Source organism: Candidatus Accumulibacter necessarius (assembly GCF_036625085.1).
In genome coordinates this window covers 286,666-342,967 of record NZ_JAZKUM010000003.1, presented here as the reverse complement: position 1 = coordinate 342,967, position 56,302 = coordinate 286,666, and the positions used below count along the sequence as shown (strand labels likewise).

Annotated in this window: 52 protein-coding genes and 8 pseudogenes (1 of these 60 cut by a window edge); 24 read left to right on the top strand and 36 right to left on the bottom strand. The window is 63.0% G+C overall.

What is annotated here, in order from left to right:
• Together V5B44_RS09765 and V5B44_RS09760 are read left to right on the top strand one after the other, a co-directional pair.
• On the top strand, nt 1-688 hold the 3' portion of the coding sequence (locus tag V5B44_RS09765) for a hypothetical protein (RefSeq protein ID WP_332358860.1). It extends 632 nt beyond the left edge of the window; only the last 688 of its 1,320 coding nucleotides appear in the window; its start codon lies beyond the left edge, outside the window; its stop codon occupies nt 686-688.
• Complete coding sequence (locus V5B44_RS09760) at nt 682-1,077, top strand: SirB2 family protein (RefSeq protein ID WP_332358859.1); 396 nt, start codon at nt 682-684, stop codon at nt 1,075-1,077. Before V5B44_RS09765 ends, V5B44_RS09760 begins: the two co-directional genes overlap by 7 nt.
• A 30-nt stretch (nt 1,078-1,107) precedes the next feature.
• Here the strand turns inward: V5B44_RS09760 and fnr are convergent, their stop codons facing one another.
• Nucleotides 1,108-1,851 (bottom strand): fumarate/nitrate reduction transcriptional regulator Fnr, encoded by a 744-nt coding sequence (fnr, locus tag V5B44_RS09755; protein WP_332358858.1) that lies wholly within the window; start codon nt 1,849-1,851, stop codon nt 1,108-1,110.
• A gap of 97 nt (nt 1,852-1,948) precedes the next feature.
• Between fnr and hemN the strand changes: the two genes are divergently transcribed.
• From hemN to selD, 5 genes and pseudogenes are all read left to right on the top strand, one after another.
• The gene (gene hemN / locus V5B44_RS09750; protein WP_332358857.1) at nt 1,949-3,346 is read left to right on the top strand and encodes an oxygen-independent coproporphyrinogen III oxidase; all 1,398 of its coding nucleotides are present in this window, start codon (nt 1,949-1,951) and stop codon (nt 3,344-3,346) included.
• A 77-nt stretch (nt 3,347-3,423) separates the two neighbouring features.
• Nucleotides 3,424-4,104 carry a sulfite exporter TauE/SafE family protein gene (locus V5B44_RS09745; RefSeq protein ID WP_332359106.1) on the top strand — a complete coding sequence of 227 codons (681 nt, stop codon included), beginning with the start codon at nt 3,424-3,426 and terminating at the stop codon, nt 4,102-4,104.
• A gap of 61 nt (nt 4,105-4,165) precedes the next feature.
• Nucleotides 4,166-6,577: a heavy metal translocating P-type ATPase gene (locus tag V5B44_RS09740; protein ID WP_332358856.1), complete on the top strand. Its 2,412-nt coding sequence runs from the start codon at nt 4,166-4,168 to the stop codon at nt 6,575-6,577.
• A 62-nt stretch (nt 6,578-6,639) separates the two neighbouring features.
• Nucleotides 6,640-6,855: a heavy-metal-associated domain-containing protein gene (locus tag V5B44_RS09735; RefSeq protein ID WP_332358855.1), complete on the top strand. Its 216-nt coding sequence runs from the start codon at nt 6,640-6,642 to the stop codon at nt 6,853-6,855.
• Nucleotides 6,856-6,918: 63 nt separating this feature from the next.
• A pseudogene (gene selD, locus V5B44_RS09730) lies at nt 6,919-8,011 on the top strand (selenide, water dikinase SelD); the annotation flags it as partial.
• 223 nt (nt 8,012-8,234) lie between these two features.
• On the opposite strand, the gene V5B44_RS09725 reads toward selD, so the two are convergent.
• From V5B44_RS09725 to V5B44_RS09670, 12 genes and pseudogenes are all read right to left on the bottom strand, one after another.
• Nucleotides 8,235-8,552, bottom strand: coding sequence for a hypothetical protein (locus V5B44_RS09725; RefSeq protein ID WP_332359121.1), 318 nt, complete (start codon nt 8,550-8,552; stop codon nt 8,235-8,237).
• Nucleotides 8,553-8,591: 39 nt separating this feature from the next.
• Nucleotides 8,592-9,116: pseudogene (locus V5B44_RS09720) on the bottom strand (DUF1015 family protein).
• On the bottom strand, nt 9,061-9,294 hold the full coding sequence (locus tag V5B44_RS09715) for a DUF1015 family protein (RefSeq protein ID WP_332358854.1): 234 nt from the start codon (nt 9,292-9,294) through the stop codon (nt 9,061-9,063). The pseudogene V5B44_RS09720 and the gene V5B44_RS09715 overlap by 56 nt, the downstream one beginning before the upstream one ends.
• 242 nt (nt 9,295-9,536) lie before the next feature.
• Nucleotides 9,537-10,976: pseudogene (glgA, locus tag V5B44_RS09710) on the bottom strand (glycogen synthase GlgA).
• 20 nt (nt 10,977-10,996) lie between these two features.
• Nucleotides 10,997-12,290: pseudogene (gene glgC, locus V5B44_RS09705) on the bottom strand (glucose-1-phosphate adenylyltransferase).
• 22 nt (nt 12,291-12,312) lie between these two features.
• A pseudogene (locus V5B44_RS09700) lies at nt 12,313-13,959 on the bottom strand (alpha-D-glucose phosphate-specific phosphoglucomutase).
• A gap of 2 nt (nt 13,960-13,961) precedes the next feature.
• Nucleotides 13,962-14,964 (bottom strand): annotated as a pseudogene (locus V5B44_RS26625) (hypothetical protein).
• Nucleotides 14,965-15,007: 43 nt separating this feature from the next.
• Nucleotides 15,008-15,106, bottom strand: a pseudogene (locus V5B44_RS09690) (hypothetical protein); the annotation flags it as partial.
• A gap of 23 nt (nt 15,107-15,129) precedes the next feature.
• Nucleotides 15,130-15,420: a hypothetical protein gene (locus V5B44_RS09685; RefSeq protein ID WP_332358853.1), complete on the bottom strand. Its 291-nt coding sequence runs from the start codon at nt 15,418-15,420 to the stop codon at nt 15,130-15,132.
• A 533-nt stretch (nt 15,421-15,953) separates the two neighbouring features.
• On the bottom strand, nt 15,954-16,400 hold the full coding sequence (locus tag V5B44_RS09680; protein WP_332358852.1) for a hemerythrin: 447 nt from the start codon (nt 16,398-16,400) through the stop codon (nt 15,954-15,956).
• Between the two features lie 61 nt (nt 16,401-16,461).
• Nucleotides 16,462-16,698: a hypothetical protein gene (locus tag V5B44_RS09675; RefSeq protein WP_332358851.1), complete on the bottom strand. Its 237-nt coding sequence runs from the start codon at nt 16,696-16,698 to the stop codon at nt 16,462-16,464.
• A gap of 131 nt (nt 16,699-16,829) precedes the next feature.
• The gene (locus tag V5B44_RS09670; RefSeq protein WP_332358850.1) at nt 16,830-17,078 is read right to left on the bottom strand and encodes a hypothetical protein; all 249 of its coding nucleotides are present in this window, start codon (nt 17,076-17,078) and stop codon (nt 16,830-16,832) included.
• A 355-nt stretch (nt 17,079-17,433) separates the two neighbouring features.
• Here V5B44_RS09670 and V5B44_RS09665 point away from each other — a divergent pair, with 355 nt between their 5' ends.
• A complete protein-coding gene (locus V5B44_RS09665) occupies nt 17,434-17,700 on the top strand; it encodes a hypothetical protein (protein ID WP_332358849.1) in 267 nt (88 codons plus the stop codon).
• Between the two features lie 179 nt (nt 17,701-17,879).
• Here V5B44_RS09665 and V5B44_RS09660 read toward each other — a convergent pair whose 3' ends face one another.
• Nucleotides 17,880-18,509, bottom strand: a complete 630-nt coding sequence (locus V5B44_RS09660) for an SOS cell division inhibitor (protein ID WP_332358848.1) — start codon at nt 18,507-18,509, stop codon at nt 17,880-17,882.
• 108 nt (nt 18,510-18,617) lie between these two features.
• Nucleotides 18,618-19,222: pseudogene (lexA, locus tag V5B44_RS09655) on the bottom strand (transcriptional repressor LexA).
• 159 nt (nt 19,223-19,381) lie between these two features.
• Here lexA and V5B44_RS09650 point away from each other — a divergent pair.
• From V5B44_RS09650 to V5B44_RS09640, 3 genes are all read left to right on the top strand, one after another.
• The gene (locus tag V5B44_RS09650) at nt 19,382-19,837 is read left to right on the top strand and encodes a peroxiredoxin (protein ID WP_332358847.1); all 456 of its coding nucleotides are present in this window, start codon (nt 19,382-19,384) and stop codon (nt 19,835-19,837) included.
• 38 nt (nt 19,838-19,875) lie between these two features.
• Nucleotides 19,876-21,303 carry a PhoH family protein gene (locus tag V5B44_RS09645; RefSeq protein ID WP_332358846.1) on the top strand — a complete coding sequence of 476 codons (1,428 nt, stop codon included), beginning with the start codon at nt 19,876-19,878 and terminating at the stop codon, nt 21,301-21,303.
• 111 nt (nt 21,304-21,414) lie between these two features.
• Nucleotides 21,415-22,713 (top strand): transglutaminase-like domain-containing protein, encoded by a 1,299-nt coding sequence (locus tag V5B44_RS09640; RefSeq protein WP_332358845.1) that lies wholly within the window; start codon nt 21,415-21,417, stop codon nt 22,711-22,713.
• A 24-nt stretch (nt 22,714-22,737) separates the two neighbouring features.
• Here V5B44_RS09640 and dnaB read toward each other — a convergent pair whose 3' ends face one another.
• The 7 genes from dnaB to V5B44_RS09605 all read right to left on the bottom strand — a co-directional run bounded on the left by dnaB (nt 22,738) and on the right by V5B44_RS09605 (nt 27,446).
• Entirely contained in the window at nt 22,738-24,183 is a 1,446-nt protein-coding gene (gene dnaB / locus V5B44_RS09635; RefSeq protein ID WP_332358844.1) for a replicative DNA helicase, read from the bottom strand.
• Between the two features lie 138 nt (nt 24,184-24,321).
• On the bottom strand, nt 24,322-24,780 hold the full coding sequence (gene rplI / locus V5B44_RS09630) for a 50S ribosomal protein L9 (protein ID WP_332358843.1): 459 nt from the start codon (nt 24,778-24,780) through the stop codon (nt 24,322-24,324).
• Between the two features lie 14 nt (nt 24,781-24,794).
• The gene (rpsR, locus tag V5B44_RS09625; RefSeq protein WP_015766743.1) at nt 24,795-25,070 is read right to left on the bottom strand and encodes a 30S ribosomal protein S18; all 276 of its coding nucleotides are present in this window, start codon (nt 25,068-25,070) and stop codon (nt 24,795-24,797) included.
• Nucleotides 25,042-25,356, bottom strand: coding sequence for a primosomal replication protein N (gene priB / locus V5B44_RS09620; protein WP_332358842.1), 315 nt, complete (start codon nt 25,354-25,356; stop codon nt 25,042-25,044). The genes rpsR and priB overlap by 29 nt, the downstream gene beginning before the upstream one ends.
• Nucleotides 25,357-25,385: 29 nt before the next feature.
• Nucleotides 25,386-25,772 (bottom strand): 30S ribosomal protein S6, encoded by a 387-nt coding sequence (rpsF, locus tag V5B44_RS09615; RefSeq protein WP_332358841.1) that lies wholly within the window; start codon nt 25,770-25,772, stop codon nt 25,386-25,388.
• Between the two features lie 196 nt (nt 25,773-25,968).
• A complete protein-coding gene (locus tag V5B44_RS09610; RefSeq protein ID WP_332358840.1) occupies nt 25,969-26,811 on the bottom strand; it encodes a caspase family protein in 843 nt (280 codons plus the stop codon).
• Nucleotides 26,812-27,146: 335 nt separating this feature from the next.
• Nucleotides 27,147-27,446 (bottom strand): hypothetical protein, encoded by a 300-nt coding sequence (locus V5B44_RS09605; RefSeq protein ID WP_332358839.1) that lies wholly within the window; start codon nt 27,444-27,446, stop codon nt 27,147-27,149.
• Between the two features lie 542 nt (nt 27,447-27,988).
• On the opposite strand from V5B44_RS09605, the gene V5B44_RS09600 reads away from it, so the two are divergent.
• Complete coding sequence (locus V5B44_RS09600; RefSeq protein ID WP_332358838.1) at nt 27,989-28,348, top strand: thioredoxin family protein; 360 nt, start codon at nt 27,989-27,991, stop codon at nt 28,346-28,348.
• A gap of 84 nt (nt 28,349-28,432) precedes the next feature.
• Nucleotides 28,433-28,951, top strand: coding sequence for an O-acetyl-ADP-ribose deacetylase (locus V5B44_RS09595; RefSeq protein ID WP_332358837.1), 519 nt, complete (start codon nt 28,433-28,435; stop codon nt 28,949-28,951).
• A gap of 41 nt (nt 28,952-28,992) precedes the next feature.
• Here the strand turns inward: V5B44_RS09595 and V5B44_RS09590 are convergent, their stop codons facing one another.
• Nucleotides 28,993-29,439: a rhodanese-like domain-containing protein gene (locus V5B44_RS09590; RefSeq protein ID WP_332358836.1), complete on the bottom strand. Its 447-nt coding sequence runs from the start codon at nt 29,437-29,439 to the stop codon at nt 28,993-28,995.
• Between the two features lie 211 nt (nt 29,440-29,650).
• On the opposite strand from V5B44_RS09590, the gene V5B44_RS09585 reads away from it, so the two are divergent.
• From V5B44_RS09585 to V5B44_RS09575, 3 genes are read left to right on the top strand one after another with little or no spacing between them, the layout of a single operon-like run.
• Nucleotides 29,651-31,495 carry an FAD-dependent oxidoreductase gene (locus V5B44_RS09585; RefSeq protein WP_332358835.1) on the top strand — a complete coding sequence of 615 codons (1,845 nt, stop codon included), beginning with the start codon at nt 29,651-29,653 and terminating at the stop codon, nt 31,493-31,495.
• Nucleotides 31,496-31,509: 14 nt separating this feature from the next.
• Nucleotides 31,510-33,348 carry a 2-oxoacid:acceptor oxidoreductase subunit alpha gene (locus V5B44_RS09580; protein WP_332358834.1) on the top strand — a complete coding sequence of 613 codons (1,839 nt, stop codon included), beginning with the start codon at nt 31,510-31,512 and terminating at the stop codon, nt 33,346-33,348.
• Between the two features lies 1 nt (nt 33,349).
• The gene (locus V5B44_RS09575) at nt 33,350-34,405 is read left to right on the top strand and encodes a 2-oxoacid:ferredoxin oxidoreductase subunit beta (protein ID WP_332358833.1); all 1,056 of its coding nucleotides are present in this window, start codon (nt 33,350-33,352) and stop codon (nt 34,403-34,405) included.
• Nucleotides 34,406-34,542: 137 nt separating this feature from the next.
• Here the strand turns inward: V5B44_RS09575 and V5B44_RS09570 are convergent, their stop codons facing one another.
• Together V5B44_RS09570 and V5B44_RS09565 are read right to left on the bottom strand one after the other, a co-directional pair.
• Nucleotides 34,543-36,336 (bottom strand): Na/Pi cotransporter family protein, encoded by a 1,794-nt coding sequence (locus V5B44_RS09570; protein WP_332358832.1) that lies wholly within the window; start codon nt 36,334-36,336, stop codon nt 34,543-34,545.
• A 25-nt stretch (nt 36,337-36,361) separates the two neighbouring features.
• Nucleotides 36,362-36,865, bottom strand: coding sequence for a universal stress protein (locus tag V5B44_RS09565; protein ID WP_332358831.1), 504 nt, complete (start codon nt 36,863-36,865; stop codon nt 36,362-36,364).
• A gap of 459 nt (nt 36,866-37,324) precedes the next feature.
• On the opposite strand from V5B44_RS09565, the gene V5B44_RS09560 reads away from it, so the two are divergent.
• Nucleotides 37,325-38,800, top strand: coding sequence for a hemolysin family protein (locus V5B44_RS09560; RefSeq protein ID WP_332358830.1), 1,476 nt, complete (start codon nt 37,325-37,327; stop codon nt 38,798-38,800).
• A 107-nt stretch (nt 38,801-38,907) separates the two neighbouring features.
• Entirely contained in the window at nt 38,908-40,164 is a 1,257-nt protein-coding gene (locus V5B44_RS09555) for a hemolysin family protein (protein WP_332358829.1), read from the top strand.
• 37 nt (nt 40,165-40,201) lie between these two features.
• Here the strand turns inward: V5B44_RS09555 and V5B44_RS09550 are convergent, their stop codons facing one another.
• The 3 genes from V5B44_RS09550 to V5B44_RS09540 all read right to left on the bottom strand — a co-directional run bounded on the left by V5B44_RS09550 (nt 40,202) and on the right by V5B44_RS09540 (nt 42,046).
• Entirely contained in the window at nt 40,202-40,801 is a 600-nt protein-coding gene (locus V5B44_RS09550) for a Crp/Fnr family transcriptional regulator (protein ID WP_332358828.1), read from the bottom strand.
• A 406-nt stretch (nt 40,802-41,207) separates the two neighbouring features.
• Nucleotides 41,208-41,864 carry a zeta toxin family protein gene (locus V5B44_RS09545; protein ID WP_332358827.1) on the bottom strand — a complete coding sequence of 219 codons (657 nt, stop codon included), beginning with the start codon at nt 41,862-41,864 and terminating at the stop codon, nt 41,208-41,210.
• Nucleotides 41,861-42,046, bottom strand: coding sequence for a hypothetical protein (locus tag V5B44_RS09540; protein WP_332358826.1), 186 nt, complete (start codon nt 42,044-42,046; stop codon nt 41,861-41,863). The genes V5B44_RS09545 and V5B44_RS09540 overlap by 4 nt, the downstream gene beginning before the upstream one ends.
• Before the next feature lie 230 nt (nt 42,047-42,276).
• On the opposite strand from V5B44_RS09540, the gene V5B44_RS09535 reads away from it, so the two are divergent.
• Nucleotides 42,277-43,074 (top strand): alpha/beta hydrolase, encoded by a 798-nt coding sequence (locus V5B44_RS09535; RefSeq protein WP_332358825.1) that lies wholly within the window; start codon nt 42,277-42,279, stop codon nt 43,072-43,074.
• A 99-nt stretch (nt 43,075-43,173) separates the two neighbouring features.
• Here the strand turns inward: V5B44_RS09535 and V5B44_RS09530 are convergent, their stop codons facing one another.
• Entirely contained in the window at nt 43,174-43,857 is a 684-nt protein-coding gene (locus V5B44_RS09530; RefSeq protein WP_332358824.1) for an HAD family hydrolase, read from the bottom strand.
• 72 nt (nt 43,858-43,929) lie between these two features.
• Nucleotides 43,930-44,382 (bottom strand): pyridoxamine 5'-phosphate oxidase family protein, encoded by a 453-nt coding sequence (locus tag V5B44_RS09525; RefSeq protein WP_332358823.1) that lies wholly within the window; start codon nt 44,380-44,382, stop codon nt 43,930-43,932.
• Nucleotides 44,383-44,642: 260 nt separating this feature from the next.
• On the opposite strand from V5B44_RS09525, the gene V5B44_RS09520 reads away from it, so the two are divergent.
• Nucleotides 44,643-45,053: a hypothetical protein gene (locus V5B44_RS09520; RefSeq protein ID WP_332358822.1), complete on the top strand. Its 411-nt coding sequence runs from the start codon at nt 44,643-44,645 to the stop codon at nt 45,051-45,053.
• On the top strand, nt 45,050-46,033 hold the full coding sequence (locus tag V5B44_RS09515) for a CapA family protein (protein ID WP_332358821.1): 984 nt from the start codon (nt 45,050-45,052) through the stop codon (nt 46,031-46,033). Before V5B44_RS09520 ends, V5B44_RS09515 begins: the two co-directional genes overlap by 4 nt.
• An 81-nt stretch (nt 46,034-46,114) precedes the next feature.
• Here the strand turns inward: V5B44_RS09515 and V5B44_RS09510 are convergent, their stop codons facing one another.
• The 6 genes from V5B44_RS09510 to V5B44_RS09485 all read right to left on the bottom strand — a co-directional run bounded on the left by V5B44_RS09510 (nt 46,115) and on the right by V5B44_RS09485 (nt 52,853).
• The gene (locus V5B44_RS09510; protein ID WP_332358820.1) at nt 46,115-47,161 is read right to left on the bottom strand and encodes a septal ring lytic transglycosylase RlpA family protein; all 1,047 of its coding nucleotides are present in this window, start codon (nt 47,159-47,161) and stop codon (nt 46,115-46,117) included.
• 32 nt (nt 47,162-47,193) lie between these two features.
• On the bottom strand, nt 47,194-48,300 hold the full coding sequence (rodA, locus tag V5B44_RS09505; protein ID WP_332358819.1) for a rod shape-determining protein RodA: 1,107 nt from the start codon (nt 48,298-48,300) through the stop codon (nt 47,194-47,196).
• A 3-nt stretch (nt 48,301-48,303) separates the two neighbouring features.
• Complete coding sequence (gene mrdA / locus V5B44_RS09500; protein WP_332358818.1) at nt 48,304-50,199, bottom strand: penicillin-binding protein 2; 1,896 nt, start codon at nt 50,197-50,199, stop codon at nt 48,304-48,306.
• Between the two features lie 102 nt (nt 50,200-50,301).
• Nucleotides 50,302-50,823, bottom strand: a complete 522-nt coding sequence (mreD, locus tag V5B44_RS09495; RefSeq protein WP_332358817.1) for a rod shape-determining protein MreD — start codon at nt 50,821-50,823, stop codon at nt 50,302-50,304.
• 5 nt (nt 50,824-50,828) lie between these two features.
• On the bottom strand, nt 50,829-51,761 hold the full coding sequence (mreC, locus tag V5B44_RS09490) for a rod shape-determining protein MreC (RefSeq protein ID WP_332358816.1): 933 nt from the start codon (nt 51,759-51,761) through the stop codon (nt 50,829-50,831).
• Nucleotides 51,762-51,809: 48 nt separating this feature from the next.
• The gene (locus V5B44_RS09485; protein WP_287633754.1) at nt 51,810-52,853 is read right to left on the bottom strand and encodes a rod shape-determining protein; all 1,044 of its coding nucleotides are present in this window, start codon (nt 52,851-52,853) and stop codon (nt 51,810-51,812) included.
• A 103-nt stretch (nt 52,854-52,956) separates the two neighbouring features.
• On the opposite strand from V5B44_RS09485, the gene gatC reads away from it, so the two are divergent.
• The 3 genes from gatC (at nt 52,957) to gatB (ending at nt 56,276) form a co-directional block, all read left to right on the top strand.
• The gene (gene gatC, locus V5B44_RS09480; protein WP_332358815.1) at nt 52,957-53,253 is read left to right on the top strand and encodes an Asp-tRNA(Asn)/Glu-tRNA(Gln) amidotransferase subunit GatC; all 297 of its coding nucleotides are present in this window, start codon (nt 52,957-52,959) and stop codon (nt 53,251-53,253) included.
• Nucleotides 53,250-54,719 (top strand): Asp-tRNA(Asn)/Glu-tRNA(Gln) amidotransferase subunit GatA, encoded by a 1,470-nt coding sequence (gatA, locus tag V5B44_RS09475; protein WP_332358814.1) that lies wholly within the window; start codon nt 53,250-53,252, stop codon nt 54,717-54,719. The genes gatC and gatA overlap by 4 nt, the downstream gene beginning before the upstream one ends.
• 105 nt (nt 54,720-54,824) lie before the next feature.
• Complete coding sequence (gene gatB / locus V5B44_RS09470; RefSeq protein ID WP_332358813.1) at nt 54,825-56,276, top strand: Asp-tRNA(Asn)/Glu-tRNA(Gln) amidotransferase subunit GatB; 1,452 nt, start codon at nt 54,825-54,827, stop codon at nt 56,274-56,276.
• Nucleotides 56,277-56,302 lie beyond the last annotated feature (26 nt).

Genomic DNA, 56,302 nt, shown 5'->3' with positions numbered 1-56,302 from the left:
GATCACCCCGCCCTTCCCAGGATGGTTCGCGCACGGCTTTTCCTGGTCGGTACTCGCTGTACTGTCCTCGTGGAGCATCGTGGTTGGCGCTGGCTGGCAACGGTCATCGGCAGTCCTGGCTGCTGCAGTCGTGCTGACGGTGGCGGTGTTTGCGGCGCTGACCCTGCAGGTCCAGCGCCGCAGCAAGCGCGCCCGGTTCGACGCCAGCCAGTACTACTGGCGCCTGGCGATGCTGTGCCTGCTGGCCGCCTGCGCCCTGTGGTTTGCTGCCGACAGCCTGCCGGCGCTCGCTCAACGGCAGGAATGGCCGCTGTTGTGCGGTGTCCTGGCTCTGCTCGGCGGCTTCATGTCGGTGATGGTCGGCATGCTCTACAAGATCGTTCCTTTCCTGGTCTGGCTGCACCTCCAGAATCTGGGCGATGGGCGGGTGGCTGCCCCAAGCATGAACAAGGTCATCGCCGCGCGCCAGATCGACCGGCAGCTCTACGCGCACGTCGCTTCTCTTGTACTGCTGCTGGCAGCAGTCATCTGGCCCGAGTGGTTCACATATCCGGCCGGAATCGCACTCGTGCTGGCCAATGTCTGGCTGCTCTACAACCTGCTGACGGCCGTCGCATTCTACCGATACCAGCGCCTGAAGATGGTCGCCCCGACTTCAGCCATACCGCCTGCGCAAGGCACATGCTGAGCTACGCGTTCCTCAAGCACCTGCACATCGGCTGCGTCGTGCTCAGCGGCGCCGGCTTTTTTCTGCGTGGCCTGTGGATGCTGACCGACTCACCCTGGCTGCAGCGACCAGTCGTCCGCGTCTTGCCGCATGGGGTGGACACCCTACTGCTCGGGAGCGCGATCGCCATGGCGGTGCTCAGCGCCCAGTATCCGTTCACCATAGACTGGCTGACAGCCAAGCTGGTCGGTCTGCTGGTCTATATCGGCTGCGGGGCAATGGCCCTCAAGCGAGCACGTGGCAAAGCACGGCGAGCGGCCTTCCTGGTTGCTGCGCTGACCTCGTTTGCCTACATCGTATCGGTTGCCGTGCTCCGCAACCCGCTCGGGTTTCTCGCCTGGCTGATCTGAAGCGGCCCCTGCCGGGAGACGTGCAGGCGGTCAGCCACGCTGGTGGGTCATCAGCTTTCTCAAGCCCGCCGTGTTGAGAATCCTGACTTTTCTTTGATGCACGGCGAGCAGGCCTTCTTCCTGGAAGCGCGAGAAAGCCCGGCTGACCGTCTCCAATTTGAGGCCGAGATAGCTACCGATTTCATCGCGAGACATCCGCAGATTGAATTCCGCCGGCGAGTAGCCACGCGCCTTGAAACGCTGCGAGAGATTGAGGAGAAACGCGGCCAGGCGTTCCTCGGCGCGCATCGTGCCGAGCAACATCATTACCCCGTGGTCGCGCACGATCTCGCGGCTCATGACCTTGTGAAAGTGATGCTGCAGGGTATGGATTTCCCGCGACAGTCCCTCGAGATGCGAGAAGGGAATGGCGCACACTTCGCTGTCTTCGAGGGCGATGGCGTTGCAGGTGTGCAGTTCACTGCTGATACCGTCGAGACCGAGCAACTCGCCGGTCATCTGGAAACCGGTCACCTGATCACGGCCATCCTCGATCAGCACGTCGGTCTTGAAAAAGCCGCTGCGAATCGCATAGATCGACTCGAAGGTCTGCCCGGCACGGTACAGGTGATCGCCGCGCTTGAGACGTCGGCGCGTCGAAACCAGCTCGTCCAGCTTCTTCAGCTCATCCGCTTCGAGGCCTATCGGGAGGCACAGTTCGCGCAGATTGCAGTTTGAACAGGCGGTTTTCACGACTTCAAACGCGAGTCTGGCAGTCGCAGCATCGTTGGACATCGGAGCCTTTTTTCACTAAACCCTGCGTTTGATCCACGTCAACCCAAGGTCTCCGGCGTGGTCCGATAATGCAGGCAATATACAGTGTAGTGGGAACATGAACTCTGTCGCTGGCAACCTTGTTTTTGATCCACAGATCATCCGCCGTTTCGACATCAACGGACCCCGCTACACGTCTTACCCGACAGCGGACCGCTTCGTTGAAGCCTTTGGTTCGGACGCAGCCAGACTCTGGCTCGGCAAACGCAATATTGGCGCCATCAGTCGCCAGCTGTCATTGTACTTCCACATTCCCTTCTGCAACACCATCTGCTACTACTGCGCGTGTAACAAGATCATCACCAAGGACCATGGTCGTTCGGCCAAGTACCTGAAGTATCTGGCACGCGAACTGGCGCTGCAGAGCAGCTATCTGGAGGGCGGCGATCAGGAGGTGGCGCAGCTGCACTGGGGAGGCGGCACGCCAACCTTTCTCTCGCACGACGAGATGCGCCAGCTGATGGCCGCGACACGCCGGCACTTCAGACTGATCGACGGCGGCGAGTACTCGATCGAAGTCGATCCCCGGAAGGTCGATCGTGCGACGGTCGAACTGCTTGGCGAGCTCGGCTTCAATCGCATGAGCGTCGGCGTGCAGGATTTCGATGCCCGCGTACAGCAGGCGGTGAATCGCATCCAGAGCGAGGGAGAAACCTGCGCCGTGATCGACGCAGCGCGCGCGACCGGCTTCAAATCAATCAGCGTCGACCTCATTTACGGCTTGCCGAAACAGACAGTCATGGGGTTCAGCCAGACACTCGACCGCGTGATCGACGTCAGCCCGGATCGTGTCTCGATCTACAACTATGCACACCTGCCGAGCCTGTTCAAGCCGCAGCGCCGGATCCTGGAATCGGACATGCCTTCGGCCGACGCCCGGCTGCAGATCCTCGCCCTGGCAATCCGCCGGATGACCGATGCCGGCTACGTCTACATCGGCATGGACCATTTCGCGAAACCCGACGATGAACTGGCAATCGCCCAGCGGCAGGGGCGCCTGCACCGCAACTTCCAGGGCTATTCGACCCATTCGGACTGTGACCTGCTGGCCTTTGGCATCTCGTCGATCAGCAAGGTCGGACCAACCTACAGTCAGAACGTGAAAACGCTCGACGAGTACTACGATTTACTCGACAGCGGCACCCTGCCGGTCTACCGCGGCATCGAGCTGAACGCTGATGATCTGCTGCGCCGCTCGATCATTCAGTCGCTGATGTGCCACTTCGAACTATCGATCGAGTCGATCGAGATTGCCCACCTGATCGACTTCAGGAAATACTTCGCGACGGAGCTTGACGAGTTGCGCGAGATGGTCGATGCGGGGCTGGTTCGCGTCGACGACAAGTGGATCACCGTTCTGCCGCGTGGCCGCATGCTGGTGCGCGCCATTTCGATGGTCTTCGACCGCTACCTGCGGGCCGATCGGCAGCGTACCCGGTACTCGAAGGTCATCTGAAGCAGACAAGCCGCCGGCCGGTGACGAGGAAGGAGTAGAATCCTCGCACCTTGCCCCGGTGCGTCCTCCTGCCACTGATGTTTGAATCCAGTTACCTCGCCTTGCTCCTGATCGGTCTGTTGGGTGGCACGCACTGCGTCGGCATGTGCGGCGGTATCGTCGGTGCCCTCTCGCTGGGCGCTCCGGCAGGCCTCGGCCTGCATCTTGCCTACAACGCTGGGCGCATTGTCAGCTACGCGACGGCCGGCGCGATCGCCGGTGCGCTGGGCGAGGCGAGCATGGCGCTATCCGGTCAGCTGCCGGTGCGGACCATCCTTTACCTGCTCGCCAACCTGATGCTGATCGCCCTCGGCCTCTACCTGATGGGGATGACCAGGGCGCTCGCGTTCAGCGAGCGGCTGGGCCAGAAGCTCTGGCGACACCTGCAACCACTCACCCGGCGTTATCTTCCTGCGCGCAGCGCGGCGCAGGCCTTTCCGCTCGGCCTGCTGTGGGGCTGGCTGCCCTGCGGCCTGGTCTACAGTGCCTTGGCAACCGCCCTGACCAGCGGATCTGCCTGCCATGGCGCGGGCCTGATGCTGGCCTTCGGCCTTGGCACCCTGCCCAATCTGCTGCTTGCCGGCCTGCTTGCGACCCGGCTCCAGGCCTACGCGCGCCAGCCGGCGGTCCGCCTGACGGCTGGCCTGCTCATCCTCGGCTTTGGCATCTGGGGACTGATGAGCGTACCGGGACTCGCTCGCCTGATGATGGCGGACTAGCGATGGCCAACGGCATGCCGAACCAACCCGGCCCCGCGTTCCTGCAAAGCCACCGGCGAAGATGAGCACAGCGCCAACGGACAGCGTGCGGCTGGATTTGCCGATCACGGGAATGACCTGCGCCGCCTGCGCAACGCGCATCGAGAAAGTGCTGAATCGATTGCCGGGGGTCGCCGCCAGCGTCAATCTGGCCAGCGAGCATGCACTGGTCGAGATCACGGCCGCAGAGACGACGGCTCAACAGGTCGTCGCGGCGATCGAAAAGGCCGGCTTCGGCGTGCCACCGCGGACCCTGGAAATGGCCATCGAAGGCATGACCTGCGCCGCCTGCTCGACACGCATCGAGAAGCTGCTCAACCGGCTGCCGGGGGTTGAGGCGGTCGTCAATCTGGCGACCGAGAGGGCGACAATCCGCTACCTCCCCGGGGTCGTCGCCCCGGCAGTGCTGATCGCCACTGTCGCGCGGGCGGGGTTCTCCGGGCGGCTGGCCGACGATCGCGCACGCGCGGACGAGAAGGCAAGGAAACTGGCCAGCCAGCAGGTCGAGTTGCAGCGCTTCTGGATCTCTGCCGCGCTCACCCTGCCACTGGCTGCGCAAATGCTGACCATGTTCGATGTCGGCGCGCACCATCCGCAGGACATGCTGCCGCGCTGGTTGCAGCTTCTGCTGGCGACACCAGTGCAGTTCTGGATTGGCTGGCGCTTTTACGATGGCGCCTGGAAGGCCTTGCGCGGTGGCGGTGCAAACATGGACGTGCTGGTCGCCCTCGGCACCACGATGGCCTACACGTTCAGTCTAGTCGTGACGATCACCGGGGCCGCCAACCTGCACGTCTATTTTGAGGCTTCGGCGGCGGTGATCACGCTCGTCCTGCTCGGCAAACTGCTCGAGGCGCGCGCCAAGGCGAAGACCACTGAAGCGATCGAGGCGTTGATACGCCTGCAACCGAGGACGGCACGGGTCGAGCGCGACGGCCAGCTGATCGAACTCGACGCCGCTCGGCTGATCCCGGGCGACATCTTCATTGTCCGTCCTGGCGAAAGCGTACCGGTCGATGGTGAGGTGCTCGACGGCTCATCGAATGTCAATGAGGCCATGCTCACCGGTGAGAGCATGCCGGTGAGCAAGCGCCAGGGCGCACGCGTGTTTGCCGCCACGGCCAATGGCGAAGGAATGCTGCGCTGCCGCGCAACCGGCGTCGGCGAACACACCCTGCTCGCCGGCATCATCCGCATGGTGGCCGAGGCGCAGGGGTCGAAAGCGCCCGTCCAGCGACTCGCCGATCGCATCTCGGGAATTTTCGTACCCGTCGTCTGCGTTATCGCCCTGTGCACCTTCGTTGCCTGGTGGGCTTTGGGGGGTGTTTTCAGTACGGCGCTGGTCAATGCCGTCGCCGTGCTGGTGATTGCCTGTCCTTGCGCCCTCGGATTGGCGACGCCGACGGCAATCATGGTCGCCAGCGGTCAGGGCGCAGCGGCCGGCATCCTGATAAAGAACGCCGAGGCGCTCGAGCGTGCGGAAAAGATACGCGTGCTGGTAGTGGACAAGACGGGCACCCTGACGCGCGGCGAACCGGTGTTGACCGATGTTCTGCCCTTGCTGGCGTCAACCGAGGAAGCATTGACACTGGCCGCCGGCCTTGAACAGGCATCCGAACATCCGCTGGCCAGGGCGATCCTGCAGCATGCACAGGCAGCCGGCGTGGTCCTGCCCGTGCTTGAAGACTTTCGAGCGATTCCCGGTCGAGGAGTGCAGGGTCGAGTCGCGGGACGCTGGCTGTTCCTCGGTGCGCCGGAGGGTTTTGTCGGCCTCCCCGACGAGATGATCGAGACCCTGCAGCACGCGGGCAAGACCGTGGTGGTGCTGACTGAATGCGCCGACGCTGTGGAAGCCGGCACTGGCCGGGCGCTGGCTCTACTGGCCATCGCCGACCCGTTGCGCGCAACTTCACAAGCTGCCGTGGCGCGGCTGAAGGCCATGGGAATCCGCGTCGTGATGCTGACTGGCGATCATGCCGCCACCGCCGCAGCGATTGCCGGCGCGGTCGGCATCGATGATTTTCGCGCCGGCGTGCTCCCCGCCAACAAGGCAGCGATGGTCAATGCGCTCAAGACTGGTGACGCCGTGGTGGCCATGGTCGGCGACGGCATCAACGACGCGCCGGCGCTGGCCGCCGCCGACGTCAGCTTCGCGATCGGCGCCGGATCCGATGCCGCGATCGAGACGGCCGACGTGACTCTCGTTCGCAGCGATCTGAACGGGATCGCCGATGCCATCCTGCTTTCGCGTGCGACCCTGCGGAAAATCAGGCAGAATCTGTTCTGCGCTTTCATCTACAATGTGCTTGGCATTCCTCTGGCCGCAGTTGGAATGCTGAACCCGGTGATCGCCGGCGGGGCAATGGCCCTCAGTTCGGTTTCGGTGGTGTCCAACTCGCTGCTTCTGAAACGCTGGCGTGCCGGCGGCAGGTAGGGCCCGGAGACTGACCATGCGCTCAATGCAACCGGCGCCGGCAGACAGAAATGGAAGGTGTGATGGAAAGAATCGTGATCCGCATCGCGGGCATGAGTTGCCAGGGTTGCGTGAAGGGTGTCACGACGGCCCTCATGGCCCTGCCTGGTGTGGCGCAGGTTGATGTTTCCCTGGAGGCGGGCCAAGCCAGTGTCGCCTGCGACCCCGGCCGGGTGAGCGTAGATCAGTTAAGGAACGCCATCGAAGCGGCGGGATTTGACGCCCCTGTCTCGCCCTGAGGCGGTTTCGCTGCACCTATACCCCGCTCCTCTTACCGTGCCGCCATGCGGCCTAGCAAATAAATGACCAGAAAAAAGACCAAAACGATTGAGCTTGATGGCCCGGAAGTCGCATCGACCGAACCGGTTCGCTTGACGCAATTCTCGCATGGCGGCGGCTGCGGCTGCAAGATCGCCCCCAACGTACTCGAACAGATCCTCGCCAAGACCTCGTCGGTACTCGGCGCCAAGCAATTGCTGGTCGGCATCGAAACCAGCGATGACGCTGCCGTCTACCAGCTCAACGACGATCAGGCGCTGGTCGCGACCACCGACTTTTTCATGCCGATCGTCGACGACCCCTTCGACTTCGGCTGCATCGCAGCGACCAACGCCCTCTCCGATGTCTATGCCATGGGTGGCGTTCCGCTGCTGGCGCTGGCCATCGTCGGCATGCCGGTCAACAAGCTGCCGCTGGCAACGATCAAGCGCATTCTCGAAGGGCGGCGAGTCGGTTTGCAGCAAGGCGGGATCCCGATTGCCGGCGGGCACACGATCGACTCGGTCGAACCGATCTATGGTCTCGTCGCCATCGGTCTGGTGCATCCGGACAACCTCAAACGCAACTCCGGCGCCCGCCCCGGTGACAAGCTGATTCTCGGCAAGGCATTGGGCGTTGGCTTCTTCAGCGCCGCGCTGAAGAAGGGCCTGTTGTCGCCCAGCGACTACGCCGCGATGATCGCCTCGACGACGCAGCTCAACACGCCAGGGCGGGCGCTCGCCTGCCTGGCCGGCGTACATGCGATGACCGACGTCACGGGCTTTGGCCTGCTCGGCCATCTGGTTGAAATCTGCAAGGCATCGCGACGTCTCGGCAGTGATCGATTACACGGCCTTGCCGACATTGCCAAACGCCCTCGAGTACGCCAAAAAGGCTGCGTAACCGGCGCTTCGGGCGCAACTGGGCGAGCTATGGAGAACACGTCAGCCTGCAGAAAAAAGCACCTTGGCGAGCTCGAACGGCCCTGCTGACCGACCCGCAGACCAGCGGCGGCTGCTGATCGCCTGCGCGCCGGAAGTGGTCACCGAAGTCCTGGCGGTTTTCCTGCAGGAAGGCTTCGATCACGCGACGGTGATCGGCGAGATGCCGAAGGCAAAGCCGCAGGTTTCCGTCGTCAAGAGCAAGGCGGGGTTGAACCGATCGGCACGGACGCGCCAGCTACCCCCGGCCGCTTCGCGCGTGCTAATCGGATCGAGTCGAGCAGCGACACCAGTCCGTCAGCGAGCTTCGGTTCAAACCAGGTCGACTTGGGCGGCATCACCTGCCGGCGTCGGCAACCGCCATCAGGTCGGCCATCTGCGTCGGATACATGGCAAAGGCGACGCCATCTCGCCGCTGTTCACCCGCCGTTCGAGTTCGCCAGGCCGCGCATGCCGCCGACAAAATCGATGCGCGTGTCTCGGCGCAGGTCGGTGATCCCCAGCACCGGAGCCGAGAATCTGCTCGGCGAGCACCGACACGTCGAGCGGCGTACCGGATCGGACACAGGAACCAGTTCAGGCCGCAGTTCCAGCCGATACCAGCGGCCCCCAAGATACATGCCGCAAACGCCGCTACGCTCGGGCTTCACCGGCCCCGCGGTCGGGCTGACCGTGTAGCGCTCGCCAACCGCCGCCAGGAAAGCTTCCTCGTCAGACCGTTGAGGTCCCGCGACCACGGTTGTAGTCCATGATCAGCATCTGCGAAGCCGGAAAGATCACCGCCAGGAAAAACTCGGCACTGCCGCTGCACCCGGCTGGCCACGCCGCGCCGCGGCCACCCGCGAGGCCGCTGCCGAGCGATGATGACCATCGGCGATGTAGAGCGCAGGCATGGCGCCGAAGACCTCGCTGATACGCGCAACAGCGATCTGCTCGGCCGTCGATCATCCACAGCGTATGCCGGATGCCGTCGTCGCCGTCACATCGGCGACCGGCACACTTTCGGTGGCCAGCGCGAGCAGGCGCTCGGCCGCGTCGCTCGTCCGGGTGACCAGCAGCACCGGACCGGTCTGCGCATTCAGCGCTTCGATCTGGCGTACCCGGTCGTCTTCCTTGTCCGGGCGGGTGAACTCGTGCTTGCGGATGCGGTTGCTGTCGTAGGCGGCGATCGAAGCAGCGGCCACCAGCCCGGTCTGGATGTGCTCGCCCATGACCAGGCGATAGGCGTAATAGCATGCATGCGGGTCACGGCAAGCACCCCGCTCGTCGATCAGGCGCTGAAAATTTCGGCCGACTGGCATACACCTCGGGAGCGATAGTGATCGACCTCGGCGGCAGGTCGATTTCGGCCTTGGACACATGCAGAAAGGACAGCGGCTTGCCGATCGCCGCCTGCCGCGCCTCTGCGCTGGAGAGTACATCATAGGGTGGCGCAGCGACTGCTGCGGCATCCTGCGCTGCGCGGACGCAGGCCGGCAAATGGTCGAATCAGGCAATGATCAAAAGACAAGAGATTCTCCTGCTGGAGCGATTTCTGGAAAACGGTCGCAAATTCTCATTCCGGCGGATGCCGCTGCACGGATTATAGTGCACTCGGCTGGCCGACTTGCCGCACTTGGTCCTGGCACAGCAAGGCTGGTAGCCAGCGGCATGGATCAGTTGCACGGAGAGACGAGATTAGCAGAGAAGTCGCCAGGACGCCATTGTACGATCTTGCCGCCTCAGATGCTTCGGTACAGCGCCTCATAGCGCAGCGCCGAATCGTCCCAGGAGAAATCCTGCGCCATGCCGTCGCCGCTGCACCTGGTGCCACGTCGCCGCATCGCGGTAGAGCGCAGGCCTCGCTTATCCGTGCGGGCCAGCTGCGGCTGCTGGCATCGTCAAAGACGAAACCGTTGGCGTGCCGTCTTTGAGGTTTTCCGGCGTCGCATCGATCACCGTATCGGCCAGGCCGCCGACTCGCCGCACCAGTGGCAAGGTGCCATAGCGCAGGGCATAGAGCTGCGTCAGACCGCAGGGCTCGAAACGCGAAGGAACGAGCAGAATGTCGGCGGCGGCCATGATGCGGTGCGACAAGGCCTCATCGTAGCCGAGATGGACCGACACAGCGGCGGATGAGCCGCCGCGCGGCCCTGAAAGCGCTTCGATATCGGCTTCGCCACTGCCGATGACCACCAGTTGCGCCGCCCTCGGCCAGCAGCGTCGGCAAGGCACCGAGGACCAGATCCATGCCCTTTTGCGAGGTCAGGCGACTGACCACCGCGAACAGCGGCGCCTTGGCACGACCGCGAAATTGAGATCCGCTTGCAGCTTGAGCTTGCAGACCTTCTTGCCGCGCAGGCGTCGGCACGGTAGTTCATGCTCAGGGCGGGGTCGCTGCTGGGATCCCAGACCGAATAGTCGACACCATTGAGAATGCCCGACAGATCGTTGCCACGACCACGCAGCACGCCGTCCAGCCCCCAGCCGAATTCCTGCGTACAGATTTCCCGGGCATAGGTCGGGCTGACGGCGTTGACGCGCTTCGCATGCACCAGCGCCGCCTTCATGAACGACAACTGTCCGTGAAACTCGAGCGCGCTCTGATCCGGCACCGGAAATCAGCAAACCCAGGTCGTGGTGGTAGTCGAGAGGGAACAGCCCGCGGAAGGCGAGATTGTGAATGGTGAACACGGTGGCCGTGGACAGCGCCGGATTCTGCGCAATGTAGGCCGGCGCCAGTCCCGCGTGCCAGTCGTGCGCATGCACGACTTCCGGCTGCCAGTATTGATCAAGCTCGCCGGCAGCGAGGTGCGCCGCAACCCAGCCGAGCAGCGCAAAGCGCCGATGGTTGTCGCGCCAGTCGCGACCGTCCGGGCCCGAGATAAGGATTACCGTCGCGCCGGTAAAGAAAAGGCGCATCGATGACGTAGGCCAGCAAGCCGCTGTCCGGCAGGCGGCCAAGCCGCAGGGTAATGACCGCCGCGCCGAAGGCCGGACCGAGGCGGATCACTCGCTTCGAGGTCGCTCACGCCGTTGAGCATGGCCGGCATCCCGGGCAACAGGACGCGAACGTCGAGCCCGCGCGCGGCCAGCGCCGCCGGCAAGGCGGCCACGACGTCAGCGAGGCCGCCGGTCTTGACCAGCGGGTAGATCTCCGCGGCAACGTGCAGAATGCGCAAGGACTATCGAGCCTGCCGCGTCAGGTGAGTCGCTCGAGCATTTTCTGCGTAATCAGCGTAACGCCGTTCTCGGTATGCCGGAAACGACGCGCATCGTCTTCCGGGTCTTCGCCGACGACCATGCCCGGCGGGATCTGCAGCCGCTGTCCACGACGCAGCGACTCAGACGAGCTCGCGACCGATCGTCGTATCGGGAAGCAGACCGACAGATTCACCCGGCGTAGGAATGGACGCGAGAACCGGAGAACAACAGCGAACGGTTGACTTCGCCAGAAACGATACAGCCGCTGGAAACCGAGGACTCGATGGCCGTGCCGCGCCGGTCGAGATGGTTGTGCACGAACTTGGCCGGTGGCAACTGCTGTTGATAGGTCCACACCGGCCAGTTGCGGTCATAGAGATTCAGCGCCGGCACCGTGCCGGTGAGATCGATGTTGGCATCCCAGTAGGCATCGATCGTCCCGGCGTCACGCCAGTAGTGCTCCCTGAACTGGTTCATCGGGAGCCATGACACAGCTGCGCGAGAACGGAGTGCGCGACCGCCACGCGGTTGGCCACGGCGCGTGGAATGATGTCCTTGCCGAAGTCGTGATTGGAGGTCTCGTCGGAATATCACGCGCCAGTTCGGCATACAGGTACTTGGCATTGAAGACGTAGACGCCCATGCTGCACAAGGACATGTCGGGATTGCCCGGCATCGCCGGTGGATCGGCCGGCTTCTCGATGAAGTCGGTGATCATGCCGTTCTCATCGACGTCCATGACGCCGAAACCACTGGCTTCCTGCGCGGCACTTCGATGCAGGCGACGGTGCATTCGGCACCGCTCTCGACGTGGTCGACCAGCATCACGGCGTAGTTCATCTTGTAGACGTGGTCGCCGGCCAGGATCACGACGTACTCGGGCGCCGGATTATAGGTTTCGAGGATGTCGATGTTCTGGTAAACGGCGTCGGCCGTGCCACGATACCAGGACTCCTCGTCAATCCGCTGCTGTGCCGGCAACAGGTCGACGAACTCGTTGACTTCGCCATGCAGGAAACTCCAGCCGCGCTGCAGGTGGCGCAAAAGGCTGTGTGACTTGTACTGGGTCACCACGCCAATGCGCCGAAACTGCGAATTGACGCAGTTCGACAAGGCGAAATCGATGATCCGGAACTTGCCGCCGAAGTGGACCGCCGGTTTGGCGCGGCGATCGGTCAGTTCGTGCAAGCGGCTGCCGCGCCCGCCAGCGAGAACCAGGCAATCGCCTTGCGCGGCAACTGGAATGTTCTCCTTGTCAACCATTTTCTTATCCCCTTTTCATACTGATTCATCGCATCCGGTGGCCAACAGCCATCACCCTTCTAGCTGATCACGTCCGGGCCTTTTCTGCCCGGTGATCACGGCAATCTGTGCCACCGTCTCGGCAAGTTGCACGAGCGGTGCGAGCGCCTCCTGCGTCGGCACCTCGTGGAGACTTGGGTCGGCCACGAAACGTTCGAGATAGACGCGCAGCGTCGCCCCTTCGGTACCCGTGCCGGAGAGCCGGAAAACCACCCGCGAGCCGTCGTCGAGCATGATGCGGATGCCCTGACGCTCCGAGCGTGAGCCATCGACCGGGTCGGTATAGGCAAAATCATCGGCGGCCTCGATGCGCAGGCCGCATTGCACAGCGAGCCCGCCAGTTGCGGCAGGCGCGCGCGCAAGTTCATCCATCAGGCGATCGGCCTGCGGCGGTCTCGATGCCCTCGTAGTCGTGGCGCGAGTAGACGTTGCGCCCGAAACGCTGCCAGTGCTCACGCACGATCACATCGGCCGGCATATCGCGCACCGCCAGAATGTTGAGCCAGTAGAGGACCGCCCACAGGCCATCCTTCTCGCGCACGTGACTGGAACCGGTGCCCGCGCTCTCTTCGCCGCAGAGCGTGGCCTTGCCGGCATCGAGCAGCGAACCGAAGTATTTCCAGCCGGTCGGTGTTTCGTAACAGGGAATGCCGAGGGCTTTGGCAACGCGGTCCACCGCACAACTGGTCGGCATCGAGCGCGCGACGCCCGCCAGGCCGGCCGCGTAAGCCGGGTACCAGCGCATGGTTGGCGGCGATCACTGCCAGGCTGTCACTCGGACTGACGACGAAACCGCGACCGACGATCATGTTGCGGTCGCCATCACCATCCGAGGCCGCACCGAACGACAGACCCGAGCGGCTGTCGGCCAGCGCAGCGACCAGTTCGGCCGCATAGACCGGGTTCGGATCGGGATGGCCGCCGCCAAAATCGGGCAGCGGCGTGCCGTTGACCACCGTACCCGCTGGAGCGCCGAGACGGTCTTCGAGAATGGCCTTCGCGTAGGGGCCGTTGACCGCGTGCATGGCGTCGAAACGCATGCGGAAATCCGGACGTGCCAGCAGAGCGGCAATGCGATCGAAGTCGAACAGGGACTCCAGCAGTTCGGCATAGTCGGCGACCGGATCGATGATGCTGACCACCATGTCGCCGATGAAACTCGCCCAGATTCGGCCAGGTCGATATCGCGCCTCGACGATGCGATAGACACTGATCTCCTGCGTGCGCTGATAAACGGCATCGGTAAAGTTCGTTCGCCGGTCCGCCATTGCCGAGGTTGTACTTGATGCCGAAGTCGCCATCGGGGCCACCCGGATTGTGGCTGGCGGACAGGATGATGCCACCAAAGGCCTGCCATTTGCGGATCACGGCGCTGGCTGCCGGGGTGGACAGAATGCCGTCACGACCGACCAGCACGCGGCCAAAACCGGCCGCTGCCGCCATGCGCAGGATGGTCTGGATGGCGACATCGTTGTAATAGCGGCCATCGCCACCGAGGACCAGCGTCTGCCCCTGCTGGCCGCTCAGCGTGTCGAAAATGGCCTGGACGAAATTCTCGAGATACCGCGCCTGCTGAAATACCGTCACTTTCTTTCGCAGCCCGGATGTCCCCGGCTTCTGGCCGGAGAACGGCGTGCTGGGAACGCTGATCACCTTCATAGTCATGTCATGCCTCGTCGCAAATTGAACGCCCCGAATCGATACCGGAGCAAAATCGGTTCATGCCAGATGCTGCCGGGTGAACGCCAGCAGCCCCTGCGTCGATGCATCGAGTGTTTTGCCAGCGGTTCATCGATCGCCGGCAGAATGCTGCTGGCCACGGCCTTGCCAAGCTCGACGCCCCACTGGTCGAAGGAGTTGAGCCCCCAGATGAGCGCCCTGCACGAACACCTTGTGCTCGTAAAGTGCCATCAGGCACCGAGCGTTTGCGGATCAAGCCGCGACAAGCAGCAGCGTGGACGACGGCTGATTGCCGGCAAACACCTTGTGCGGCAGGAGTTCCGCGAGCGCTCGCCGCGACATCGTGCCCTCAGTTCGCTGCGCGCCTCATCCTCGGTCTTGCCGAACGCCAGCGCCGCGCTCTGTGCGAAACAGTTGGCGAGCAAGCGCCTCCTGATGACCGGGCAAGGGTAGTCGGAGCGCACGGCGGCGATGAAATCGCAGGGCACCAGTCGCCCACCCTGATGGAGAAGCTGGAAGAAGGCGTGCTGGCCATTGTTGCCGAGTTCGCCCCAGACGATGGGATTCGAAGCATGCGCGAGCGGCTGCCCATCGCCCGACCGACTTGCCGTTGCTTTCCATTTCGAGCTGCTGCAGGAAGGACGGGAAGTACTTCAGCGACTCGTTGTAGGGCAACACGGCGTTGCTCGTCGCGCCCAGGAAATTGGTGTTCCAGATCCCGATCAGGGCCATCACCACCGGCAGGTTGCGCTCGTAGGGCGTGCTGCGGAAATGCTCGTCCATGCGTTCGGCGCCGGCCAGCAGTTCGGCGAAAGCCTGCGGACCGATGGCGATCATCAGTGCCAGGCCAACTGCCGACCACAGCGAAAAACGACCACCGACCCAGTCCCAGAGCGGAAAGACCGAGTCCTCCCTGATCCCGAAGTCGACCGCCCGCTCGGGCTTGGCCGTCAGGCCGCAAAATGCTGGACACGGCAGCGGCATCGCCGAGGTTGGCGACCAGCCAGTTGCGCGCCGTTTGCGCATTGAGCATCGTTTCCTGCGTGGTGAAGGTCTTGCTGGCGACCAGGAACAAGCGTCGTGCGCGGGTCAAGCGTTTGCAGGAGCGGCGCCAGCTGGGCGCCATCGAGGTTGGAGACGTAATGCACGTCAAGCGCCGGATGCGAGATCGAACGCAGCGCGTAAGCCGAGCATCTTTGGTCCGAGGTCAGAGCCGCCGATGCCGATATTGACGACATGACGAATCGGCATGACCGGTGAAACCAAGCGCCTGGCCCGGAGCGGAATACGGTCGGCAAAAGCGGCCATGCGCTGGCGCGTCGGCAAGACCTCGGCATGACGTCGAAGTCGGCACCAGGGAAACGGACCGCTCGATCGCCGCAAGGCGACGTGCAGCACCGAGCGATCTTCGCTGGCATTGATCTTCTCGCCGCTGAACATGCGCGCCGTCGCTTCGTCAAGCCGACCTCTTTGGTCAGCTCGACCAGCAGGGGTAGCGTTGTCGAATCCATGCGCTGCTTCGAGAAGTCGAAAAGGATGCCATCGAAGCTTAGCGAGAGTGAAGCGACGCGACCTGGATCGCGGCAAAGAGTTGTCTGAGATGCACCGGCGAGAGCGATTGCCGGTGCGCTTCAAGGGCCTTCCAGGAGGCTGAGGAGGTAATGTTCATGGTCGGTAAGAGCTCATCAAGGAGTGGTCAGGCCGTCTACAAACGGCCGATTGGAGAGGGCCTGCAATGAAATATGACGACATATGCTGTTCCGGTTATCAGCTTGCCAGAATGCTCGGAAGAACGCAAAAAAGAATGATGGCGAGCCATCGCGAAGGCCACTTCCTGAGCATTTTCACAGGAGCTATTTCAATTCACGCAAGGCACGGTTTTCGTCGTTGTTGCCGATAAGCGGGCGGCATTCCGCGCCGAAAAAGGGCTGAGGGTACGGACACTGACACGCAGAAGTCAGCTGGCTATGGATTCAGGCGGCTGGAAGACACAGCCGACACTTTCGCACGCTGGCGGCGAAGGGCTTGTCTTCGTCGGTGATGTGGCGCTCGAACCAGTATTCGGCATAGCGCAGGAAGGAATGAACATCACGCGCTCCGTCATGCACTTCGGCGAAGGCCTTGCGCAGCGCTTGCAGGTTCTCGTCGGTGCACTCGGCGTGATCGACAAAGTCTGACGCCGAGTTCTCGCGCAACTCGCTCTTCGCTGGCGAAGTGATATTCCAGATAGTCAAGCAGGCTGTCGAATTCTTCGAAGGAGACGGGCCGCTGCCGAAACATGGTTTCTTGAGCGCCTCGATACGGCGAAAAATCTCTTCGTGCTGGACATCGATTTCCGGCAGATCGATCAGCAAGGCCTCCGGCAGCAAACCAGCAAGATTGATCTCCATCACCAGACTCCCCAGGAAAAAGTCAGACATTTTCAAGAATGACACAGTATAAAAAAACGGATCGAAAAATTCCAGTAAAATCAGAGCGGATTCAGGCAAAAACGCCGTGCAGAAACCATCCTGCCTGGCTACGAAAAATCCATAGCCATTCGGCGCGCATCGGAAATGGCGACGAAGTAGTCGCGACGCACATCGCCGAGCGCATCAGGTTCGCGGCATCCCACCAGCCACTCTCGATGCGCTCGGGCCCGGCAAGCAGACGCAGGGGGCCGCCACACTGCGGCCGACCGGCCACTTCGCGCAAGGCCTGCGGCCTGGCAGAAGCCACAAGGGACGCGGACCAGGATCCTTTCTCCGCATGGATCTGGAGCCAGGAGCAACTTGGCCGCTGACTTTTCTCTCCGCCAGCAGACCCTGGCTTGACTGGCCGCGAGGCATTCTCCGGTCGGTGCTCGGCGACTACCGAAGCGCGTGTACGCTGCCGTTGCCAAGGCGCGCCTGCAGGCGTTCGACCAACGCCGCCACCGACTCGCCGCCAGCGCCCTCGCCGCGCTCGCCGAACAGGCTCGCCGTACGCCCTGGCAGTGCTTCCGGCGCCTCGGCTCGCAAGCTGATCGACTCGACAGCGGCCGGCAGTTGGAGTCGCTGCAGGCGCTCGATAAGTACCGGGAAATCCGTTCGCGGTGCGCGTGGCAGCGCTGAAACCAAGGCTCAAGAACGGTGGCCGATCGCTGCCTGCAGCCGCGCTCGTGTTCAAACTCGAAATGGCATTCGCTGATGCCCCCTCGCACGTGCCGCCAGCCAGCCACACAAGGTGGCGACCAGGCGACCGCCCGGCAAAACCGAGAGCCATCGCATTTTCTGATCCGCGTCGGCAGTTCCAGTCGCTCGACAAAACGCTCCGGAAAAACAAAACGCGGCCGGGGATCCGGCAAATCACCGAGCGCACGCGCCAGATCAGCGACAAAACCACACCGAGTCGACGCGCCAGGCCTGCACGCGGCAGAGCGCAGCACGTCAGCGAGCGAACGCGCACCAAAACTGCCGAGGCGAGCATGATTCTGTGCCGAGAGTCGAGAGCCGCCAGCGGCAGCCTGCCGAGGCGATGCGGCAGCTCACCGATGTCGAGACAGGGCTCATGGTCGCCGGCAAGCGCCAGCCACTGCGCAGCGAGCGGCGTTGGCGCCAGGCCGCCCGCGGAGCAAAACCCTGCTCGGCACAGCCGGACGATGCGCTCGAACAGCGCCGCAGCGCCACCGAAAAGACGCAGCGATGCGGCCACTTCGAGCAGCAAGCGTCTGCGGCGGCAGGCAGCAGATTTCCGAAGTGAAGCCACCTGCCCAACAGGCGAGCCGGGTCAGTGCTTGCCTGCTCACGCTCGACATCGCGCTCCTGCACGGCCAGGCAGGCAGGAACGCCCACGCCTCGGCCAAGCGCAACCCGGGCACCACGCCAGCCGAAGCCGCCACCTCGTCAGCAACGACGACGCGTTCACGGCTGACGATGGCGCTAGGCGACGGCAGGCCGGGAAAGACTTCGAGCGGCAGGCGTGGCAGATGCAGGGCCAGCCAGAGCATGATGCAGACCAGCGGGCGTTGAATGGCGATTGGCAGGGGCACTGGCTGCGCGCCGCCACGGCGCTTGAGCAGACGAACGATCAGTTGCTCCCCCTCGCCTTCGAGCGCCAGCCGCAGCGGTGCCGGCGAGGATTGACTGGCACAGGCCAGCCGGACGAAAAACGAACAGTAGTGTACGACTGGCCTCGGCAGCAAGCTGCAGGCGACGCAGTGACGTTGCTCTGGGCTTCGGGTAGCCAGGCGACCACTGCGCCAACACCATCGGCCGCGAGTGAGCGCTCGCAGCCCAGGCAGCATCCCGACCGGGCGCGCTGGCAACCAGCAGACGCGACAAATCAACGCCGGATTCATGCAGCGCCGGCGCATAGAGCGGATGCGGCGAGGCCACACAGACCAGCCAGGCGAGTTCGTCGCTCGACAGCCGCGCCAGCGCTGGCAGCAGCAGACTCAGTTCACCAACCCCGCGACGCAAGGGCAGGAGTTCGGTCAAGCCGCCACGCGGCCAGCCGCCGCCGGGCAACTCACGGTCAAGCTCGGCAAAGCCGGTCGGCACACCGGGCAAGGGTGCTCTGGCAAGCGTATCGCCACGCCAGACATCGGGGCGATCAAGGATTGCGCAAGCGTCGGGGATGAAGACATGGTAATGGTCAGGCAGCAGTCAGAGCATCTCTCACATCGTCTCGCCGCCGCGGATCAGGCCGACAGCGATGCCTTCGATGGCCAATGTCCGCGCGCTCCCATCGACGACGATCGGCGAAATCGGGGTTCTCGGCGATCAGCCTCGATAACCCCGTCCTGCTGATGGAAACGCTTGACCGTCACCTCGTCATCGAGCCTGGCAACGACAATCTGGCCGTTGCGCGCTTCGCTGCTGCGGTGCACGGCGAGCAGATCACCGTCCAGAATGCCGGCATTGATCATCGACAGGCCGCGCACGCGCAACAGAAAGTCGGCACGCGGTTTGAACAGCGCGGCATCGACCGTGTAACGGCGCTGTACGTTTTCCACCGCCAGCATCGGACTGCCGGCAGCCACGCTGCCGATCAGCGGCAGACCGAGTTGTTCGACCAGGCGGATACCGCGTGCCGAGCCCGGTTCGAGCACGATGATGCCTTTTCTGGCGAGCGCCTTGAGGTGCTCTTCAGCGGCATTGTGCGAGGCAAAGCCGAAGGCACTGGCGATCTCGGCCCGCGTCGGCGGCGCACCAAGGTTCTCCAGCGTGTTGCGGATGAAATCGAGTATTTCCTGTTGTCGCGGGGTAAGCTGTGTCGCCATGAGCCTCTGGCCTCCTGTCGTTGATGCTGTATTTTCGTACAGCTTTCGGCAAAAAGGCAAGCAGAAGTGCTCCCCGCAGGAAAAACCGTCTGCCTAAGCGGCTTGACCGATGCGCCGCTTTCTTACCACAATCCGGCTCTCCACCCCTGAAAGCCAGCCATGATCGACCAGACCGTAGATGATTTCAGCCTGCCGGCAACCGGTGGCCGAACCTTCACCCTCTCCGCCTGCCGGGGCAGCCTCGTCGTCCTTTACTTCTACCCCAAGGACAGCACGCCGGGATGCACCACTGAGGCGCAGCAGTTCCGTGACCTTCACCCGGAGTTCGTCGCGGCCGGTGCCATTGTCGTCGGCGTCTCGCGTGACAGCGTCAAGTCACACGAGAACTTCAGGGCGAAACAGGACCTGCCCTTTGATCTGCTTTCCGACGCCGAGGAGTTGCTGTGCACCCGCTTCGCGGTCATCAAGATGAAGTCGATGTACGGAAAGCAGGTTCGCGGCATCGAACGCAGCACCTTTGTCATTGACCGCGAAGGGACCTTGCGGCGTCAATGGCGCGGCGTCAAAGTGGCCGGGCACGCGCAGGAAGTGCTCGATTTCGTCGCCAAACTCTGATCAGCGACCCTGACCGATCCAATCCCGGACACGCTCGCATGGCCCGCAAACCCGAAGCCAGCGCCAACATCGACGCTACCGCCACGCCGACCAAATTCTTCGTCCTCGACACCAACGTCCTGATGCACGATCCGACGAGTGTCTACCGCTTCGAGGAACACGATGTCTTCCTGCCGATCATGACTCTGGAAGAACTCGACAACCACAAGAAGGGGATGTCGGAAATCGCTCGCAATGCGCGCCAGGTCACCCGTACGCTCGATGAAATCGTCAGCAGCGTGGACGACGCCATCGACCAGGGCATCAGGCTCGACGGACCTTCGCGCAAACTGGCCAGTGGTCGTCTTTTCCTGCAGACCGAAGCGATCGCTGGTGACCTCCCGGCAGGATTGCCCACCGCCAAGGCCGACAACCAGATTCTGGCCGTCGTCATTCACCTGCAGCGGCGGCACCCGGAGCGTCCGGTGATCCTCGTCTCCAAAGACATCAACATGCGCATCAAGGCTCGTGCGCTCGGATTGCAGGCACAGGACTACTTCAACGACAAGGTACTCGAAGACACCGATCTGCTGTACACCGGCATGCGCGAACTGACAACCGATTTCTGGCACCACTATGGTCAGGGCATCGAGTCCAGAAAAAAGGACGGGCGCACGCTGTACCGCCTGAAAGGACCACTGTGTACGGAATTGCTGGTCAACCAGTATCTTTTCCAGGAAGGGGGAAGCCCCCTCCACGCCATCGTCCGTGCAATCTCCGGCGCGTCGGCCGAAATCGAAACCCTGACCGACTACACGCATCCCAAGAACAACGTCTGGGGAATCACTGCGCGCAACCGCGAGCAGAACTTCGCATTGAATCTGCTGATGAACCCGGAGATTGACTTTGTCACCCTGCTCGGCCAGGCCGGCACCGGCAAGACATTGCTGACACTGGCTTCGGGACTGACCCAGGTGCTTGAAAGCAAGAGCTACAGCGAGATCATCATGACCCGCGTCACCGTTCCTGTCGGCGAGGACATCGGTTTTCTGCCGGGGACCGAGGAAGAAAAAATGGGTCCGTGGATGGGCGCCCTCGAAGACAACCTCGAGGTACTCAACAAGAGCGACGAGGCTGCCGGTGACTGGGGGCGAGCGGCCACCCGCGACCTGATTCGCAACCGGATCAGGATCAAGTCGCTCAATTTCATGCGCGGCCGGACCTTCCTGAACAAGTTCCTGATCATCGACGAAGCGCAGAATTTGACGCCGAAGCAGATGAAGACCCTGATCACCCGTGCCGGACCCGGCACCAAGGTGATCTGCCTGGGCAATATTGCACAGATCGATACGCCCTATCTCACCGAGGGCAGCTCCGGCCTGACCTACGTCGTAGACCGCTTCAAGGGCTGGGAACACGCCGGCCATATCACCCTGCAACGTGGCGAGCGCTCCCGTCTCGCCGACCACGCGGCTGAAGTGTTATAATTTTTTCGACCTTATCGGGCCGTGTCTGGTGACACGGCCCGCTTGTTTCTGGCCACCGATCCGTGCTGCCGGCTCCGTACGATAAGGATCCTTCGCTTACCGGAGAGTCGATTGAAACGACGCGATTTCCTTGCTGCTTCTGCACTTCTCTCGCTGCTGGCCCCGTCGTCGGTATTGGCCGCCAACAAGAAGAAGAGCGGTACTACGGCTGCCGACAAGCCGGCAGGAAAAGGCGGTGCCAGAACGACCGGCAGAACCGGCGCCAAAGCCACCACCAAGCCCGACGGCAGGGCCAGCACAAGAAAAGGCAGCCGACGCTACCGACCGGTCGTGGAAACTCCGACAGCCAGTACGGCTGCCATGCCGAGCCCGCCGCCCGCCGCCGTCGAACAGTACAACGCCATCAGCCTGCCGGATGAAGCACAGCCCCAGTGGCGCAGCTATGACATCACCTCGACCATCACGCTGCAAAACATCAAAGGCAAGCTGCGACTGTGGCTACCCCTGGCGCAATACAAAGACACCAGCTGGCAGCGCTCGCTGGGGCATAACTGGCGGGGTAATTTCGACAGCGCCGGCATCTACCGTGACCCGGTGGCGGAGATGGAAGTCTTCTACGCCGACTGGAAGGAGGTGACCGGGACGCCCCAGCTTCAGCTCGTCAGTCAGGTGGCCAAGCAGGACCGACATTTCGACATTACCCGGCGCGGCAGCACGGCCGAGCGTGGCGAAGTGCTTCGCCGCTGCCTGCAATCAAGCAACCTGGTTCCGACCGATGGACTTGTGCACCGCACCGCCGAACGGGCGATTGGACGCATCAAGGATCCGGTCGCCCAGGGCAAGGCGATTTTCGACTGGGTGGTGGAGAATACATCGTATGATCCCGGGCGAAGCGGTATCGGCCGGGGCGATGTCGAGGCCATGCTCGACAGTGGCCAGTTGAGCGGAAAAAGCGCCGACATCGCCTTGCTGTTCGTTGGCCTGTGTCGATCGGTCGGAATTCCTGCGCGCCCCGTTTTTGGGCTGCGCATCGACAGTTCGCGGCTTTTTGCGGGGCTCGGCGCCACCGGCAACCTGCGCACGGTGCAGCACTGTCGCGCCGAATTCTATACCCCGGGCTATGGCTGGATTCCGGTCGATCCTGGCGATGTTCGCAAGGCAATCCACGACGAACGCCTGGGCAATGGCGATCCAAAGCTGGTGGTGCTGCGGAAACTGCTGTTCGGTTTCTGGGAAAAGAACTGGATCGCATTCAACAGCGCTCAGGACGTCCGGCTGCAGGGGGCAACGGGCGCTGGCGCCCTGCCCTTCCTGGTCCTGCCGCAGGCGGAGGCAGGCGGAATACGCTTCGACAGCTCGGACACCGAGCGCCTCAGCTATACGGTCAACGCCAGCCGCGTCGACGGCTGAACCAGACTGCCGCGCCGCGGCTGGTCAGTACGAACCGGGACTGGCGAAGTTCTCGAAGCGCGTGTACTCGCCGAGGAAAGTCAGGCGGGTGGTACCGATCGGACCGTTGCGCTGCTTGCCGATGATGATCTCGGCAACCCCTTTCTCCGGCGTGTCGGGGTTGTACACCTCGTCGCGGTAGATGAACATGATAACGTCGGCGTCCTGCTCGATGGCGCCTGATTCGCGCAGGTCGGACATGACCGGACGCTTGTTCGGCCGTTGTTCCAGCGAACGGTTGAGCTGCGACAGGGCCATCACGGGAACACCCAGTTCCTTCGCCAGGCCTTTCAGCGATCGCGAGATCTCCGAGATTTCGGTTGCCCGGTTCTCGCCATGCGAGGTGGCCGACATCAGCTGCAGATAGTCGATGACAATCAGCCCGAGCTTGCCGCACTGGCGGTGCAGACGGCGTGCCCGCGCGCGCAGATCAATCGGGTTGAGCGCCGGGGTCTCGTCGATATAGATCGGCGCCTCGTGCATCTTGCCCAGGGCAAACGACAGGCGCGACCATTCATCGTCATTGAGGCGCCCGGTCCGAACGCGATGCGCATCTAGCCGACCAACCGAAGACAACAGCCGCATGGCCAGCTGCGTGCCGCCCATCTCCATCGAGAAGATGGCCACCGGCAAACCGACTTCAATCGCCACGTGCTCGGCAATATTGAGCGCAAACGAGGTCTTGCCCATCGATGGGCGGCCGGCCACGATCAACAGATCCCCCCCCTGCAGGCCCGAGGTCTTCGAGTCGAGATCGTGATACCCGGTGGGCACACCAGTGATGTCCGAGGGATTGTCGCGGTCGTGCAGTTCCTGGATGCGCTCAACGACCTGCGTCAGCAACGGGTTGATGTGCACGAAGCCGCTCTGATGGCGAAAGCCGCCTTCGGCAATCGCGAAGACCTTTGCCTCGGCCTCGTCGAGCAGCGTTTTCGGATCACGGCCAAGCGGGTTGAGCGCGCTACCGGCGATCTCGTCGCCAGCGGTCACCAGTTGCCGCAGAATCGCCCGCTCACGGACGATTTCGGCATAGCGTCGGATATTCGCCGCCGACGGTGTGTTGGCCGCCAGCTCGCCAAGGTAGGCCAGCCCGCCGGTCGCATCACCTTCACCGGCCTGGTCGAGACTTTCGGCGACGGTCACCGCGTCGGCCGGCTTGCCGCGCTCAAGCAGTTTGCAAATCTGGCGGTAAATGCGCCTGTGCTCGTCCCGATAGAAGTCGCCTTCGGTGATCACATCGGCGATCCTGTCGAAGGCGACGTTGTCGAGCAGCAAGCCGCCGAGGACCGACTGCTCGGCTTCGATCGAATGTGGCGGCACGCGCAGTTCGGACAGCGCCGGGTCAGACTGCGGGCTGCGGTCTCGACGCGCCGTCCGACTGCTGGAACGTTGCGCGTTTTCGGAGTTGAAAGAGTCGGACGGGCTGGCCATGGGGAATCCGCTGACGGGACGAGCAAGGCTGCGAGTGTAGCGCGGCCATGCCCCCGCTCCGCCCCCAGAACGCAAAAAAGCCCTGCCCTTCGGCAAGGCTCCTTTTCCGGCGCGAGAACACGGCGCCGAATCAAGCACCTACATCTTCATCTGTTCGACCACCACGGCAACGGTGATCGTCGCCATGACGTCGCTGTGAAGGGCCACTTCCAGTTGGGACTCGCCAATCATCTTGAGCGGACCGGCGGGCATGCGCACGGCCGACTTTTCGACGGTGAAACCGAGTTCTTTCAGACCATCCGCGATATCGAAGTTGGTCACCGAACCAAACAGACGACCATCGACGCCGGCCTTGCGCGCGATCCTGACAACTACACCACCGAGCTTTTCCGCATACGCCTGCGCGGCAGCCAGTTTCTCTGCCGCTGCACCCTCCAGTTCGGCTCGCTTGGCTTCAAATTCCTTCAGCGCAGCTGGCGTTGCCCGCTTTGCTTTACCCTTCGGAATCAGGAAGTTGCGGGCGTAGCCATCCTTCACCTTGAGCAGATCGCCGAGGTTCCCGAGGTTGGCGACCTTTTCCATCAGAATGATTTGCATCGTCGTCTCCTCGCTTACTGGTGATTGTCGGTGTAAGGCAGCAGCGCCAGGAAGCGGGCGCGCTTGATGGCCACCGACAGCATCCGCTGATAGCCGGCCTTGGTGCCAGTCAAGCGAGCCGGCATGATCTTGGCGTTCTCGGCAACGTACTCCTTGAACAGGTCGACATCCTTGTAGTCGATCTCTTCCATCTTCTCGGCAGTGAAGCGGCAGAACTTGCGCCGCTTGAACAGACCACTGCCACGCTTCTTGACATTCTTGTCATCCTTCTTCTTGAAGAACCTTGCCATCTTGATTTCCTTCGACAAATTCGATCGTAGTGATATGCAGTCTCGGCTGCTTGCTGTTCCGGCTCCTGGCGGCAAGAAAGCCGGTTAGTTGCAACACCATTCCCGGACCCGCTGCCTGCAGCCATTGCGCCGTGGAACCCAGGGCAATCGCCTGGATCTCACATTCAACACGGCGTGGACTATCCGCTTCGAGCTGTTCTGACTGGTGCCCGATCAGGCACTCCACCACCGGCACACCGGCCGGCGTAAAGCGTAGCGCCTTGCGCTCGATCAGGGTTCCGGTCAACTCGACGCGATTCAGCAGCGCCTCATCGGTCAGGCGGCTGGCTGCTCGGCAGCTTGCACCGGCGCCTGCTCACGGACTTCCAGCAGCGACTTGGACTTTTCGTCCTTCATCATCGGCGACGGTGTGCTCACCGCCCGCTTGGTCCTGATCGTCAGATGACGAAGGATGGCGTCGTTGAACTTGAAGCCGTGCTCGAGTTCAGTCAGCGTGGGGCCGTCGCACTCGATGTTCATCAGAATGTAGTGTGCCTTGTGCAGCTTCTCGATCGGATAGGCGAGCTGACGGCGCCCCCAGTCTTCAAGGCGGTGAATCTGCCCTGCGCGCGCGACGACGAGCGACTTGTAGCGCTCGACCATTGCCGGGACCTGTTCACTCTGGTCCGGATGGACGATTAGAACGATTTCGTAATGGCGCATGAACACTCCTTATGGATGAAGCCCCCCGCCATGCGAACGGTGGAGCAAGGTGGAAAAAGCCGCCGATTATAACTGGCTATCGATGTTGCGGACAACTTGATTTTGCTTGCCATCTGTCGGGGACAGCCAATCTGTCCCCCTTGTCAGCAGCACGCCGGGCATGCTGGCCACACCGGCGCACCGCCCTGGACCCTCCTCAGTTGAAGATCTTGCGTTGGCGTGCATCCGCGCTGCCGAAGATCTGCGGGCTCTGCGGGTACGAAGCCGACGGCAGATAGCCGGGATTGATCTTGGCGTGCCAATCGGCGTAGGTGGCGTTGGCTGGCAGCGCCTTCAGTGCCTTGAGCGCGTAATACGTAAAGGCACCGCACGGCCGGCCGCCGATTCTCGCGTCGTAACTGAAGTTGTTCGGTCCTTCCTTGCAACCGGCCAGCAACAGGTCGCCAGCCATACGTGAAAGCGCGCTGGCAAAAGGCGACAGTCCCGAAGTAACCTGCACCATCGTCAGCGGCTGGCCGCTGATTCCGCGCGGTAACTGGTCGGCCGGCAGCCAATTGCCCATCGGCATGAAGCGCGGACGCGGTGCATCGTCGGCATCGGGATCAGCGGCGGCAGCCCGCGTCACCGTCCCCGAATGGCAACTGTCGGAAATGAGCACCAGCCGCACGCCTCCCTTGCGCGCGCTGAACAGCGTATTGATCTCGTCGTCGATCAGGGCCCCACCGCCGGTCTGAAGGTCGTACGGACAGAGCGCCTCATCGAGGCCATCGATCTCGTCGCCGTTGGTATCCGGCACGTAGGTACCGTGCCCGGAAAAGGTGATCACCACCAAGTCGCCGCTGACTGCTGCAGCGATCAACGACTGGATGCCGCTGACCATTGCCGCCTTGGTTGCCTGGCTGTCGATCAGCTTGTTGACGGCAAAACCGCGTGTTGCAAGTTCGGCCGCCCAGTCGTTGGCGTCGTTCACGCAGCCGCTCAGATCCATGTGTGTGCCGGGGTAATTGTTGACGCCTATACAAAGTGCGCGTTTGCTCATCTCTGTCTCCTCTGGAGGGATGGTTGATCGGGGCCTGCGATCCTCAGTCTAGCAAGCCGCGGCGGAATAACAAACCTCCTCTGCGACCAACTGACTCAAGACAAGATGGCCGATGGACGCTCTGGCCCTGTCGCACCGCTTCTGACGTTGCTGACGTTGGTGCAGCGCATCCGTCGTCCTCGCCACCACACCCCTGTCGGCATCATTCAGCTTTTTGATTCACCGACATCGGCAAATGGCAAGCTGGTCGCTGGCGAAGCCGATCATGCTGTCGACGCCCGACGGAGACAGCTTCGACGCCAGCCTGAACCTGTCGGAGCCTCGCCGCCACCTGCTCAGTCGAAGGCAAGATCACGGTAATGTATTGCCCGCAGGTATCGCGCCACCTCGTCGATGTCGTCCTGATCCCACCCCAGGGACACGGTCTCCTGCCAGCGGCGAACCTCCGATCGCAGGCTCTTCCAGTCGTTGACCAGTTTCTTGTCGCGCCAATGAACCTCGGCGTCGTGGCAGGAGACGCAGTGCGTTGTGTACAGCAACTCGCCCCGCGTCGCCTCGCGCATCACATCAGCGCCGGCAGCAGGAGGCACGGCAAGGGAGATCAACAAAGCCGAAAACATGAATCCAGGACGCATAACCACTCCTCGTAGGGTTGCCGCTTGTCCGACCCTGATGGCGACCCCCAGGACCCTGTCCTTGTCCTTGAACGTTGAACGCGGCTCTGGCGGCATCGGTATCGACCTCGACGGGCAACGACATCGAGCGGGAAAGGCACTCGAACGGATTTCGCATGGACGCCAATCTCCTTTCCCTTCCGCCGCTTCCTTGCTGCTCTCAGCCTGTAGGGTGGTCGAATCCGCTGCCAGCGCGATCGAAATGTCGGTCGGCAGACATTCCCGTATGGTATGCGAACCTCGGCCGCCGACACGGTCTACATAGTGCCTGCCAGCAAGAAATCAAGGCCTTCCTGTACCGAGAGACCCCCCGGTCAGGCGACCTCGACGCTGGATGGAGGACCTGCGCCGGAACAAGCGTTCCAGCTCCGGAGGGAAGCGCCTGCGAATCTCGTCGCGGACGAAGCTGAAGGCGTGCCGGGCAAAAAGAGCACCCTGACGATGCTTCAGTAGGATATGCTCAGGCGACATTCCCTGCCTGGAGCGCCTGTCAAGGAGAGAACATGGGTCTGAACGCCGTCTATGCCCCTGGCGAGCCATCTCGCAGCCAGATTGATGACATCACCGAGCCGATCGTCGTTGAGTTCGGTGCGCCCTGGTGCGGGCACTGCCTTGCCGCCCAACCCCTGCTGGCGAGCGCCCTGGCAGCCTACCCCGGGGTGCGGCACATCAAGATAGAAGATGGCCCCGGCCGCAGATTGGGTCGTTCGTTCACGGTCAAGCTCTGGCCAACGCTGATCTTCCTGCGCCAAGGGAGCGAAGTTGCACGCTTGGTCCGTCCCACCGATGCAGCGGCGATCGTACAGGCACTGGCCAGCACTGCTCTGACCGACGGGAAGCCGGATTGCGCCGACCATCGCTAGCGGGCGCTCGGAGTTGTGGCGCCCATGCCTCCCTGCCTGCCCTGCCCTGACACCTTTGTCGTGTTGTGGTGAGGCCGCTACACCATGCCAGCCCTGCTCCGTGCGCTACAAGCCGACATCACCACGCTGGCGCTTGACGCCATCGTCAACGCCGCCAACTCGTCGCTGCTCGGCGGGGGCGGCGTTGACGGCGCCATTCACCGCGCGGCCGGCCCCGAGTTGCTGAACGCATGCCGCCGGCTCGGCGGTTGCAGCACCGGCGATGCCAAGCTCACCAGAGGCTATCGCCTGCCCGCCAGGTACATCATTCACACCGTCGGACCAGTATGGTGCGGCGGCGCCCGTGGCGAACCCGAACTGCTGGCCTCGTGCTACCGGCGCTCGATCGAGGTCGCCGCAGCCAATGGCGTGCTCAGCCTGGCATTGCCGAGCATCGGCACGGGCATCTACGGTTACCCGATCGACGAAGCCGCGAAGGTCGCCGTCGCGACGGTTCGTTCGTCGGTGCGGGAGTTCGGCCTGATCAGGGAAGTGGTCTTCTGCTGCTTCTCGCCGCGCGACCTGCAAATCTATGCCGGGCTGCTGGCCGAAACAGCGGCCTGACGTTCAGTGCCGCCGGACACGCCCGGGCCTGTACAAGACACTCAGCAGTTCGCTCCGCCCAGGCAGCGTGCGACGGCGCTCGCCGCCGGTGCCAGCGGACGGCCTTCCGTGGCCCAGGCGCGAATACCATCCCTGACGTTGTAAACCGTCTGGTAACCCGCCTGCCGTGCCAGGAACTGGCTTGCCGCCTTGGTGCGGTTGCCGCTGCGACAGATGACGATCACCGGCTGGTCCGGCGTCGCCACGCCCTGTACCTGCCGCAGCCAAGCGGCTGGATCCGCACGACCCTTCTCGTCGAAGAAGGTGAACAGCCGGCTGCCCGGTACGATTCCGGTCTCCTTCCACTCACCTTCGGTGCGGATGTCGATGATCGGCACCCCGGCGGCGACCAGCCGAGCCAGTTCGGTATTGTCGATATCGACCACCGCGGCACGGACCGGTAGCACCAGAAACAGGGCAACAAGCGAAAGAAGCATTTTGCGAACCATGACCGAGACTCCCGATACACCGAAGCCATCATCTTACAACGACACCCTGCCCAGGGCACCAGCGCCGGGTCTTCCCGCCCTTTCAAGCGTGACGGCTTGCCCCTTGAAACATAAACCTTTTCACTGCTGCAGTGCCGCGCTAGTATGCCCCTTGAACCTTGGGGCCCGCGGCCGTGGCCCGGATTCATCTCGATGAAAGGAACCCTTCGTCTTGAAGCCTACCGATATCGGCGCCCCCGACTATTTCCACAAAGTCGTTGATTGCCAGTGGGCATGCCCGGCCCATACGCCCGTCCCCGAATACATTCGTCTGATCGCCGCCGGCCGCTACAGCGAGGCCTACATGGTCAACTGGGTGTCGAACGTCTTTCCCGGCATCCTCGGACGCACCTGCGACCGACCGTGCGAGCCGGCGTGTCGGCGCAGCCGGGTCGAGGACGAGACGGCCGATGGCCGCGAGCGCCGGGAGCCGGTCGCGATCTGCCGCCTGAAGCGCGTCGCGGCCGACTACAAGCAAGATATCCGGCCGCTGTTGCCACAAGCGGCAGCGCAGAAGAACGGCCGCCGCGTCGCCTGCATTGGTGCCGGGCCTGCCTCGCTGACGGTCGCTCGCGACCTCGCACCGCTTGGCTACGAGGTCGTGATCTACGATGGCGATACCCGCGCCGGCGGCATGATCCGCACCCAGATCCCAAAATTCCGCCTCCCTGAAGAAATCATCGACGAGGAAACGGGCTATGTCCTCGGCCTCGGAGTCGACTTCCGCAGCGGCCAGTACGTCAGTTCGCTCAGGGGTCTGCTTGCCGAGGGCTACGACGCGGTATTCGTCGGTTCCGGCGCGCCGCGCGGTCAGGATCTCGACATCCCTGGACGCAAGGCGGCGGCGAAGTCCATCCATCTCGGAATTGACTGGCTGGCGAGTGTCGCTTTTGGCCACGTAACCTCGATCAGCAAGCGCGTGATCGTTCTCGGCGGCGGCAATACGGCGATGGACTGCTGCCGGTCGGCTCGCCGACTGGGCGGCACCGACGTCAAGGTCATCGTCCGCTCCGGTTTTGAGCAGATGAAAGCCAGCGCCTGGGAAAAGGAGGACGCCATGCACGAGGGCATCCCGATTCTCAACAACCTCGTTCCCAAGGCCTTCACCCACAACGGCGGCCGGCTGACCGGCGTCACCTTCCAGAAGGTGCGCTCGGTCTATGACGAGAACGGCCGCCGCACGCTGGTACCGACCGGCGAGACCGACCCACATTTCGAGTGCGACGTGGTACTGGTCGCCGTCGGGCAGGACAACGCCTTCCCCTGGATCGAGCGCGACATCGGCATCGAGTTCGACAAATGGGGGCTACCGAAGCTCGACGAGCGGACGATGCAGTCCACCCTGCCCAATGTCTTCTTCGGCGGTGACGCGGCCTTCGGGCCGAAGAACATCATCTGGGCGGTCGCCCATGGCCACGATGCAGCGGTTTCGATCGACCGCATGTTGAACGGCGAGGACATCGCCGTCCGACCGCCGCCGATGACGAACCTCATTTCGCAGAAGATGGGCATCCATGCCTGGCGCTATGACAACGCAATCTCGGTCGACCGGCGCCTGCGCGTGCCGCTGCGGGACATCAGTGCCGCACTGAAGAGCATCAAGATCGAGGTCGAGCTGGGTTTTGACCCGCAGCTTGCGTTCAAGGAAGCACAACGCTGCCTGAACTGCGATGTGCAAACGGTGTTCACACCCCGGCTGTGCATCGAGTGCGACGCCTGCATGGACATCTGCCCGATGGACTGCATCAGCTTCACGGCCAACGGTGACGAGGACGAGCTGCGCCCACGGCTGCAGGCGCCGGCGCTCAACCTGGCTCAGGATCTCTACGTCTCGGAGACCCTGAAGACCGGACGGGTGATGGTCAAGGACGAGGACGTCTGCCTGCACTGCGGCCTGTGCGCCGAACGTTGCCCGACCGGGGCATGGGACATGCAGAAGTTCCTGCTCCAGATGACGCACGCCGGTGCGGCCTGCCGAAGCCCCGGTGCAACGGATACCCAGCAAGCCACCGCCTGAGCGAGGAGCCAGAAATGCAGAAGATCGAAGCGGTCAATGATTTCGTCATCAAGTTTGCCAACATCAACGGCTCGGGGTCGGCGTCGGCCAACGAACTGCTGGCGCGCGCCATCCTGCGCATGGGCGTACCGGTTTCGCCACGCAACATCTTTCCGTCGAACATCCAGGGGCTGCCGACCTGGTTCGAGGTGCGCGTCACCGAGCACGGCTACCTCGGTCGCCGTGGCGGCGTGGACCTGATGGTGGCGATGAACCCGCAGAGCTGGGATCAGGACGTACGCGAGATCGATCCTGGCGGCTACCTGTTCTACGACAGCTCCAAGCCGCTGCCGCGCGCGAAGTTCCGCAGTGACATCCACGTCCTCGGCATGCCGCTCACCGAGATCTGCAACGACCACTACAGCGACTCGCGCCAGCGCCAGTTGTTCAAGAACATCATCTACATCGGCGCCCTGACGACGCTGCTCGACATCGACCCGGCCGAGATCGAAAAGCTCTTCGGTGAGCAGTACAAGGGCAAGGAAAAACTGTTCGACTCCAACGTCCAGGCGCTCAATCTCGGCCGCGATTACGCGCGCGACAATCTCAAGCCGATCGCGCTCAAGGTCGAACGCCGCGACCGGGTCGGCGACCGCATCTTCGTCGACGGCAACAGCGCCGCTGCACTCGGCTGCGTCTATGGCGGCGCGACGGTCTGCGCCTGGTACCCGATCACCCCGTCGTCGTCGGTGGCCGAGGCGTTTCAGCGCTACACGCAAAAGCTGCGCGTCGACCCGGCCACCGGCAGCCATCGCTACGCCATCGTTCAGGCCGAAGACGAACTGGCCTCGATCGGCATGGTGATCGGCGCAGGCTGGAACGGTGCACGCGCTTTCACCGCCACCTCTGGCCCGGGTATCTCGCTGATGTCGGAGTTCATCGGCCTGGCCTATTTTGCCGAGATCCCGGCGGTGCTGATCAACGTCCAGCGCGGCGGACCATCCACCGGCATGCCGACGCGCACGCAACAGGCGGATGTACTCGCCTGCGCCTACGCCTCGCACGGCGATACCAAGCACGTGCTGCTGTTTCCCGAAGACCCTTATGAGTGCTTCGAGATGTCGGCGCAGGCGCTCGACCTTGCCGAACGGCTGCAGACGCCGGTCTTCGTCATGACCGACCTCGATATCGGCATGAACCAGCGGCTGTGCCGCCCCTTCGCGTGGGACGACAGCCGGCAATACGACCGCGGCAAGGTGATGACCCGCGAGGCGCTCGACGGCGGCGCCGATTTCGGCCGCTACCTCGACGTCGACGGCGACGGCATCCCCTACCGCACCTACCCCGGCACGCACCCGACCAGAGGTGGCTATTTCACCCGTGGCACGAGCAAGAACGCCTACGCCGGTTACTCCGAGGCCGGTTCCGACTACATCTACAACATGCAGCGGTTACGGCGGAAGTTTGAAACGGCCAAGACGCTGGTGCCAATGCCGGTGCTCTCGGCGGCGAAGTACCCGGCTCGTTTCGCCGCCATTTTCTACGGCTCTACGGCTCCGGCAATGCACGAAGCGCTCGACGCGCTGGCTGAACAGGGAATCTACATCAACGCGCTGCGCGTGCGCGCCTTCCCGTTCCAGGACGAGATCGCCGACTTCATCGCCTCGCACTCGAAGGTCTTTGTGCTTGAACAGAACTTCGACGCGCAACTGACGACGCTGCTGGTCAACGAAGCCCACGTCAGCCCGGCCAGCCTGGTGCCGGTGCTGCATTACGACGGCACGCCGATCACCGCACGCTTCATCACCCAGGAGATCGCCGAGCGCGTCGCCAGGCTCAACGTGCGCCCTCTCCGCGAAAACATGGTGGCCTGAGATGACCTACCTCGCCAAACCCAAGCTGCACCATCCCTCCCTCGCCAAGAACCGCGTCGGCTACACCCGCCGTGACTACGAAGGCCGGATCTCGACCCTCTGCGCTGGCTGCGGCCACGACTCGATCTCGGCAGCGATCATCCAGGCCTGCTGGGAACTCGACATCGAGCCACACCGCGTCGCCAAACTGTCAGGTATCGGCTGCTCGTCGAAAACGCCCGATTACTTTCTCGGCAACTCGCACGGTTTCAACACCGTGCATGGCCGCATGCCGTCGGTCCTCACCGGTGCCTATCTCGCCAACCGCGAGCTGATCTACCTTGGCGTTTCCGGCGACGGTGACTCGGCGTCGATCGGTCTCGGCCAGTTCGCGCACGTCATGCGCCGCGGCGTGAACATGACCTACCTGGTCGAGAACAACGGCGTGTACGGATTGACCAAGGGCCAGTTCTCGGCCACCGCCGACAAAGGCTCGAAGTCCAAGAAGGGGCAGACCAACAACGACGCGCCGATCGATCTGGTCAGCCTGGCGCTACTGATGGGCGCGACCTTCGTCGCCCGCGGCTTCTCCGGCGACAAGACGCAACTGGTGCCGCTGATCCGCGCCGCTCTGGCGCATCAGGGCGCGGCGGTGATCGATATCCTCTCGCCGTGCATCGCCTTCAACAACCACGCCGGCAGCACCAAGAGCTACGACTACGTGCGCGAGCACAACGAGGCGGTCAACCGCCTGGATTTCTTCCCGCAGCGCGACGAGATCACCGCCGAGTACGGCGCCGGCGAATTGATCGAAGTGCGGCAGCATGACGGCTCGCTGGTTCGCCTGCGCAAGCTGCATGCCGACTATGACCCGACCGACCGCATCCGGGCGATGAGTTACGTCCAGGAACACGCCGCGCGTGGCGAAGTAGTCACCGGCTTGCTCTATGTGGATGCGGACGCCTGTGATCTGCACGAGCAACTCGACACCGTCGCACAGCCCCTGAACACGCTCGGCGCCGCCGAACTCTGCCCCGGATCAACGGCCCTCGAGAAGATCAACGCGGCGCTGCGCTGATGTCGTCTGGCGCCGCCGCAGCCCGCCGGCGTCATCGCAGGCGGTAGAGCAACCGCAACCGCAGACAGCCCCGAACAGGGGGCGAAGGAGCCCCGACCAGGGGGGCGAAAGGCTCTCGCCCGCCACCCCCGATCGGCCTACTCGTGTTGCAGAACGGCGGGCAGGACCGTCTTGGCCATGCGCTTGGCGAAGTAGTAGATGCGCTTCTGCTTCTCGATCAGGTCGACTTCCAGGACGTAGGCGGGAATGCGGTTGGGCTCCTCGGCGATCAGGCGACGTGCCTCGTGTGCGGCTGCCGAGTCGGCAATGCTGTTGATCTCGTCCTTCATTCCGACGACCGCCTGCGCTGAGCGCTGGTTGCGCTGACCAACCGCCTGCACGGCCGCCGCAACCGCCCTGGTGATCGCCTGCTGAAAGCCGTTGAGCACCTGCTGCGTGGTTTCACTGACCGCTACCTTGTCCTTGATGCGGTCGTGGCCAAGCACGACCAGGTTGGTCTCGACGATGTCGCCGATATTCTCCAGGTTGCTGACCGCCTCCATCAACTGCAGCAGTTCCCGGCTCTGCTCCCCGCTCAGCTGCTGTTTGCTGATCTTGCCCAGGTAGTCGATGATTCCCGCATGCAGGATGTCGACCGTGTCGTCCATCATGCGGATTTCTTCGAGCGCCTGCCGGTCACCCTTGATGATCGCCGGCATGATGCCTTTCAACATCGCATTGACCGTCTCGCCCATGTGCATCACTTCCATGCGCACCTGGTCGAGCGCCAGCGACGGCGTGCTCAACAACTCTTCATGCAGGAACTTGGTGCGCACGATGATCGCTTCCTCCTCGAGGGGCTTGTCGGGCACCAGCCATTCGACGAGGCGTGCGATCTGGGTGGTGAACCAGATAAAGATCAGCGTGTTGGCAATATTGAAGAAGGTGTGTGCGTTGGCGATCTGGCGTGGCGTCTCGGCGGCGAGACGCGCTGTGCCGGTGAGATCCGGGTAGGACGGCGAGATACTGGTCACCAGAGCGGCGATGAAGCCGATGAAGGGCAGCCAGATCAGCACGCCGCAGACATTGAACAAGAGGTGCACGATCGCCGCACGCACCGCCTCGCGCGGCTTGCCGATCACCGCCAGCAGCGCCGTCGCGCAGGTGCCGATGTTGGCGCCGAAAGCCAGCGCGATACCTGCCTGCAGGCTGATGAAACCCTGGCTGGCCATGACGATGACGATCCCGGTCGACGCCGATGAGGACTGGATCAGCGCCGTGAAGGCCGTGGCAATCAGTACGCCGACGAGTGGATTGTCCATCGTCCGCATCAGGTCGAGAAAGGGCTGGTAGCTGCGCAACGGCTCCATCGCCTCGCTCATCACGTGCATGCCGAAGAAGACCATGCCGAGGCCCATCAGCATGCCGCCGTAGTGCTTTGTGTTGTCGTTCTTGGCGAGGAACAGCATGGCGAAGCCGACGGCGATCATCCCCAGCGCCGCCTTGGTGATCTTGAAGGCGACGATCTGGGCGGTGATCGTGGTGCCGATGTTGGCGCCCATGATCACCCCGACCGACTGCGACAGCGACATCAGCCCGGCCGAGATGAAGCCGACGACCAGCACGGTGGTCACCGACGACGACTGGATCACCGCCGTCACCAGCGCGCCGGTGCCGACGCCCATGAAGCGGTTGACGGTCAGCGTGGCGAGGATGCCCTTCATGCGCTCGCCGGCGACGGCCTTGAGGCCCTCCTCCATCTGCATCATGCCGAAAAGGAAGATGGCCAGGCCGCCGAGCAGCTCGACGGTCATCATCAGCCAGTCGGGCCCGGCTTCGTCCACCTGTGCGGCCAGCGCCGGCCAGGCGAGCAGGAAGAAAGTGGCTCCGATGCCACACAGCGCGAGCGGCAGACCCACACGATTGACGAAATTCAGATGCATTTTGTGCATGCTTCTCACCTCCGGTCGTTGCGACTCAATATTTCTTATGTTCCTTGACGATGGTCACCGGCAGCCTGGCGAGGCCGACCACCTGCTCGGCCACCGAACCGAGCAGCAGGTGCCGCAGGCCGGTCGTCCCCTTGCTGCCCATGACCACCATGCAGGCCTTCTGCTTCTCCGCCACCTGCAGGATTCGCGTCACGGGGATGCCCTTGACCATTAGTAGTTCCGGCTTGTGCAAGGCCTCCCGCTCGGGATGCCGCTTCGCCACCCCGGCCAGGAACTCGTCGAGCATTTCGCCGGCAACGTCCTCCATCCGGGTCAGCGTCTTCTTGCGCGCCATGCGCGCGTAGTAGCCGGGCATGTTCAGCGGATCGTGCACCACGTGCAGGATCACCAGCCGTGTCCCCAGGCCGGCGGCCAAGTCACTGGCCAGCAGCAGGGCGGCCTCGGAATAGTCAGAGAAATCAACGGGAACCAGAATCGGCCCCCGGACCGCGGCGTGCAGCTTGGCGTCGCCTTGTTTCTGTTCAGCCATGGGCAATCACTCCTCTCATGAAAAAACGAGCCTGTCAGGCACCGCTCGAAAGACCAGCCGGCCGCGGCCAGCCTGGGCAGGACAATTCACTGAAGACATTCATTCAGAGGCTCAATGGGCGGAACCTTGACTTGCATCAATCGAAAGATACAATAAATTCTCGCTGCATACATGGTCTTTTTCCCTGTTGTGATCCCTCAGCGCCGCGCGCATCGCCAACGGACGCGGACCTGGCCAGCTGGTTCGCAAGCGCGGGCGCCGGCAGAGAGCCCCCGATGATCCATCGGCCCTTGTTTCCGTGCGGCATTGCGCCTATCCTTGCGTGTTGCACGTTCCGGTGTCGTTTTTGGCCGCCGAGCGTCCTTTAGCCGGGTTTTTGCTGCGATCTGCTGCCAGAACGCGGCAGCATCTCTGCAACAACACTTCCTGAGGCGGGGGCATTTCATGGAATGGTTAGGCGTGTCGTCAATCGACTGGGAGCTGGTGGTCCGTATCGTGATCCAGTGCTGCCTGTTCTCCATGTCGGCCTTTTTTTCCGGGTCTGAAACAGCCCTGTTTTCGCTCAGCCGGATCGATCTCCAGAAGCTGCGCAATTCTCGCAATCCTCACTCCGAGAGCATTCACGCCATGCTCGACGAGCCACGGCGACTGATCGTCTCGCTGCTCTGTGGCAACGAGCTGGTGAACATCGCCGCCGCCGCCAACATGACCATGATCCTGGTGACGGCCTTCGGCGAGGCGGATGCCGGCTGGATCAACGTTCTGGTGATGGTGCCACTGCTGCTGCTGTTCGGCGAAGTAACGCCCAAGACGATCGCGGTCAACTTTCCGACCAAGTTTGCAACGCTGCTCTCGGCCCGCTTCCTGCCCAAGTGGATTTTCATCGTCACCCCCCTGCGCAACGTCGTGCGCATGGTCGCCGACCGGGTCACGACCTTTGTCGTCGGCGAGCACGTCGGGCGTGAGAACATCCTCAAGGCCGACGAACTGCGGACACTGATGGCCGACAGCGAGGAAACCGGCGTCATCCAGGCCTCGGAGCGGGTGCTGATCGACAAGGTGCTCGAAGCCGCCGAAACCGACGTCGCGCGGATCATGACGCCGGGTCCACGCATCCGCTTCCTCGACGGTGACCTGCCGGTCGAGGAGCTGATCGAGCGCTTTCGCAGCTATCGTCACCCGCGCGTTCCCGTGTACCGCGGCCACTGGGATAACGTCATCGGCTTCCTGCATGCCGAGGATCTGCTGCGCCGGGTGCGCGCCGATGGTGGCCGATCGGCGATCCAGCTCAGGGAAATCCTCAAGCCGGCGCACTTCGTGCCGCCGACCAAGAAGGTCGACGAAATGCTGGAGTACTTCCAGCGCTTCAACACCCGCGCCGCGGTGGTCATCGGCGAGTACGGCGAGGTGCTCGGCATCGTCACCATCAAGGATGTGCTGAGTTTCATCTTCGGTGAAATCTCGGGCAAGATGCGCGGCCAGGAGTACTTCCAGGAGGAAGACAACGACAGCTTCACCGTCCCCGGCTACATGCGCCTGGCGGACCTGCGCACGCTGACCAATTTCGATATTGAAGACCCGCTGATGAACACCATCGGCGGCGTAACGCTGGTGCTCTTCGGCCGCTTGCCGCGCGTCGGCGAGAAGGTCTTCTACGCCGACTACGAGATCACCGTCAAGGAAGTCAGCGGCATGCGCATCACCAAGGTGCGCGTCTCGCGCGGCCGCACCCCCGATGAGCCGGAGGAAACGCCGGACGAGCCACTGGAGATGGAGAGCCTGGCAGCTGAGCCGGTAGCGGAAGGTCTGCTGGCTGGCGTGCCGGTAGACCAGGAGCAGGAAACCCTGGACGAATACGAAAGCGAGCCGCTGAATGAACCGACTGAGGCTGAGGCTGAGGCTGAGGCTGAGGCTGAGGCTGAGGCTGAGGCCTGAGGCTGAGGCTGACCGAGGCTGAGGCGAGGCGCCGCGGAGCACGAGGCAGAGAGCAGCGCGCCTGCGGGCAAGGCCGCGGCGCGGCGAACTAGACAAGGAGACGAACAATGGAACTGCTTCTGCAATTGCTGGTCATCCTGATCTTTCTTGTCCTCAAGGGGTTTTTCTCGGGGTCCGAGTTGGCGATGGTCAATTCGGACAAGATCCACCTGCGGCATCAGGCCCGGCTCGGCGACCCGGGCGCCAAGCTGGTACTCAACCTGTTCCGCACTCCGGACGTGATGCTCGGTACGACGCTGGTCGGTACCAACATCGCGACGGTGACGATCACCACCATGGGCACGCTGATCTTTGTGCACCTGCTCGGGGACATCGGCGATCTGGTCTCGGTGCTGGTGTTCACCCCCTTCCTGCTGATTTTCGGCGAGATCGTGCCGAAGAGCATCTTTCAGCAGAAGGCCGACACGATCGCCGTCAAGATCATCTACCCGCTGCGTTTTTTCTCCTACCTGTTCTATCCGGTGATCTTCGTCTTCAGCCGTGTCGCGCGTGTTGCCGCCCGGCTCTTCGGCGGCGCAACCTCGGGCCAGAGCGGCTTCATCAGCAAGGATGAATTGCGCGTCCTGATCGATCTGTCGGAAACCTCGTCGGACAGCGCCGCGACCAGCAAGCAGCGGATTCGTCGCATCTTCCGTTTTGCCGACACGACGGTTGGCGAGGTGATGACGCCGCTGGCCGAGGTCGTCGGCTTCAACGAGACGCGCGAGATGGGCGAGGCGGTGCGGCGAGTCTGGGCGTCCGGATTCAATCGCCTGCCGGTCTTTCGTGGCAACATCACCAACGTCACCGGGGTGATGACGCTGAGCACCTGGGATCTGCTGCTGCCCGACATCGAGCAGCGACCGGTGGAGGATTTCGTCAAACCGGCCCTCTACCTGACGCCCAAGCAGAGCCTCGATCAGGTGCTGCCGCTGCTGCGCGCACGCGCCGACCACATGGCAATCGTCGTCGACGAGTTCGGCTCGGCGATCGGCATCCTGTCAATGGAGGACATCTTCGAGGAAGTCGTCGGCACGGTAGACTCCGGCTACGACTTCGACACCATGAAGACGCGCCGGGTGACCATCGAATCGGAGAGCGACGACACGCACCTGATCAGCGGGCGCGCGCCGATCTCGGAGCTGAACGATTCGCTTAAGCTCAATCTCCCGGTCGGCGAAGCGCATACCCTCGCCGGCTTCCTGATCAACCGCCTGCGACACATCCCGGAGGTCGGCGATACGGTACTCGAGCAGGGCTATCGCTATACGGTGACCGAGGCCGATGCGCGCTCCGTCACCAAGGTGCGCGTCGAACGGGTGTAGGGGCACAGCAGTGGGCGGTGCCCGACGGTCACCGCCTTCAGGGATCGCCGGCTATTGGCCGCACAGAGAAGTTTCGTTGCGAGGAGTGCTTGCCCTGACCCAAAGGTTCGAGGAGGCCGGCATGGCGCAACTGGCTCACCATACGCGATACCGTTTCCAGCGTCAGCGCGGTGATGTCGGCCATATCCTGCCGCGACGGCAGGACGACCTGTAGATCTGCTGGCTGGTTCACCGGGTTTTGCTCAGGCGCCTGCGCAAGCATCATCACCAGGCGGCGGACCCTGTCAGCAGCCTGGCCGCAGCGCAGTGCGATGACCTCCGCGGCGCGGCGCTCGGCCTTGGCCAGCGTCCGCAGCAGCGAGTAGTCGCCAGCAGGCGGCGTCCGATCGTCCGGCCATGGCGCGAGAACACAGTCGGCGAGTGCCGTTGCCGTGAAACTGTACTTGCCGAAGAGCAGCGTCTCCGCACCGATGACGTCGCCCCGAACAGCCAGGTTGGCAAAGCTCTCCTCGCCGTTGGGCTGTTCCTCGCGGTCGAGCCGAACCGAGCCGCTGAGAACCCGCCAGGCAGTCCCGCGGGCATTGCCGGCGTAGATACGCTGTCCGCGCAGGACCGAGCGCTGTCTGGCTCGGGTCATTCGCGCGCCGACCCGGCGCGGCCTTTGTTCGGCATTCGACAAGACGGCTGGCTCCATTGCTCTCTTTGACCTCAGAAGCGGACGTGTATACCGGCAAACGCGCTGACACAGCCGACATTGGTCGGGTCGAGGCTGGACATGGCCAGAGCGGCGGCTACCGCGATCGGCTTCCTGGTAAACGGCATCGCGAGCTCTCTCCTGTTCTTGATTTGGCGAATATCTGGCCAATTCTAGGGAGGGATGGCGTGTGGCGGAATGTGGCATATCGCCGCACAAGCCAAGGTTCTTGAAGGTTCTTGATACAGATCACTACTGGCGGCAGCAATGGCTCCGGCGGCGCGGGGAAGGACTCCCCGAATTTCAGGAACCTGAAAACGACCCCAACCCGTTCTGTTTCTTAGGAGGTTCAGGAAAGGCCGGACGCAACTGCTGGAGACGGTGGCGTGTCATCCGACAAGACCGGCAGCAGCCTTTGCGCGATCTCCCTAGCCCACGGATTGATCTCGCCATAGGTCTTGACGAGCCGGCCTTCCGATGCACGGAACAGCAGCCTGGCGCGGCTGTCATCGACCGAATTGTCGTAGAGGTAGGTGCGGTCGGCCAGCCAGGCGACAAAGTAGCAGTACGCCAGTGACCGGGTGTAGCGGGCAATGATCTTGGGAATCGGGACGTCGTGCCCACCCTCCATCACCCGCATGGCAACACGCTTGGCGTTTATGGAAGGGTCGTCGGTGCCGACGAAGAAGAGGCGGATGAAGAAACCGGCTTCGCGCGCCCGACGAATGAAGTCAAGCTTGTCCGGTGCCGAGAGGACGGTTTCGAAGGCCAGGCTGCGCCCGTGTTCGAGGCAGTGTTCACGGATCTCCGTTGCCCGCTCGGCCGCCTGAATGACCGCCTGTGGCGAGTTCCAGTCGCCGAAGTCGTCGCGCGCAATGAAGTCGGGATTGACGTAGACGCAGCCGCCCATCCACTCGTGCATCAGCAGCTGCTGGGTGATCGAAGTCTTGCCGGAGCCGTTGGGGCCGGCAACGATGATCAGCCGGGGTCTTGCCCCGTCATTCATGCCTCACGTCGGCAGGGCGGCTTGATCGCCGTGATCTCGGCCCGCAGACGAACCATCAGTTGCGCGCGTGCCGCCTGACCGTGTCTACGCGCTTCTGCGGCAACGGCTTCCATCAGGTCGTCGAGTTGCTCATCGGAAGGTTCATGGCTGATGTCATTCAGATCGAATGGTTGTAATTGCATCGCTTCCTCCGGAATCGAACCGCGTGGATCGCTTGCCGCTTGGCTAGCCGACCCTGATTCTAACCCAGAAACTGATACGCAATGCACCGTGAAGACAATGCAGTCGCCGACAGGTCGACTGTGGTTGCCAGCTTCGGCAAGACCCTGCGATACTGCAGCCTTGTACCAATCCTGAAAACTTGGCTGCCGGTCAGCGGGCCAGGCCGTGCCATGCCACCTGGCCAAAGACCATGAAACTTCGACGCATCCATACCATTCACCGCGCCGCGGCCAGCCCGAAGCGCTTTCCCCCGCTCCTCTTTGTCCATGGCGGCTACGCCACGGCAGCGTGCTGGGACGCGTACTTCCTGCCCTGGTTCAGCGACCGCGGTTTCGACTGCCACGCGCTGGACCTTGCCGGCCACGGCAGCAGCGAGGGCCGCGAGCGGCTCGACTCGTTCGGGCTTGACGACTACGCCGAAGATCTGGCTCAGGTGGCGGCAGAACTGGATCGGCCGCCGATCCTGATCGGCCACTCGATGGGCACGGTGGTCGTCGAACGCTTTCTCGAGCACAACCAGGCGGTTGCCGCCGTCCTGATGGCCCCGGTACCACCGACCGGAATCCTGGGCGCCACCATGAAAATCGCCTTCACCGAGCCTGCTTTCTTCGACCAGCAGGCCCGCGCCACCCGCGGTGAGTACACGGCGGAGACGATGCAGACGATTCGCGACGTGTACTACTCGGCCGAGACCAGCACCGCGGATCTGCTCCGCTTCGCTCCCCTGTTCCAGGTCGAATCGCGCCGCGCGCTCCTGGATCTGTCGCTGCTGGCCATGCGTATCGGCAGACCCCGGCCGAAGCTGCCGGTCCTGATCGTCGGCGGCAATGCAGACGCGGTGTTCTCACCTGCCGTGCTGGGCTTTACCGCCGCGCGCTGGCAGGCTGAAGTGGCGGTGATTCCGGCTGCCGGGCACACCCTGATGCTCGACGCCCACTGGCAGGCCGCCGCGGAAAGAATCGCTGGCTGGATCGAGCGGCAACCGTAGCCGCGCTCAGGCAACCCGCCCCGCCCGCAGCTCGCTTGAACGACCCTGGCGCCAACCGCCGGCATCGGGTCTACGGGAAGTTCCTGTCAAGCCGTTCGCTCAGCGCCTCGTAGCCGGCCCGGCGAGCAGCCGCGGCAGTTCCTGCATGCGGCTGAAGACCTGCGTGGCGCCGGCAGCGCGCAGAGCCTCGGCCGAGCCTGGGCGCGCATGGCCGGCGCCGCAGAAGCCGAAGACTCGCATGCCTGCCGCGCATGCGGCCTCGATGCCCGCGACGCTGTCCTCGATCACCAGGCAGCGCTCGGGCGGTGAAGCCAGCGTGGCGGCGGCGAGCAGGAACAAATCTGGCGCCGGTTTGCCGCGCGCGACCATCTCGGCACTGAACAGGTTCGGCTCGAAGTACTGCAACAGGCCGGTGAGTTCGAGGTTGCTGCGAATCTTTTCCAGCGCCCCCGAAGAGGCCACGCAGCGTGGCAAGGACAACCGGGCGAGCATAGCCGCGACCCCGCCCACCGGCTGCAACTCGGCGCGAAAGGCGGCGCGATCGCGCGCACCGAGATGCGTGACGAAATCGGCCGGCAAGGCGCGCGCCCACTCGGCCTCGACCAGCGACAACACCGCAGGCAGGCTGATGCCGGTGTAGCGGTCGATCGCCTGCTGTGGCGTCAGGGGAAAACCGATCTCGGTCAGGGCTTCAGCCAGGACGCGACTGGCGATCGGCTCGCTATCGACGAGCACGCCGTCGCAGTCGAAAATGACCAGCATCGGTGGGCGCGGGTTGTTCATCAGCGGCCGCTCGGCGATCCGGGGCCGCCGGTGGGCAACGTTGAAAGGAAAAGCGCCAATGACCCGGGCTCCCTACTCGCCAAGACGCCACTCCAGCACTTCCTCGAAGCGCCTGACGACGACGTAGGACTTCACGCTGACGCGTACGATGGCGCATGAGGGCGAACTCGCGAATTCCGCCAGGTAGGGGTGACGCAAGATATAGGCGGCACGCAGCCGCGTGCAGTCGTCGCCGGTCACCTCCTGCGCGGCGCCGATGGCGGTGACCGCCACCGCCTCGTGGGTATCCGCCCCGACGTTCTCCCGGTTGTCGATGAACACCGCCACACGGCTATTGGCGGTGAGGTTGGCGTACTTTTGGGTAGCCCGTTCGGTGACCAGCGTCAAGTCCTGCAGATCCTCGCTGGCGGCAAAAGCCATCAGGCTGGTATAGGGCTGCCCGCCGTGGTCAGTGGCCAGCACAGCGTACCTCTGGGCTGCCAGCAAAGGCTGCAGCAACTCGTGCATGGTATTGGCAAGGCTCATGTTCTCGCTTCTCAAAGGGTGCTCATCGGGTCGCGACAGCGCGCTGTCCGAAGTGGTAGTCTTGAAGCAAAGCCACCCGTATTCCTGCCCCGGAGCCGCGGTTTCGGCCGGCGCCAATATAGCAGGCCAGGGCCGCCATCGAAAGACAATCCACTGTGGACAATGTCCGCTGGCGGGCGGATACTTCCCGCCACGTGGTATCTGCCGCTGCTGCCAAGCGTCTTCCGATCGTGTCGCGTCACCCGTCACTGCCTTCCTGCATGCCAAAACTCCACCCGTGCCTGCTGGCCACCACCCTGCTGCTCGCCCTTTCCGTGCGCGCCGAGACCTTGCTCTGCCACCTGACCTATGGCGGTGAGACGCGCACGCTGCGCGCGCGGCCAGTCAGTTCACCCTACACCGTACCCGTGCAGGCGATCGGCTCCTACTTCCTGTTCCGCATGGTGTTCCAGAAAGAGCCGCGGGAACTGGCGGCCATCAAGCTCTACGTCTTCACCGACCGCGACAGCGGACCGGTACCGATCGTCCAGGCAACACACCCCTACCCCCCGCCTGCGCTAAAGAAGGCACGTTACGGCTTTACCGGCCTCAACAGCGTCTACGAGCCGATCCGCGATGGCGAACTGCAATACTGGTGCGAGCTATCTCCCGCCGCCGGGACCGAACGATGAAGTGGAAGTGGAAGCGCCAGTGGCTCTTGCTAACTACGGCTCTCGGCCTGGCACTCGCCGCCCACGCGCTGGCCGACCCGGTACGCCTGATCTTCGTCGGCGACATCATGCTCGACGACGGCCCCGGCCGGCTGATCAGCCGCGGTGGTGATCCACTCGCCTCCTTTGCAAGCCTGCTGAAGGGTGCCGACTACACCATCGGCAACCTCGAATGCCCGATCGCGACCGTGGGTGAGCCTCTGCAGAACAAGATCGTCAGCTTCCGGGCACACCCGCGCGTGGTGCCGCTGCTGGTCGGCAGATTCGATGCGCTCGGTGTGGCCAACAATCATTCCGGTGATTATGGCCAGGCTGCGTTCCTCGAAACGCTCGGCCTGCTCGCCGACCAGGGAATTGCCACCTTTGGCGGCGGGCGCCAGCTTGCCGAGGCGCATCGCCCGCTATGGATAGCCCGCGGCGGCCTGCTCATTGCCGTACTGGCGTACAACGAGTTCAAGCCGCGCTCTTTCGAAGCCGGCGCCGAATGGGCAGGGATCGCCTGGAGCGAGGACAGTCAGGTCGTCGCCGACATCCGCGCGGCGCGGACGGCCGGAGCCGACCTGGTAATTCCGTTCATGCACTGGGGCTGGGAGCGCGAGCTGCAGCCGAGCGAGCGCCAACGACAGCTGGCCCGATTGATGATCGACGCCGGCGCCGATCTGGTAGTCGGCGGGCATCCGCATGTGACGCAGGGCGTCGAGTATCATCAGGGAAAGCTGATCGTCTATAGCCTGGGCAACTTTGTCTTCGACGGCTTTGACTACGCCGCCGGCCGCAGCGGCTGGCTGCTGCGCCTGACCCTCGACAAGCGTGGCCTGTTGGCCTGGGATACGCTGGCTGCTGAGATCGACGACGACGGCACTCCCCATCCCCATGCCGGCATCGCGACCCCGTGCGGCCGGCGGGGAGACCCGGTGATCCGGGAATGCCCGAACCCCTGAAGCCTGCGGTCAAGGGCTCAGTACCGGCCAGGCACGGTTCGCTCTTGGCACGGACCCGGCAGCGGTCGCGCTCAAGCCTGATCAGCGGGCCACGAAAGTGGGTTTGTACCCCAAGGCCAGACGAATCCTCTCGGCTACCTTCTCGGCATCGGCACGGTTCGGATAGGGACCGAGATGGACGCGGTGCATGCCGCCACCGGCAGCAATCTGGATTCCCTCGTTGAGCCAGTCCAGTTCGCGCTGCAGGTGTGAACGCAGCGTTTCGGCGTTATCGGCACTGGCAAAAGCGCCCAACTGCAGGAAAACACCGCCACCGCTGGCTACGGTCGAGCTTGTCGAGGCCATGCGTGGCGATGCTGGCAGCGTCGCTTCCGCGACCAGTGATGGTGCCGAACCGGTGTTCAGCCCGAGCTTTGCTGCCAGCAGTTCAATTTCGTCGCGCTCCGCCGTGGCGCCGACCGGGCGCGCGGAGCGTGGCGCAGGCATCACCTGCGCGTAGCTCATCGTCGTCGCGCCCTCGGGTAGAATCGATTCGACCTCAACCAGAGTGCTGCCGTTGTCCACGTAGCCCAGGCGGTGAGCCGCCGCGTAGGAGAGGTCGATGACGCGATCGGCGTGGAAGGGACCGCGATCGGTCACGCGCACGACGACGGACTTGCCGTTGCCTACACTGGTCACCCGGACGTAGGAGGGAATGGCGAGCGTCGGGTGGGCAGCAGTCATCGAGAACATGTCATAGGGCTCACCGATCGAGGTCTTCTGCCCGTGAAACTTCTTGCCGTACCAGCTCGCCACACCACGCTCCTGATGGGGTCTGAGGCTGGCGTGAGGCTCATAGGCCTTGCCCAGGACGACATAAGGCCGATTGGCAAAGCGATGCAGTGGTTCGAGTCGCGGCTGCGCGTCGGGAATATCATCGAGATTGTCCGGTATCTCGTCGCCCGGGCCATCGTCCTTGTAATAGGCGCCCCCCCGCTTCTGCACAACCGACGACTTCCTGGCCATCTTGCCAGACGTCTTTGCCGGCTCCGCACTACGGGCAGTGGCCTCCGGCAGCCTCGACGGCTGGCCTCCGCAGGCGACGAGCAGCGCCGGCAGGACCAGCAGGCACAGGCGGGGTGGTGGCATGCACCGGGCCCATTTCGATTCGGCGCGCGTCATCATTTGACGACCAGCATCCGGTGCGTCTGGATACTCATCAGGATGCCGATGCCGATCGACAAGGTCACCAGCGCCGTTCCGCCATAACTCATGAAGGGCAGGGGCACGCCGACCACCGGCAGGATCCCGCTGACCATGCCAATGTTTACGAAGACATAGGTGAACAGGCTCAGGGTGATCGAGCCAGCCATCAAGCGGGCGAAGAGCGTCGAGGCGTTGGTGGCAATCATCAGCCCTCGCACAATCAGGAGCAGGTAGAGCAATAGCAGAATCGCGTTGCCGATCAGGCCCCGCTCCTCGGCGAAGACGGCGAAGATGAAGTCCGTGTGGCGTTCGGGAATGAACTCCAGGTGGGTCTGCGTACCAGCCAGCCAGCCCTTGCCGAAGGTGCCGCCGGAGCCGATGGCAATGGTCGCCTGGATGATGTGGTATCCCGCGCCAAGCGGATCGCTCGTTGGGTCGATCAGGGTCAGGATGCGTTTGCGTTGGTAATCGTGCAGCATGGTCCAGACAAAAGGCGCAGCGCCGGCCGCAACGGCAAACAGGCCAACGATCACCTTCCAGGGCAGACCGGCAAAGAAAAGCACGTAGAACCCTGCAGCGCCGACGAGAATGGCCGTTCCCAGGTCCGGCTGCTTGGCGATCAGCGCAAAAGGTACCAGCAGCAGCAGACAGGCGACCACGTAGTGACGAACTTTGAGGCCAGCTTCGTGCTTGTGGAAGTACCAGGCCAGCGTCAGCGGAACGGCGATCTTCAACAGTTCGGAGGGCTGAATGCGGGTAAAACCGATTGACAACCAGCGTCTGGCGCCGTTGACCTTGATCCCGAAGAAAAACACCAGGATCAACAGGAGCACGCCGAGAACATAGAGGGGGACAGCGAAACGCATCAGCTTCTGCGGTGGCAACTGCGCTACGGTCCACATCACGCAGAGCCCGACCGCCATATTCAGGGTCTGCGCCACCAGACGATCATTGGTGTCATAGGTGGCGCTGTAGACGGTCGCCAGGCCAGCCGCCATGATCAAACTCGCAATCATCAGCAGTGGCCCATCAACACGCTCAACCAGACGCCGCCAGACACGGTACAGAAACTGCTGCAGCATCAGCTAGTCTTCCTCCACGTCATCTTCCCCGGCTGCCCCCTTGGGCAGCTTGCCAAGCAGATAATAATCGAAAACCATGCGCGCGATCGGCGCCGCCGACTGGGCGCCGAAACCACCGTTTTCGACGAGCACGGCGAGGGCGATCTTCGGCTCGTCGGCCGGGGCAAAGGCAATGAACAGGGCATGGTCGCGCAACTCCTTCTTCACCCTCGAGGCCTTGTATTCTGCCCCTTTCAGGCTGAAGACCTGGGCCGTTCCGGTCTTGCCGCCCGATGTATAGGCGGCACCGGCAAAAGCGCGCGCGCCAGTGCCGTGGGTGTTGACCCCGACCATTGCCCGCTTGATCACATCGACATTCTGCCGCTTCCATGGCAGCACACGCAGCGGCTCGGGCTCGACCATGGTCCGCTCGCCGGTGCGGCTATCGGTAATGTACTTGACCAGGTGCGGGCGGTACATGACCCCATTGTTGGCGACGGTCGCCGTCGCCTGTGCCAATTGGATCGGCGTGTAGGAATTGTAACCCTGGCCGATGCCGATCGAGATCGTCTCACCGGCAAACCACTTCTGCTGCTCCGGCCGCCTGAAGCGACGCTTCTTCCACTCCGGCGACGGCAGCACGCCTTCCGACTCGCCTTCGATGTCTACCCCGGTGCGCTGACCAAGACCCAGCTGACCCATGAAGCGGGCGATACTCTCGATGCCCATGTCGTTGGCCAGAATGTAGTAATAGGTGTCGCACGAATGAACGATCGACTTGTGCATGTCGACGATGCCGTGACCGCCCTTCTTGTCATCCCGGAACTGGTGCCCGCCAAAGTTGAAAAAACCGGGATCCGAAATGGCCTGTGCCGGCGTGCGCTTGCCGGTTTCCAGCGCCGCCAGGGCCATGAATGGCTTGAAGGTCGAACCCGGAGGATAGGCGCCGTTCAGTGCCCGGTTGAGCAGCGGCTTGTCGGGCGAGTTGTTGAGCAGATCCCAGTCATCGGTGCGAATCCCGTCGACAAACAGATTCGGGTCAAAAGTGGGCGTCGAGACCAGCGCGAGGATGCCACCGGTCGACGGCTCGATCGCCACCAATGCGCCACGACGGTCGCCAAAAGCCTTTTCGGCCATTTCCTGCAATCGGGCGTCGAGCGTCAGCGTCAGGTTGTTCCCCTGGACCGGTGCGGTACGCGACAGATTGCGCACCGCCCTGCCGCCAGCGTCGATTTCGACCTGTTCGTAGCCGGTTTCGCCATGCAATTGAAATTCGTACTTCTGCTCTATCCCGGTCTTGCCGATGTGGTCGGTACCCTTGTAGTTGGCTCCCTTTTCGCTCTCCTCGATCAACTCGAGGTCGCGCTTGTTGATGCGATTGATGTAGCCGATGGCATGTGATGCGATCGGACCCAGCGGATACTGCCGGAACAGGCGCGCCTTGACTTCAACGCCAGGAAAGAGATAGCGGTTGGCAGCAAACCTGGCAACTTCCTCCTCGGTCAACCGGGTACGAATCGGCAGGCTTTCGAAGGTCTTGCTCTCCTCGAGCAGTTTGCGGAAACGCTTGCGGTCCTTGGGCAGCACTTCGATCAACTTGCCCAATCCTTCGATCGTTGCGTCGAGGTCATCAACCTTGGACGGCGTGATTTCAAGCGTGAATGCCGAGTAGTTGCGCGCCAGGACGGTACCGTGACGATCAACGATCACCCCGCGATTGGGAACAATCGGCACCAGCGAGATGCGGTTGTCCTCGGCACGGGTGGTGTAGTAGTCATGCTGAACCACCTGCAGATGGACAAGGCGGGCAATCAGCAGGGCAAGAGCCACCACCACCATGATCCCCGCCAGAGCGACGCGGAAGCGGAAGCGATCAAGCTCGCGATCGGCGCTATTCAGTGGTGACTGGCGAGCAAGCAAGGCAACCTCTCGACGGCGACCCACGTCGGTGACGCGCGGCCCAAGACCCGCGAAATGCGGGGAGTGCGCCGAACCAGGCGCCAGGCAGTCTTGCGCACGGGCTCAGAGCGGCCGGTTGGCATCACGGTCTACCGGCTGATGCTGCGGCAGCAGGAGGACGAAAGTCAGCACGGGCCACAGCAGGGTGGCCAGACACGGCCCGACAAAGTAGGCAAGACCGGGGAAATCGGCACCGGCCATGCTGCGCACGCTGAATTGCACCAACTGCACCAGCAAGAGCAGCGGGAAGACCTGCAGCGCCTGCTGCGCGAGCGGAAACCAGAGTATCCGCCGTGAGAGCGACGAAGCACCGTAGGCCACCAGCACATAGGCGAGCGCGTGCTGTCCGAGCAGACTGGCATCGGCGACGTCCATCGCCACGCCAAACAGAAACGCCAGCCCCATGCCAACACGGCGCGGCTCGTGCACGCTCCAGAAAACGATCACCAGCGCCAGCCAGTCAGGCACGCCGGGCCAGGCAGCAGTAGGAAGGAAGTTCAGCAGCAACGCCACCGTCAGGCTCAAGCCGATGAACCACGGCCGAACCGGCAACAGAATGCGCGATGATGAGTAGCTTGTCTGCATCTGCTTCAGTCCTTCCTGAGACGCTTTTTTCTGGCCTGCCCGGCTCGCACTGGCGGCTTCGCCTCCCGCCCTGCTGCCTCACTGGCCAGTTGCGCCGGCAGGGCGACTGCCGGACGCGGGTCGAGAACCATGACCTCGCTGAAGTTCTCGACGCCAGCCAGCGGCATGCAGAAGATCCTGGCAAACGAGTACGAGGTATCACGTTCGATGTGCACCACCTTGGCGACCGGAAAACCCGGCAGAAAGATGCCGTCCAGACCTGAGGTGACCAGCATGTCGCCATTCTGGACGTCGGCGTTGGCTGGCAGAAAGCGCAGCTCGAGTTGCCCGTTGCCCAGACCGAAAACTACCGAGCGCTGGCCGGTCCGCACAATCTGTACCGGAACGGCCTGTTCCTTGTCGGTGATCAGGGTCACTTCGGCGACAAAGGGAAAAACCCGTGTCACCTGACCCACCACCCCGGCATCGTCAATGATCGGCTGGCCGGCGACGACCTTGTCCTGCTGCCCCTTATCGATCACGATCCGCCGCGAGTAGGGATCGCGGGCCGCATAGAGAATCTGTGCCAGCTGGCCGCTTGCCTGCTGCCGTTCCTTGACAGCCAGCAGCTTGCGCAGGCGCTCGTTCTCTACCTCGAGCTGCTGGGTACGCAGCAACGTGGTCACGTTTTCCAGACGGGCGCGCTTCAGCTGGACGTTTTCATCCTGCAAACGCGACAAGCTCACGAAATAGCCTGTGGCGTTGTCCAGAAGTTGCGCCGGGAGATGGGCAAATTGCTGCACCGGATGGGTGAACAACGACAACGCCTGGCGCAACACCTCAAGCGTCTGCAGACGCGCATCGACGACCAGCAAGGCAACCGACAGCGTCACGTAGAACGACAGCAGCGCCAGAGGTGCCGGCCCGCGTTTGAAAAACGGTGGCGGCTGGTGATCCATCAATCGGTCCTGGCAATTGGCGACGCGCGGCGATCACGCCGCCCTGCGTCAATCGGAAGCGAAGATGCTGCCGAGATTGTCCATCTTCTCGAGTGCCATACCACAACCCCGGGCGACGCAGGTCAGCGGCTCCTCGGCAACGATCACCGGCAGGCCGGTCTCTTCCATCAGAAGGCGATCGATGTCACGCAGCAGTGCTCCACCGCCGGTCAGCACCATGCCCTTCTCCGCAATGTCGGCGCCAAGCTCGGGTGGCGTCTTCTCAAGCGCCGACTTGACCGCCGAGACCACGCTGTTCAGTGGTTCGGTCAGCGCCTCGAGAATCTCGTTCGATGAAATCGTGAACTTGCGGGGAATGCCTTCGGACTTGTTGATCCCCGAAACCTCCATTTCACGCACTTCAGCGCCGGGAAAGGCAGAACCGATTCTCTTCTTGATGTTCTCGGCCGTGTTCTCGCCGATCAACATGCCATAGTTGCGGCTGATGTAGTTCATGATCGCTTCGTCGAGCTTGTCACCGCCGACGCGCACCGAACCCGCATAGACCATGCCACCGAGCGAGATCACGCCGACCTCGGTCGTGCCGCCGCCAATGTCGACCACCATCGAACCCGTTGGCTCGGACACCGGCAGTCCGGCGCCGATCGCTGCCGCCATCGGCTCCTCGATCAGAAACACCTGACTGGCGCCAGCGCCGATTGCCGACTCGCGAATCGCGCGCCGCTCGACCTGTGTCGAACCCGAGGGCACACAGATAATGATTCGCGGCGATGGCGAGAGCAGTCGCGAGTCGTGCACCTTCTTGATGAACTGCTTGAGCATCTGCTCAGTGACGGTGAAATCGGCGATCACGCCGTCCTTCATCGGCCGAATGACGGTGATCGCTCCGGGCGCCTTGCCGAGCATCTCCTTGGCTGACTTCCCGACCGCCTGAATTGTCTTTTTGGAACTCGGCCCACCCTCGGTGCGGATGGCGACCACCGACGGTTCGTCGAGAACGATTCCCTTCGAGCGTACATAGATCAGGGTGTTGGCCGTCCCCAAGTCGATTGCGAGATCGTTCGAAAAATAACTGCGCAGAAAACTGAACATGCTTGCGAAATCCGTGATGGTGCGCAGCGATAGCTGCGGTGGGAAAAACTTTTATGATACCTTATATGGCTCCCTCGTTTAACACCTTAGTGATTTCGTAACCATGTCGCTTACCCTAGAACAGGTCCACCGCGTCGCCCACCTCGCCCGAATCGAAATCAGCGACGCCGAGGCGGCTAGCACGCTCGGCCACCTGAACGAGATTTTTGCCCTGATCGAAGAGATGCAGGCCGTCGACACGCTGGGCATCGAACCAATGGCGCACGCCCAGGATCTGGCACAGCGCCTGCGTGCTGACCGCGTGACCGAGTCCGACCAGCTCGCTCAACGAGCCGCCTTCCAGGCCATTGCGCCGGAAACCGAGGCCGGACTCTACCTCGTGCCGAAGGTCATCGAATGATTGAGCACAGCCTTCAGGCCATTGCCCTGTCGCTGAAAAGCAAGGAGATTTCGAGCGTCGAGCTGACACAACTCTATCTCGACCGGATTGCCCGCTACAACCCGCGGCTCAACGCCTACCTCGCCGTCGACCCAGCCAGCAGCCTTGGCCAGGCGCAGGCGGCGGACGAACGACTGGCGAGGGGCGAAGGTGGGCCGCTGACCGGCATCCCGATTGCGCACAAGGACATCTTCTGCGCCAGGGGCTGGCTGACTACCTGCGGCTCGAAGATGCTGAGCAACTTCGTCAGCCCCTACGATGCCGCCGTGATTTCCCGCTTCCACGCCGCCGGTGCGGTCGTACTCGGCAAGACCAACATGGACGAGTTCGCCATGGGTTCATCGAACGAAACATCGTTCTTTGGCCCGGTGCACAACCCCTGGGATACCACTCGCGTTCCCGGCGGATCTTCCGGTGGCTCGGCGGCGGCGGTCGCGGCACGCTTGGCACCGGCAGCCACCGGCACCGACACCGGTGGCTCGATCCGCCAGCCGGCAGCCCTGTGCAATCTGACCGGAATGAAGCCGACCTACGGGGTCATCTCCCGCTACGGCATGATCGCCTTTGCCTCGTCACTCGACCAGGCCGGCCCCCTGGGACGCTCTGCAGCCGACTGCGCGCTCCTGCTCAACAGCATGGCCGGCTTCGATGAACGCGATTCGACCAGCCTCAACCGCCCTGCCGAGGACTATGGGCGCGAGCTCAATGCCGCCGCTGGCGCGAGGCCGCTGGCCGGATTGAGAATCGGCCTGCCGGAGGAGTTTTTCGGCGAGGGCTGTGCTCCCGAAGTGATGCACCTGGTCGAGGCGGCAGTCGACGAGTATCGCCAACTCGGCGCTGAAACGGTCGCCATCCGCCTGCCCAGCATGGGACTGTCGGTCGCTGCCTACTACGTCATCGCACCGGCCGAGGCGAGTTCGAACCTGGCGCGCTTTGACGGCGTGCGTTACGGCTATCGAGCCCCCGATTATCACGACCTGACCGACATGTACTGCAAGAGCCGGGCGCAAGGCTTCGGCTCCGAGGTCAAGCGACGCATCCTGATCGGCACCTACGTCCTCTCGCACGGCTATTACGACGCCTACTATCTCCAGGCGCAACGCATCCGCCGCCTGATCGCCAATGATTTTGCCGCCGCCTTCCGGCTGTGTGACGTGATCATCGGGCCGACCAGTCCGAGCACCGCCTTCAAACTCGGGGAGAAAGCGTCCGATCCGGTGCAGATGTATCTATCCGATATTTATACGATTGCCGTCAACCTCGCTGGCTTGCCGGGAATTTCCCTCCCCTGCGGATTCGCCGGCGGCTTGCCGGCCGGCCTGCAACTGATCGGCGATTATTTCACCGAAGCCAGGCTGCTCAACGTCGCCCACCGCTACCAGCTGGCAACCGCCTGGCATCTGCAGCGTCCAGAGGCGTTTGATTGACATGCCCAGCGCGCTCGGCGAATCCTGCTGCCGGCGCCCCCGTCCGGCCAATGCCCGCAAACGCGTCGCTGACGGCCGCTGTTCTTGAAGAGTGAGTAAGCAGTGATGAAACAATGGGAAGTCGTCATCGGCATCGAAACCCACGCACAGTTATCCACCGAGGCCAAAATTTTCTCGGGTAGCTCGACCGCCTTTGGCGCTATCCCAAACCTCCAGGCGAACGCCGTCGACATTGCCCTGCCCGGTGTCCTGCCAGTGCTCAACAGGGGTGCGGTCGAGTGTGCAATCAGATTTGGCCTCGCGGTCGGCGCGGAAATTGCACCGCGATCGGTTTTTGCCCGCAAGAACTATTTCTACCCGGATCTGCCGAAAGGCTATCAAATCAGCCAGTACGAACATCCGGTCGTGCTTGGCGGAAAGCTGGTGATCCAGGTTGGCGACACCGACAAGACCGTCCACCTGACGCGCGCTCATCTCGAGGAGGACGCCGGCAAGTCCTTGCATGAGGGAGCGGGTCAGCACTTTCAGGGCCGGTCAGGAATTGATCTCAATCGTGCTGGAACGCCCTTGCTGGAAATTGTCACCGAACCCGACATGCGTTCTTCGGCAGAAGCCGTCGCCTATGCCCGCGCCCTGCACGCGCTGGTGCGCTGGATCGGTATCTGCGACGGCAACATGCAGGAGGGCTCGTTCCGCTGTGATGCAAACGTCTCGGTCCGTCCGATTGGACAGCCGCACTTCGGCACCCGGCGCGAGATCAAGAATCTGAACTCGTTCCGCTTCATGCAGCAGGCCATCGACTACGAGGTACAGTGGCAGATCGCCACGCTGGAAGATGGCGGCAGCATCGAACAGGCGACGGTGCTGTTTGATCCGGTCACCGGCGAAACGCGCGCCATGCGTTCAAAGGAGGATGCGCACGATTACCGCTATTTCCCCGATCCTGATCTTCTGCCCCTGGCCATTGATCGGCAATGGGTTGAGCAGATTCGTGCACAGATGCCCGAGTTGCCTGGTGCCAAACGCGACCGTCTGATGGTCGATTACGGGCTTTCCCTTTACGATGCAGAGGTGCTGACCAGCTCGCTCGAACTGGCCGGCTTTTACGAAGCGGCAGTGGCCATTGCCGGCAGGTCAAATGCCAAGGCCTGTGCCAACTGGGTGATGGTCGACCTGGCTGCCCGGCTCAACAAGGAAGAGCGAGAAATTGGCGATTCGCCTGTCTCGGCAGAACAGCTTGGCGGCCTGATTGCCCGCATAGCCGACGGCACAATCTCGACCAATATGGCCAGGAAGGTTTTTGATACCCTCTGGAACGGTGAGGGAGGCTCGGCTGACGACATCATCGCCAGCCAGGGCCTGCAGCAGATTACCGACCACGCATCGCTGGAAAGACTGATCGATGAACTGTTGGCCACCAACGCGACGATGGTAGCCGAGTTCAGGGCGGGCAAGGAGAAGGCGTTCAACGCGCTGGTCGGGCAGGCAATGAAGGCCACGCGAGGTAAGGCCAACCCGCAGCAGGTCAACGAATTACTGCGCCGGAAACTCGGCTGACAGGCCAAGGCGTCGCTCCCGTGGCG

Bases quoted from the DNA above. Each gene is read 5' to 3' on its own strand.
- V5B44_RS09740 (WP_332358856.1), top strand. From the start codon at position 4,166: ATGAGCACAGCGCCAACGGACAGCGTGCGGCTGGATTTGCCGATCACG.
- V5B44_RS09575 (WP_332358833.1), top strand. From the start codon at position 33,350: ATGACCTACCTCGCCAAACCCAAGCTGCACCATCCCTCCCTCGCCAAG.
- V5B44_RS09540 (WP_332358826.1), bottom strand. From the start codon at position 42,046: ATGCAATTACAACCATTCGATCTGAATGACATCAGCCATGAACCTTCC.
- V5B44_RS09515 (WP_332358821.1), top strand. From the start codon at position 45,050: ATGAAGTGGAAGTGGAAGCGCCAGTGGCTCTTGCTAACTACGGCTCTC.
- gatB (WP_332358813.1), top strand. From the start codon at position 54,825: ATGAAACAATGGGAAGTCGTCATCGGCATCGAAACCCACGCACAGTTA.
- V5B44_RS09685 (WP_332358853.1), bottom strand. From the start codon at position 15,420: ATGTTCAGCGGCGAGAAGATCAATGCCAGCGAAGATCGCTCGGTGCTG.
- V5B44_RS09565 (WP_332358831.1), bottom strand. From the start codon at position 36,865: ATGGCTGAACAGAAACAAGGCGACGCCAAGCTGCACGCCGCGGTCCGG.
- dnaB (WP_332358844.1), bottom strand. From the start codon at position 24,183: ATGGCCAGCCCGTCCGACTCTTTCAACTCCGAAAACGCGCAACGTTCC.
- rpsF (WP_332358841.1), bottom strand. From the start codon at position 25,772: ATGCGCCATTACGAAATCGTTCTAATCGTCCATCCGGACCAGAGTGAA.
- mreC (WP_332358816.1), bottom strand. From the start codon at position 51,761: ATGGATCACCAGCCGCCACCGTTTTTCAAACGCGGGCCGGCACCTCTG.
- hemN (WP_332358857.1), top strand. From the start codon at position 1,949: ATGAACTCTGTCGCTGGCAACCTTGTTTTTGATCCACAGATCATCCGC.
- V5B44_RS09520 (WP_332358822.1), top strand. From the start codon at position 44,643: ATGCCAAAACTCCACCCGTGCCTGCTGGCCACCACCCTGCTGCTCGCC.
- V5B44_RS09680 (WP_332358852.1), bottom strand. From the start codon at position 16,400: ATGTCTGACTTTTTCCTGGGGAGTCTGGTGATGGAGATCAATCTTGCT.
- V5B44_RS09550 (WP_332358828.1), bottom strand. From the start codon at position 40,801: ATGACCCGAGCCAGACAGCGCTCGGTCCTGCGCGGACAGCGTATCTAC.
- V5B44_RS09650 (WP_332358847.1), top strand. From the start codon at position 19,382: ATGATCGACCAGACCGTAGATGATTTCAGCCTGCCGGCAACCGGTGGC.
- V5B44_RS09510 (WP_332358820.1), bottom strand. From the start codon at position 47,161: ATGCCACCACCCCGCCTGTGCCTGCTGGTCCTGCCGGCGCTGCTCGTC.
- V5B44_RS09600 (WP_332358838.1), top strand. From the start codon at position 27,989: ATGGGTCTGAACGCCGTCTATGCCCCTGGCGAGCCATCTCGCAGCCAG.
- V5B44_RS09530 (WP_332358824.1), bottom strand. From the start codon at position 43,857: ATGAACAACCCGCGCCCACCGATGCTGGTCATTTTCGACTGCGACGGC.
- rodA (WP_332358819.1), bottom strand. From the start codon at position 48,300: ATGCTGCAGCAGTTTCTGTACCGTGTCTGGCGGCGTCTGGTTGAGCGT.
- V5B44_RS09760 (WP_332358859.1), top strand. From the start codon at position 682: ATGCTGAGCTACGCGTTCCTCAAGCACCTGCACATCGGCTGCGTCGTG.
- V5B44_RS09605 (WP_332358839.1), bottom strand. From the start codon at position 27,446: ATGCGTCCTGGATTCATGTTTTCGGCTTTGTTGATCTCCCTTGCCGTG.
- gatC (WP_332358815.1), top strand. From the start codon at position 52,957: ATGTCGCTTACCCTAGAACAGGTCCACCGCGTCGCCCACCTCGCCCGA.
- rpsR (WP_015766743.1), bottom strand. From the start codon at position 25,070: ATGGCAAGGTTCTTCAAGAAGAAGGATGACAAGAATGTCAAGAAGCGT.
- V5B44_RS09645 (WP_332358846.1), top strand. From the start codon at position 19,876: ATGGCCCGCAAACCCGAAGCCAGCGCCAACATCGACGCTACCGCCACG.
- mreD (WP_332358817.1), bottom strand. From the start codon at position 50,823: ATGCAGACAAGCTACTCATCATCGCGCATTCTGTTGCCGGTTCGGCCG.
- V5B44_RS09485 (WP_287633754.1), bottom strand. From the start codon at position 52,853: ATGTTCAGTTTTCTGCGCAGTTATTTTTCGAACGATCTCGCAATCGAC.
- V5B44_RS09545 (WP_332358827.1), bottom strand. From the start codon at position 41,864: ATGAATGACGGGGCAAGACCCCGGCTGATCATCGTTGCCGGCCCCAAC.
- gatA (WP_332358814.1), top strand. From the start codon at position 53,250: ATGATTGAGCACAGCCTTCAGGCCATTGCCCTGTCGCTGAAAAGCAAG.
- V5B44_RS09735 (WP_332358855.1), top strand. From the start codon at position 6,640: ATGGAAAGAATCGTGATCCGCATCGCGGGCATGAGTTGCCAGGGTTGC.
- fnr (WP_332358858.1), bottom strand. From the start codon at position 1,851: ATGTCCAACGATGCTGCGACTGCCAGACTCGCGTTTGAAGTCGTGAAA.
- rplI (WP_332358843.1), bottom strand. From the start codon at position 24,780: ATGCAAATCATTCTGATGGAAAAGGTCGCCAACCTCGGGAACCTCGGC.
- V5B44_RS09590 (WP_332358836.1), bottom strand. From the start codon at position 29,439: ATGGTTCGCAAAATGCTTCTTTCGCTTGTTGCCCTGTTTCTGGTGCTA.
- V5B44_RS09610 (WP_332358840.1), bottom strand. From the start codon at position 26,811: ATGAGCAAACGCGCACTTTGTATAGGCGTCAACAATTACCCCGGCACA.
- V5B44_RS09595 (WP_332358837.1), top strand. From the start codon at position 28,433: ATGCCAGCCCTGCTCCGTGCGCTACAAGCCGACATCACCACGCTGGCG.
- V5B44_RS09570 (WP_332358832.1), bottom strand. From the start codon at position 36,336: ATGCACAAAATGCATCTGAATTTCGTCAATCGTGTGGGTCTGCCGCTC.
- V5B44_RS09745 (WP_332359106.1), top strand. From the start codon at position 3,424: ATGTTTGAATCCAGTTACCTCGCCTTGCTCCTGATCGGTCTGTTGGGT.
- V5B44_RS09525 (WP_332358823.1), bottom strand. From the start codon at position 44,382: ATGAGCCTTGCCAATACCATGCACGAGTTGCTGCAGCCTTTGCTGGCA.
- V5B44_RS09555 (WP_332358829.1), top strand. From the start codon at position 38,908: ATGGAACTGCTTCTGCAATTGCTGGTCATCCTGATCTTTCTTGTCCTC.
- V5B44_RS09580 (WP_332358834.1), top strand. From the start codon at position 31,510: ATGCAGAAGATCGAAGCGGTCAATGATTTCGTCATCAAGTTTGCCAAC.
- V5B44_RS09535 (WP_332358825.1), top strand. From the start codon at position 42,277: ATGAAACTTCGACGCATCCATACCATTCACCGCGCCGCGGCCAGCCCG.